The 56,201-nt window shown below is 42.3% G+C and carries 62 protein-coding genes and 1 other RNA gene (2 of these 63 running past the window's edge); 24 read left to right on the top strand and 39 right to left on the bottom strand.

The window, feature by feature from the left end; all coding sequences use genetic code 11:
* Nucleotides 1-305, top strand: the 3' portion of a protein-coding gene (locus CYL31_RS05960; RefSeq protein WP_212918027.1) for a hypothetical protein. It extends 286 nt beyond the left edge of the window; only the last 305 of its 591 coding nucleotides appear in the window; the start codon falls outside the window, past its left edge; its stop codon occupies nucleotides 303-305.
* 1 nt (nucleotide 306) lies between these two features.
* Here the strand turns inward: CYL31_RS05960 and CYL31_RS05955 are convergent, their stop codons facing one another.
* The 4 genes from CYL31_RS05955 to CYL31_RS05940 all read right to left on the bottom strand — a co-directional run bounded on the left by CYL31_RS05955 (nucleotide 307) and on the right by CYL31_RS05940 (nucleotide 2,346).
* Entirely contained in the window at nucleotides 307-606 is a 300-nt protein-coding gene (locus CYL31_RS05955) for a type II toxin-antitoxin system RelE/ParE family toxin (RefSeq protein ID WP_212918026.1), read from the bottom strand.
* Nucleotides 587-835, bottom strand: a complete 249-nt coding sequence (locus CYL31_RS05950; RefSeq protein WP_110577332.1) for a CopG family ribbon-helix-helix protein — start codon at nucleotides 833-835, stop codon at nucleotides 587-589. The genes CYL31_RS05955 and CYL31_RS05950 overlap by 20 nt, the downstream gene beginning before the upstream one ends.
* A 102-nt stretch (nucleotides 836-937) precedes the next feature.
* Nucleotides 938-1,162, bottom strand: a complete 225-nt coding sequence (locus CYL31_RS05945; protein ID WP_212918025.1) for a DeoR family transcriptional regulator — start codon at nucleotides 1,160-1,162, stop codon at nucleotides 938-940.
* 17 nt (nucleotides 1,163-1,179) lie between these two features.
* A complete protein-coding gene (locus tag CYL31_RS05940) occupies nucleotides 1,180-2,346 on the bottom strand; it encodes an MFS transporter (protein WP_212918024.1) in 1,167 nt (388 codons plus the stop codon).
* Nucleotides 2,347-2,491: 145 nt separating this feature from the next.
* Here CYL31_RS05940 and CYL31_RS05935 point away from each other — a divergent pair, with 145 nt between their 5' ends.
* On the top strand, nucleotides 2,492-3,436 hold the full coding sequence (locus tag CYL31_RS05935; protein WP_212918023.1) for an AraC family transcriptional regulator: 945 nt from the start codon (nucleotides 2,492-2,494) through the stop codon (nucleotides 3,434-3,436).
* A gap of 222 nt (nucleotides 3,437-3,658) precedes the next feature.
* Nucleotides 3,659-4,870: a phosphoribosyltransferase family protein gene (locus tag CYL31_RS05930; protein WP_212918022.1), complete on the top strand. Its 1,212-nt coding sequence runs from the start codon at nucleotides 3,659-3,661 to the stop codon at nucleotides 4,868-4,870.
* 79 nt (nucleotides 4,871-4,949) lie between these two features.
* Here CYL31_RS05930 and CYL31_RS05925 read toward each other — a convergent pair whose 3' ends face one another.
* Both CYL31_RS05925 and CYL31_RS05920 read right to left on the bottom strand, forming a co-directional pair.
* Nucleotides 4,950-5,534 carry a hypothetical protein gene (locus tag CYL31_RS05925; RefSeq protein ID WP_212918021.1) on the bottom strand — a complete coding sequence of 195 codons (585 nt, stop codon included), beginning with the start codon at nucleotides 5,532-5,534 and terminating at the stop codon, nucleotides 4,950-4,952.
* Between the two features lie 187 nt (nucleotides 5,535-5,721).
* Nucleotides 5,722-5,985 carry a DksA/TraR family C4-type zinc finger protein gene (locus CYL31_RS05920; RefSeq protein WP_212918020.1) on the bottom strand — a complete coding sequence of 88 codons (264 nt, stop codon included), beginning with the start codon at nucleotides 5,983-5,985 and terminating at the stop codon, nucleotides 5,722-5,724.
* Nucleotides 5,986-6,164: 179 nt separating this feature from the next.
* Between CYL31_RS05920 and CYL31_RS05915 the strand changes: the two genes are divergently transcribed.
* Nucleotides 6,165-7,268 (top strand): OmpP1/FadL family transporter, encoded by a 1,104-nt coding sequence (locus tag CYL31_RS05915; protein WP_212918019.1) that lies wholly within the window; start codon nucleotides 6,165-6,167, stop codon nucleotides 7,266-7,268.
* Nucleotides 7,269-7,296: 28 nt separating this feature from the next.
* Here CYL31_RS05915 and CYL31_RS05910 read toward each other — a convergent pair whose 3' ends face one another.
* Nucleotides 7,297-7,932, bottom strand: a complete 636-nt coding sequence (locus tag CYL31_RS05910) for a LysE family translocator (RefSeq protein ID WP_212918018.1) — start codon at nucleotides 7,930-7,932, stop codon at nucleotides 7,297-7,299.
* Between the two features lie 251 nt (nucleotides 7,933-8,183).
* On the opposite strand from CYL31_RS05910, the gene CYL31_RS05905 reads away from it, so the two are divergent.
* Both CYL31_RS05905 and CYL31_RS05900 read left to right on the top strand, forming a co-directional pair.
* The gene (locus CYL31_RS05905; RefSeq protein ID WP_212918017.1) at nucleotides 8,184-8,768 is read left to right on the top strand and encodes a HupE/UreJ family protein; all 585 of its coding nucleotides are present in this window, start codon (nucleotides 8,184-8,186) and stop codon (nucleotides 8,766-8,768) included.
* Nucleotides 8,769-9,004: 236 nt separating this feature from the next.
* Nucleotides 9,005-11,200 (top strand): bifunctional diguanylate cyclase/phosphodiesterase, encoded by a 2,196-nt coding sequence (locus CYL31_RS05900; protein WP_212918016.1) that lies wholly within the window; start codon nucleotides 9,005-9,007, stop codon nucleotides 11,198-11,200.
* A gap of 126 nt (nucleotides 11,201-11,326) precedes the next feature.
* Here CYL31_RS05900 and CYL31_RS05895 read toward each other — a convergent pair whose 3' ends face one another.
* The 5 genes from CYL31_RS05895 to ectA form a co-directional block, all read right to left on the bottom strand.
* A complete protein-coding gene (locus CYL31_RS05895; protein WP_212918015.1) occupies nucleotides 11,327-12,769 on the bottom strand; it encodes an aspartate kinase in 1,443 nt (480 codons plus the stop codon).
* 93 nt (nucleotides 12,770-12,862) lie between these two features.
* A complete protein-coding gene (gene thpD, locus CYL31_RS05890; RefSeq protein WP_283247981.1) occupies nucleotides 12,863-13,900 on the bottom strand; it encodes an ectoine hydroxylase in 1,038 nt (345 codons plus the stop codon).
* 66 nt (nucleotides 13,901-13,966) lie between these two features.
* Nucleotides 13,967-14,356 (bottom strand): ectoine synthase, encoded by a 390-nt coding sequence (locus tag CYL31_RS05885; RefSeq protein ID WP_212918014.1) that lies wholly within the window; start codon nucleotides 14,354-14,356, stop codon nucleotides 13,967-13,969.
* A 148-nt stretch (nucleotides 14,357-14,504) separates the two neighbouring features.
* Entirely contained in the window at nucleotides 14,505-15,818 is a 1,314-nt protein-coding gene (ectB, locus tag CYL31_RS05880; protein ID WP_212918013.1) for a diaminobutyrate--2-oxoglutarate transaminase, read from the bottom strand.
* Between the two features lie 234 nt (nucleotides 15,819-16,052).
* Nucleotides 16,053-16,553, bottom strand: coding sequence for a diaminobutyrate acetyltransferase (gene ectA, locus CYL31_RS05875; protein WP_249411709.1), 501 nt, complete (start codon nucleotides 16,551-16,553; stop codon nucleotides 16,053-16,055).
* Between the two features lie 446 nt (nucleotides 16,554-16,999).
* On the opposite strand from ectA, the gene CYL31_RS05870 reads away from it, so the two are divergent.
* Nucleotides 17,000-18,358, top strand: coding sequence for a sodium-dependent transporter (locus tag CYL31_RS05870; protein WP_212918011.1), 1,359 nt, complete (start codon nucleotides 17,000-17,002; stop codon nucleotides 18,356-18,358).
* 106 nt (nucleotides 18,359-18,464) lie between these two features.
* Here CYL31_RS05870 and CYL31_RS05865 read toward each other — a convergent pair whose 3' ends face one another.
* Both CYL31_RS05865 and CYL31_RS20805 read right to left on the bottom strand, forming a co-directional pair.
* Nucleotides 18,465-18,704, bottom strand: a complete 240-nt coding sequence (locus tag CYL31_RS05865) for a DUF2061 domain-containing protein (protein WP_212918010.1) — start codon at nucleotides 18,702-18,704, stop codon at nucleotides 18,465-18,467.
* A 105-nt stretch (nucleotides 18,705-18,809) separates the two neighbouring features.
* Nucleotides 18,810-19,736 (bottom strand): MerR family transcriptional regulator, encoded by a 927-nt coding sequence (locus tag CYL31_RS20805; protein ID WP_283248216.1) that lies wholly within the window; start codon nucleotides 19,734-19,736, stop codon nucleotides 18,810-18,812.
* Nucleotides 19,737-19,920: 184 nt separating this feature from the next.
* On the opposite strand from CYL31_RS20805, the gene CYL31_RS05855 reads away from it, so the two are divergent.
* From CYL31_RS05855 to CYL31_RS05840, 4 genes are all read left to right on the top strand, one after another.
* On the top strand, nucleotides 19,921-20,934 hold the full coding sequence (locus tag CYL31_RS05855) for an NAD(P)/FAD-dependent oxidoreductase (RefSeq protein WP_212918008.1): 1,014 nt from the start codon (nucleotides 19,921-19,923) through the stop codon (nucleotides 20,932-20,934).
* Between the two features lie 31 nt (nucleotides 20,935-20,965).
* Entirely contained in the window at nucleotides 20,966-21,946 is a 981-nt protein-coding gene (locus CYL31_RS05850) for a YbgA family protein (protein WP_212918007.1), read from the top strand.
* Between the two features lie 14 nt (nucleotides 21,947-21,960).
* Entirely contained in the window at nucleotides 21,961-23,370 is a 1,410-nt protein-coding gene (phrB, locus tag CYL31_RS05845) for a deoxyribodipyrimidine photo-lyase (protein ID WP_212918006.1), read from the top strand.
* 155 nt (nucleotides 23,371-23,525) lie between these two features.
* A complete protein-coding gene (locus tag CYL31_RS05840; protein WP_212918005.1) occupies nucleotides 23,526-24,014 on the top strand; it encodes a MarR family winged helix-turn-helix transcriptional regulator in 489 nt (162 codons plus the stop codon).
* A gap of 70 nt (nucleotides 24,015-24,084) precedes the next feature.
* On the opposite strand, the gene dapB is transcribed toward CYL31_RS05840, so the two are convergent.
* The 3 genes from dapB to pomA all read right to left on the bottom strand — a co-directional run bounded on the left by dapB (nucleotide 24,085) and on the right by pomA (nucleotide 26,797).
* Nucleotides 24,085-24,885, bottom strand: coding sequence for a 4-hydroxy-tetrahydrodipicolinate reductase (gene dapB / locus CYL31_RS05835; RefSeq protein WP_212918004.1), 801 nt, complete (start codon nucleotides 24,883-24,885; stop codon nucleotides 24,085-24,087).
* 137 nt (nucleotides 24,886-25,022) lie between these two features.
* The gene (locus tag CYL31_RS05830; RefSeq protein ID WP_212918003.1) at nucleotides 25,023-26,015 is read right to left on the bottom strand and encodes a flagellar motor protein MotB; all 993 of its coding nucleotides are present in this window, start codon (nucleotides 26,013-26,015) and stop codon (nucleotides 25,023-25,025) included.
* A 26-nt stretch (nucleotides 26,016-26,041) separates the two neighbouring features.
* Complete coding sequence (gene pomA, locus CYL31_RS05825) at nucleotides 26,042-26,797, bottom strand: flagellar motor protein PomA (protein WP_212918002.1); 756 nt, start codon at nucleotides 26,795-26,797, stop codon at nucleotides 26,042-26,044.
* 174 nt (nucleotides 26,798-26,971) lie between these two features.
* Between pomA and CYL31_RS05820 the strand changes: the two genes are divergently transcribed.
* The 3 genes from CYL31_RS05820 to dxs are packed head-to-tail and all read left to right on the top strand — an operon-like array spanning nucleotide 26,972 to nucleotide 30,032.
* Nucleotides 26,972-27,214, top strand: coding sequence for an exodeoxyribonuclease VII small subunit (locus tag CYL31_RS05820; RefSeq protein ID WP_212918001.1), 243 nt, complete (start codon nucleotides 26,972-26,974; stop codon nucleotides 27,212-27,214).
* Nucleotides 27,211-28,104, top strand: coding sequence for a polyprenyl synthetase family protein (locus tag CYL31_RS05815; RefSeq protein WP_212918000.1), 894 nt, complete (start codon nucleotides 27,211-27,213; stop codon nucleotides 28,102-28,104). Before CYL31_RS05820 ends, CYL31_RS05815 begins: the two co-directional genes overlap by 4 nt.
* A 50-nt stretch (nucleotides 28,105-28,154) precedes the next feature.
* On the top strand, nucleotides 28,155-30,032 hold the full coding sequence (dxs, locus tag CYL31_RS05810; protein WP_212918849.1) for a 1-deoxy-D-xylulose-5-phosphate synthase: 1,878 nt from the start codon (nucleotides 28,155-28,157) through the stop codon (nucleotides 30,030-30,032).
* Nucleotides 30,033-30,068: 36 nt separating this feature from the next.
* Here the strand turns inward: dxs and CYL31_RS05805 are convergent, their stop codons facing one another.
* From CYL31_RS05805 to CYL31_RS05790, 4 genes are all read right to left on the bottom strand, one after another.
* Entirely contained in the window at nucleotides 30,069-30,401 is a 333-nt protein-coding gene (locus CYL31_RS05805; protein ID WP_212917999.1) for a YnfA family protein, read from the bottom strand.
* Nucleotides 30,402-30,431: 30 nt separating this feature from the next.
* Nucleotides 30,432-30,875 (bottom strand): GNAT family N-acetyltransferase, encoded by a 444-nt coding sequence (locus CYL31_RS05800; RefSeq protein ID WP_212917998.1) that lies wholly within the window; start codon nucleotides 30,873-30,875, stop codon nucleotides 30,432-30,434.
* A 215-nt stretch (nucleotides 30,876-31,090) separates the two neighbouring features.
* Nucleotides 31,091-31,552 (bottom strand): DMT family transporter, encoded by a 462-nt coding sequence (locus CYL31_RS05795; protein WP_212917997.1) that lies wholly within the window; start codon nucleotides 31,550-31,552, stop codon nucleotides 31,091-31,093.
* 11 nt (nucleotides 31,553-31,563) lie between these two features.
* Entirely contained in the window at nucleotides 31,564-31,992 is a 429-nt protein-coding gene (locus CYL31_RS05790) for a DMT family transporter (protein WP_100636959.1), read from the bottom strand.
* Between the two features lie 89 nt (nucleotides 31,993-32,081).
* Here CYL31_RS05790 and CYL31_RS05785 point away from each other — a divergent pair, with 89 nt between their 5' ends.
* Entirely contained in the window at nucleotides 32,082-33,029 is a 948-nt protein-coding gene (locus CYL31_RS05785) for a LysR family transcriptional regulator (protein ID WP_212917996.1), read from the top strand.
* Nucleotides 33,030-33,108: 79 nt separating this feature from the next.
* Here the strand turns inward: CYL31_RS05785 and CYL31_RS05780 are convergent, their stop codons facing one another.
* From CYL31_RS05780 to CYL31_RS05765, 4 genes are all read right to left on the bottom strand, one after another.
* A complete protein-coding gene (locus CYL31_RS05780) occupies nucleotides 33,109-33,555 on the bottom strand; it encodes a hypothetical protein (protein WP_212917995.1) in 447 nt (148 codons plus the stop codon).
* A gap of 40 nt (nucleotides 33,556-33,595) precedes the next feature.
* The gene (locus tag CYL31_RS05775; RefSeq protein ID WP_212917994.1) at nucleotides 33,596-33,985 is read right to left on the bottom strand and encodes a T6SS immunity protein Tdi1 domain-containing protein; all 390 of its coding nucleotides are present in this window, start codon (nucleotides 33,983-33,985) and stop codon (nucleotides 33,596-33,598) included.
* The gene (locus CYL31_RS05770) at nucleotides 33,975-34,367 is read right to left on the bottom strand and encodes a rhomboid family intramembrane serine protease (RefSeq protein ID WP_212917993.1); all 393 of its coding nucleotides are present in this window, start codon (nucleotides 34,365-34,367) and stop codon (nucleotides 33,975-33,977) included. The genes CYL31_RS05775 and CYL31_RS05770 overlap by 11 nt, the downstream gene beginning before the upstream one ends.
* Nucleotides 34,368-34,792: 425 nt before the next feature.
* Complete coding sequence (locus CYL31_RS05765) at nucleotides 34,793-35,218, bottom strand: DUF7282 domain-containing protein (RefSeq protein WP_249411708.1); 426 nt, start codon at nucleotides 35,216-35,218, stop codon at nucleotides 34,793-34,795.
* Between the two features lie 409 nt (nucleotides 35,219-35,627).
* Between CYL31_RS05765 and CYL31_RS05760 the strand changes: the two genes are divergently transcribed.
* The 3 genes from CYL31_RS05760 (at nucleotide 35,628) to CYL31_RS05750 (ending at nucleotide 38,799) form a co-directional block, all read left to right on the top strand.
* The gene (locus tag CYL31_RS05760; RefSeq protein ID WP_212917992.1) at nucleotides 35,628-36,632 is read left to right on the top strand and encodes an ABC transporter substrate-binding protein; all 1,005 of its coding nucleotides are present in this window, start codon (nucleotides 35,628-35,630) and stop codon (nucleotides 36,630-36,632) included.
* Between the two features lie 87 nt (nucleotides 36,633-36,719).
* On the top strand, nucleotides 36,720-37,622 hold the full coding sequence (locus tag CYL31_RS05755; RefSeq protein ID WP_212917991.1) for an ABC transporter permease: 903 nt from the start codon (nucleotides 36,720-36,722) through the stop codon (nucleotides 37,620-37,622).
* Nucleotides 37,612-38,799 carry a quaternary amine ABC transporter ATP-binding protein gene (locus tag CYL31_RS05750; protein WP_212917990.1) on the top strand — a complete coding sequence of 396 codons (1,188 nt, stop codon included), beginning with the start codon at nucleotides 37,612-37,614 and terminating at the stop codon, nucleotides 38,797-38,799. The genes CYL31_RS05755 and CYL31_RS05750 overlap by 11 nt, the downstream gene beginning before the upstream one ends.
* A 103-nt stretch (nucleotides 38,800-38,902) precedes the next feature.
* Here CYL31_RS05750 and CYL31_RS05745 read toward each other — a convergent pair whose 3' ends face one another.
* The 7 genes from CYL31_RS05745 to prfB form a co-directional block, all read right to left on the bottom strand.
* Nucleotides 38,903-39,667, bottom strand: coding sequence for an anti-sigma factor (locus tag CYL31_RS05745; RefSeq protein WP_212917989.1), 765 nt, complete (start codon nucleotides 39,665-39,667; stop codon nucleotides 38,903-38,905).
* On the bottom strand, nucleotides 39,664-40,233 hold the full coding sequence (locus CYL31_RS05740) for a sigma-70 family RNA polymerase sigma factor (protein ID WP_212917988.1): 570 nt from the start codon (nucleotides 40,231-40,233) through the stop codon (nucleotides 39,664-39,666). Before CYL31_RS05740 ends, CYL31_RS05745 begins: the two co-directional genes overlap by 4 nt.
* Before the next feature lie 69 nt (nucleotides 40,234-40,302).
* The gene (locus CYL31_RS05735; RefSeq protein ID WP_212917987.1) at nucleotides 40,303-40,719 is read right to left on the bottom strand and encodes a hypothetical protein; all 417 of its coding nucleotides are present in this window, start codon (nucleotides 40,717-40,719) and stop codon (nucleotides 40,303-40,305) included.
* A gap of 47 nt (nucleotides 40,720-40,766) precedes the next feature.
* A complete protein-coding gene (locus CYL31_RS05730; RefSeq protein WP_212917986.1) occupies nucleotides 40,767-41,243 on the bottom strand; it encodes a prolyl-tRNA synthetase associated domain-containing protein in 477 nt (158 codons plus the stop codon).
* Between the two features lie 123 nt (nucleotides 41,244-41,366).
* Nucleotides 41,367-42,428, bottom strand: a complete 1,062-nt coding sequence (gene hisC, locus CYL31_RS05725; protein WP_212917985.1) for a histidinol-phosphate transaminase — start codon at nucleotides 42,426-42,428, stop codon at nucleotides 41,367-41,369.
* Nucleotides 42,429-42,539: 111 nt separating this feature from the next.
* On the bottom strand, nucleotides 42,540-44,042 hold the full coding sequence (gene lysS / locus CYL31_RS05720) for a lysine--tRNA ligase (RefSeq protein WP_212917984.1): 1,503 nt from the start codon (nucleotides 44,040-44,042) through the stop codon (nucleotides 42,540-42,542).
* Between the two features lie 48 nt (nucleotides 44,043-44,090).
* A protein-coding gene (prfB, locus tag CYL31_RS05715) for a peptide chain release factor 2 (RefSeq protein ID WP_212917983.1) occupies nucleotides 44,091-45,186 on the bottom strand; the annotation gives its coding sequence in 2 pieces (ribosomal slippage) (nucleotides 44,091-45,113 and nucleotides 45,115-45,186; 1,095 coding nt in all).
* A 144-nt stretch (nucleotides 45,187-45,330) separates the two neighbouring features.
* Here prfB and CYL31_RS05710 point away from each other — a divergent pair.
* The 3 genes from CYL31_RS05710 to CYL31_RS05700 all read left to right on the top strand — a co-directional run bounded on the left by CYL31_RS05710 (nucleotide 45,331) and on the right by CYL31_RS05700 (nucleotide 46,526).
* Nucleotides 45,331-45,630 carry a cell division protein ZapA gene (locus CYL31_RS05710; RefSeq protein WP_012068846.1) on the top strand — a complete coding sequence of 100 codons (300 nt, stop codon included), beginning with the start codon at nucleotides 45,331-45,333 and terminating at the stop codon, nucleotides 45,628-45,630.
* A 129-nt stretch (nucleotides 45,631-45,759) separates the two neighbouring features.
* Nucleotides 45,760-45,937: non-coding RNA, 6S RNA (ssrS, locus tag CYL31_RS05705), on the top strand.
* Between the two features lie 4 nt (nucleotides 45,938-45,941).
* The gene (locus CYL31_RS05700) at nucleotides 45,942-46,526 is read left to right on the top strand and encodes a 5-formyltetrahydrofolate cyclo-ligase (RefSeq protein ID WP_212917982.1); all 585 of its coding nucleotides are present in this window, start codon (nucleotides 45,942-45,944) and stop codon (nucleotides 46,524-46,526) included.
* Nucleotides 46,527-46,530: 4 nt separating this feature from the next.
* Here the strand turns inward: CYL31_RS05700 and traF are convergent, their stop codons facing one another.
* The 7 genes from traF to astE form a co-directional block, all read right to left on the bottom strand.
* Nucleotides 46,531-47,961 carry a conjugal transfer protein TraF gene (gene traF / locus CYL31_RS05695; RefSeq protein WP_212917981.1) on the bottom strand — a complete coding sequence of 477 codons (1,431 nt, stop codon included), beginning with the start codon at nucleotides 47,959-47,961 and terminating at the stop codon, nucleotides 46,531-46,533.
* 198 nt (nucleotides 47,962-48,159) lie between these two features.
* Nucleotides 48,160-48,978 carry a 3-deoxy-manno-octulosonate cytidylyltransferase gene (gene kdsB, locus CYL31_RS05690; RefSeq protein WP_249411707.1) on the bottom strand — a complete coding sequence of 273 codons (819 nt, stop codon included), beginning with the start codon at nucleotides 48,976-48,978 and terminating at the stop codon, nucleotides 48,160-48,162.
* Nucleotides 48,978-49,559, bottom strand: coding sequence for a KdsC family phosphatase (locus CYL31_RS05685; RefSeq protein WP_212917980.1), 582 nt, complete (start codon nucleotides 49,557-49,559; stop codon nucleotides 48,978-48,980). The genes kdsB and CYL31_RS05685 overlap by 1 nt, the downstream gene beginning before the upstream one ends.
* Nucleotides 49,560-49,562: 3 nt before the next feature.
* Nucleotides 49,563-50,429 carry a 3-deoxy-8-phosphooctulonate synthase gene (gene kdsA, locus CYL31_RS05680; RefSeq protein ID WP_212917979.1) on the bottom strand — a complete coding sequence of 289 codons (867 nt, stop codon included), beginning with the start codon at nucleotides 50,427-50,429 and terminating at the stop codon, nucleotides 49,563-49,565.
* Nucleotides 50,430-50,503: 74 nt separating this feature from the next.
* Entirely contained in the window at nucleotides 50,504-51,490 is a 987-nt protein-coding gene (locus CYL31_RS05675) for a KpsF/GutQ family sugar-phosphate isomerase (RefSeq protein ID WP_212917978.1), read from the bottom strand.
* A gap of 116 nt (nucleotides 51,491-51,606) precedes the next feature.
* Nucleotides 51,607-52,581 (bottom strand): zinc ABC transporter substrate-binding protein ZnuA, encoded by a 975-nt coding sequence (znuA, locus tag CYL31_RS05670; protein ID WP_212917977.1) that lies wholly within the window; start codon nucleotides 52,579-52,581, stop codon nucleotides 51,607-51,609.
* A 108-nt stretch (nucleotides 52,582-52,689) separates the two neighbouring features.
* Nucleotides 52,690-53,706, bottom strand: coding sequence for a succinylglutamate desuccinylase (gene astE, locus CYL31_RS05665; protein ID WP_212917976.1), 1,017 nt, complete (start codon nucleotides 53,704-53,706; stop codon nucleotides 52,690-52,692).
* Nucleotides 53,707-53,979: 273 nt separating this feature from the next.
* On the opposite strand from astE, the gene CYL31_RS05660 reads away from it, so the two are divergent.
* From CYL31_RS05660 to hemE, 3 genes are all read left to right on the top strand, one after another.
* A complete protein-coding gene (locus CYL31_RS05660) occupies nucleotides 53,980-54,516 on the top strand; it encodes an NUDIX hydrolase (RefSeq protein WP_212917975.1) in 537 nt (178 codons plus the stop codon).
* Nucleotides 54,473-55,285 (top strand): DUF2927 domain-containing protein, encoded by an 813-nt coding sequence (locus tag CYL31_RS05655; protein WP_249411706.1) that lies wholly within the window; start codon nucleotides 54,473-54,475, stop codon nucleotides 55,283-55,285. The genes CYL31_RS05660 and CYL31_RS05655 overlap by 44 nt, the downstream gene beginning before the upstream one ends.
* 210 nt (nucleotides 55,286-55,495) lie before the next feature.
* Nucleotides 55,496-56,201, top strand: the 5' portion of a protein-coding gene (hemE, locus tag CYL31_RS05650) for a uroporphyrinogen decarboxylase (protein ID WP_212917974.1). Its footprint extends 395 nt past the window's final position; the window shows 706 of its 1,101 coding nt (coding positions 1-706); the start codon lies at nucleotides 55,496-55,498; its stop codon lies beyond the right edge, outside the window.

Raw genomic sequence — 56,201 nt, 5'->3', positions numbered from 1 at the left:
GTTTAGGTGACAGTTTTAATAAAGCCCTAGTCTTGTATTATCTCCACGCTTTAAGTTCCAATCGATTCTCGCAAGACGACTTAGGTTTATTGTTAAAGTCTGACATTGCCAAAGCAAAAGCGTCGAAACGATTCTCCGTTAAGCTCAATGAAAAAAGCATTAACGAAATCAAATCCTTAATGGCATCACAAAAATTAAAAAATAATACCGAAGTCTTTAAAAGCCTTATACTTAAAATCAATGAAGACATCGTTCAGCCTAAACATCTAGCTGAATTACAAAACTTCGCAGCGGCTTTTGCATGAGCTATTGTTCACTCATTGGCCAATGCTGCGATTCATGAAGAATACGTAAGATTTCTAGGCAATTTACAGACAAATTTTCTCTATAAACGACGACAACAGGTAAGCCTGCAATCACAAGTTCTCGTGTGTTTTTCACTCTGCCATAGCGTCCAGCTCTCGGGTGTTCAGACAGAATAAGATGTACGTTATCAATGACTTTCATCACCACATCAATGGCAACGATTTGGCTATTATCCTCAGCGATGTAAGCTTCAATTTTTTCTAAATCAAGTTCGGCTAAATCAGTCCATTTGAGCAGCACGCTTTGCATCCCATTTCGCTTTAATATCCGAGTGGTCGATCAATTTCCCTTTGTCCGCTGACTCAATGCCTTTTTCCACTTCATGGATAAACCAATCTTCACGGGCAACGTATTGTTTAATAGCTTCCGCCATTAGCCATGCACGAGGCCTATCCATTGCTTCAGCCATTTGGCCGACACGTTGCAGTGTCTCTTCGTCTAGTCTGACGGAGGTTGCTTTTAAAGACATTGAAATTCTCCGAGGTTCTCTAAGAATCTAAATCATAGTTCATTCATGTTTCTTTGTCTTCATGACTCTTAAAATTTGACGATGAATAAGACAAGATAATAACTACTTTTCTTCTAGCTCCGAACACGCTTCTACAGCAACAGCCCCAGCGTCAATACGTTTTAACAAACCCGCTTTTTCTAGATAAATCATGTCGTTGTAAATGATGTTATCCGACACATTAAATCGCTGCTTTAACGTCTCAGAGAATACTTTTCCATCCAGTGCTAACAACAACAGTATGGTTTGTTGTCGCTGAATGCTTTTCCTATTCGCGAAGCTCATCATTACGTCGCTCTTAGTTATTAACGTAAGGAAGTATTGCTGTAACGTCGTAATCGCTCAGTCGTCACTAATATAATGACGGAAAGAAAGACTAATATCACTGGCAATGAGCCGAAAGTGAAGACCGTTGCGGCACCACCTAGCACAGGCGGAACTATCATAATTCCTATATAAGCAGAGGCCATAGATAAGCCTATAATGGTTTGTGATGCAGCCGAGCCAAAGCGTTTTGGGGTCATTTGAAGGGTATTAGGAAAGATGGGGGCGCAACCGAGCCCAATCAATATCAAGCCCATTTTTGCAAGTCCATCAAAGAACGGCAGAGCCAGTAATATACAACCCAATAAGATAATGAACACGCCTGCTCGTATTAGAGCTTCTTCGGTAATTTTTTCAGCAATGGCGCCACAGGCAAACCGCCCAGCCGTAATCCCCAAATAATACATAGCGACCCAGAATGCGGCATCGGCAGCCAAAACGTCTCTTTGTGTCGTGAGATAACTTGCCGCCCACAATCCAGTACTCATTTCTATTGAGCAATAGCAAAAGAACGCCGCCATTTGCAATGGAACACCTTTTATTTTCAAGGCGGTCGCATTCGACACTAGCACCCCACCAGTGTCATTACTTTCTAAAGATTTAACAACAAACTTCTTCCACAGTGGCAGGGAGGAAAAGAGTAAAATAACGAGCAACAATTGCACTACAGCAATTGTTGCATAACCATCACGCCAGCCTTCACTGAGAGTCAGGTAATTCGCCATTAATAGTGGACCTGCCGTCGCCCCCACGCCCCAGAATGAATGCAAGTAATTCATGTGTTTAGCTTTGTAATGCAAAGCCACGAAGTTGTTTAATGCAGCATCCACAGCCCCTGCCCCAAGACCCAAAGGAATAGCCAAAAATACAAGCGCTAGAGCCACATTGGACATACTAAAACCAAGTAATGCGATGGCTGTCAGCAAGACGCTTAGCGCAACGACTTTTCCTATACCAACATAATGAATCGCTTTTGTCACATAAAGGCTGGAGAGCACGGTGCCAGCACTAATGATGAGAGAAATAACACCGGCAAATTCCAACGAGGCATTTAAGTCATTTTTCATAACCGGCCAGGATGAGCCAAGCACGGCATCAGGTAGACCTAAACTGATAAAAGCGATATAGATGATAAAAAGCAAAAGCATGACATTGTTTACCTGTTTTAATTTAGCTATTTTGAACAACTTAGAACAATACCGCCTAATTTTCTTTATATATAGGTATATACTCTCTTAAAATATAACGATTCTACCGAAACAACGTCGCCAAACAAATTTACTAAGTGATGCCATGCAAATTTATAAAATTGAAACAGAAAAAAATGGCAAAGAACTGACTACCCACGGTAGCCATGACTTTCCCTGTGGATCTTATGACGAACGTTTTTCCCATTTTGTTGGTGGCGAAGTTCCATGGCATTGGCACGATGAAATTGAAGTTGTATTGGTTATCGAAGGAGCTACTAAGGTCGAGTGTCTCAATACCAGCGACATTGTAAGAACAGGAGAAATCATCTTTATCAACGCGAACACTCTACACAAGCTAACAAACCATGGAACTGAAGATTGCCGTATACTCAATGTGGTATTCAGCCCAAAAATACTCGGTGGTGGCGATTTTGGCCTCATCTATAAAAAGCACGTACTTCCGGTTATTAATAACAAAGAACTCATGTTCTATAAATTCTCTACAGATGAAACCTGGCACCAACAAGTCATCAATGAATTAGCGAGTGCTTTTAAGGTATGGGATGCGAAACGCTCTGATCGCGAGTTCTATATGAATATAGCCTTAATGAAATTTTGGCATATTTTCTGTACGAATCATCAAGACATCACCTCTTCAAAGAATGCCTCGAGAACGAATGAAAGAAGAGTACAAACTTTACTCAATTTTGTTCATGACCATTATGATGAACGCATTTCCATTGCCGATATCAGCCAAGCAGCAAGCATTAGTGAAAGTGAGTGCTATCGTATATTTCGTAATGCGTTGGGCTGCTCTCCTAACAGCTACTTATTGAATTATCGGCTAAGACAGTCTGTACAATTACTGACTGAAAGCAATAAACAAATCGCTGACATTGCCTACGCAAGTGGATTCAACTGCTCCGCCTATTTTTCCAAAAAATTTAAACAGAGCTTTGATGTCACCCCAATGCAATTCCGCAAAAATTACAGTGTTACTTTGGATCATCCAGTAGCTAACCATTTACAAGAAACAAAAACGAAATAATGTTTCTTGTAAAAAAGCACATATCAGAAATCAAACATAAATGAGAATAGTTATTACCCCCCGACAACACACTGAAGATTACCTCTCATTTTTGGCTAAAGAAAAAGCAGGACTCCATTAGATCGACATAAAAATGCCTTTTTCCTCAATCAGCCCTATCGAAATACGCCCACAAGTATTAAAATCAGCGCAAATTCCCCTACCCTTAGTTAAGGAAACCTCATGACTTTGTCGACCAGTCAGTCAACTAATGTCGTAGTTGTTAGTAACTCTTCTGATAATCCCTTTGCTATTGATGTTGCCTATGCAATGGGCCAGCACGAAGACATCGCTGATCTGATCAGTATGAAGCAATTCATGAACTCTGAATTTTGCCCTCGTTTTATTTCTGACGAAGCAGATTTTGAAAACATTGGCCGCAAACTTAAGGGTAAAGCTGTCATCATCGTCAGTACTGGCAGTCATGTAAAAAGCCGCCAAGAACTAGCCATGTCAAATCTAATAATTGCCCGTGCGGCGAAAGAAAACGGTGCAGATCGCGTAATCTTGGTTGAGCCTGATTTATTTTACAGCGCACAAGACCGTGGCCCTCACCAAAGCCTAGGCGAAACCAGTTTTGAACGTGATATCCAAGACGTTAAAAAATTCGATGGCCAGCCTTTCACAGCTAAGCTTTATGCTCAGCTATTAAAGCTTTCTGGTGTGGATACTGTGATGACAATTCACAACCACTCAGATTCTGTGCAAAAGATGTTTACCGAAGTGTTTGAAGGCGACTTCCATAACTTAATACCTTATGAGATTTACGCCCACTACTTGTTGAATTCAAACATTCTTAACTACGGCGAAGACGGCGAAGGACTTGTTCTTTGTGCACCAGACAAAGGCGCACGCGATTTCGTTAAAGAGATGTTCAAAACTCTAGGTCTAAGCAAAGCAAAATTCATCATGCTTGATAAAGACCGCACCGCTGAACGCAAAGTAGAAATCACTCTACACAAAGAAAGCGAACACACATTCGACGGACTAGATGGAGCTAGTATTGTATTGTTCGACGATATGGTTCGTACTGGCTCTACCGTAGTAAAATCCTGCCAATTCTTACAGCAAATCAATCCTGAACGTATGGTGTTTGCGGTATCGCATTTTTATGCCAGTGATGAAGGTCGTGAGCGTATGGCACATCCAGCGATTGGTGAAATTTTAACGCTAAATACCTTACCAACGATTTTAAACCGTGATGAGCAAGGTCGTCTACGTAAGAAAATGGTCGTACTCAAGGTAGAGAAATGGCTTGCTCAAGAGCTCTGTAACATTCTTGATTTGCCACAAACTCACGAGCCAAATCCTTACAAGATCGATATGTCTTCTAAAAACCCACGATTTAAACGCAAAATTTGGTTCAGTGAAGAGCTATCTGAACTAAAAAGTTAATATTCAGCTGCTTCTAAGTTAGCTAATAAAAATGCCGCGATCACGCGGCATTTTTGTTTCTTGTGTTCAATAATATTTCTTAGGCACGAAACGCCAGCAAGAGGATATCTTTGATTTTACGATCTATTTCTACTTGTGCCGTTTCAAAATCGGCTCTTTCTACCTTGTACAAGAAAGGCTGAACAGCGCGTAGTTTCTTGATTGCTTGTGGATCTTCAGCCAGCAAGACGGCAACATAAGAAAAAGCATCATAGTAAGAAAAAGCCTGTTCTTTGAGCGCATTTAAGTAAGAGTCGACTGACTCTTCTCCAAACACTTGCTTAATCGCCGTAACAGCACCAAACACAGCAACACCTTCACACAAAGCTGATGTTGTCGCACCGTCATAACCAACCGGATATTGACCACGTACAATCTCTTGGATGATATCCGCTAACAGCATAACATCATTACTGAATACTCTAGCTGGCATGTGAATTTTATAGCGATAAGGTTCATCAGCGTGCTCAAAGACCGCGCTTGGTTTGGCTATATCATCCCAAACTTCAAAGCCATCAAATTTGGCCTCGATAACGGCTTCGCCAAATAGAAACTCGACCGCTGGTAACCAAGCCGCGCGTAGTTTTTCTAATTTATTTACTTCTGTTGAGTAAGTGTCTGCCACAACCTCATCCTTATTTATTCTGAAAGAAACAGAGCATCAGACTCGAGGTCAAAACACCCTTATAGATAGACGAAACGATATCATATTGAGGAAGATCAAGCAGACAAAATTCAACGATAAATACGCAGATTCAGTGAATAGCATTAGCATTTAGATCAATGAAACAAGGGAAAACAGCTAACGTATCTTATCTTAGCTGGCTATCTTTACTGCCGGCACGATTATACAAAGCAGAGCGGCCTTTCTTCTCTTGCTCGGACTGACATTGAATGCACAAACGCACTCCTTGAATGGCTTTGCGCCGAGGCTCAGGAATCACAGTGTCGCACTCTTCACAATGGGTCAAGCTCTCGCCTTTTGGCATACTGTTTTTTGCACGCTCTATTTCAGAGTCAACCGTTGCGTCTATTTGATCTTGAACTGCGCCATCTTGCGCCCAACCGCTCGCCATAATAGTTAAGCCTCAAACTTTATAAATAACTGATTTATCATTTAGTAATTTTTTGTAATTACTTTATTATTGGCCGCCATAAAAGGCACTCTAAATATGTTTTATTTGCGTTACGTGACTTTTACAACATCATTTTATAAGTCTAGTCGGCAAGGAGCCAATAACAGGTAAAAAATCTAATGAATAAATCACTCATTTTGGCCACTCTTTGTACGATTAGTACCACAAAAATATATGCCGGCGGCATGGACCTATCAAGACAATCTATCGCTCCCCTGTTCGAGAAAGGAACGTATATTGAATTAAGCGCCTATACCCTTGATCCAGAAGTATCAGGAAAACTAACGGACTCAATCCAATCGGGAAACGTGGCGAAAAAAAGTTATTTCTTCGGTGGAGCCTATAAACAAGATTTTTCTAACTCGACTTCAATGGCCATTATTATAGATCAACCTTTTGGTGCAGATATTCGCTACCCTTCTAGCTCAACTTATCCCCTTTCTAGAACCAGTGCTTCTGTCGACACTACAGCCATCAAAGGAATTATTCGCTATAAAATAAATACTCCTTTTTCAGTCTATGGCGGACTAAGAAATGTCACATCAAGCGGTGAAGTTACCGTGAATCAGCCATCGAATAATCTACTCTACACAATGAAAACGGACACTCAGAACGATTGGGGTTATCTATTTGGCGCTGCTTATGAAATCCCAGATATAGCTCTTCGGATCTCGTTAACCTATAACTCAGCAATAAAGGTGGATTTTAATAGCCAAGAAAATATTGTCACTTCATCTTTTGCGAAGAAGACTTCGTTTAATGTCGATATGCCTAAATCATTAAACTTTGACTTTCAAACGGGTATTACGCAATCCACTCTTCTGATGTTTGCTGCACGTTGGGTCGAATGGGAAAAGACAAAAATCACACCAGAGCTTTTCACTCAGTTCGTTAATGCCGGAAATAACCTCGTTGGCTATAAAGAAAACACTATCACCTACTCTCTCGGGCTTGGTCAGAAGCTAACAGATACACTTACAGGATTGCTCGCCGTCGCGTATGAAAAGCCGTCAGGCAATGTCGTGAGTAATCTGTCACCAACCGATGGCTATACTTCATTAACTGCTGGACTAAAATATCAAGCAACACAAAACACAGCCATTACGACAGGTGTATCTTATACATGGATTGGCGAAGCTAAGACCAATCTAGCAGGAAATGAAGTAACGTTCGAAGATAACCACAGCGTGAATTTTGGAGTGAAGCTCTCTCATCATTTTTAATACCTTGAAGCGAGATAGCAAAAAAGCTTTATCGATTACTCAACAATATTCCGCCACCCATGGTGATAAACAAGCCGCCCGTTAGTTTGGTGATTTTGGCTTCCATGTTTTTTAACGAAAAACGTTTTCCTAAACGAGCAATGCCAAAAGCATAGCCCATATGTACGCTGGTCACGATAGCACAGATAGTAACAAACATGACCGAAAACTGTTGGTACGCTGGCGACTCTAGGGTTAAAAACTGCGGTAAGAAGGCAGACAAAAATATTAATGTTTTTGGATTACTTGCTGAGACCAAGAATGCTTCTCCAAACATCGAAAGTCCGGTTTTAGTCGACTTAGTTACGGCTGTATTATCTATAGCGTCAAAGGTTGATTTCTTTTTTGATCGTAGCGCTTTAATTCCAAGGTAAATCAAATAACTTCCGCCAATTATTTTCATCACCAGAAACCAGACTGGTAACGCTTGTAAGAGTGCACCAACGCCCAAGGCAACCAAACAAACAATCAAAAATTGGCAGGTCAAATTGCCAAAAATAGTAATAAAGGCAGATTGCCAACCAAATTGAATGCTATTTTTAAGCACTAACAACACATTCGGCCCTGGTGACAACGTGGTCACTAAGTAAGCCAAGAAAAACAAAGTCCATAAATGGAAAGTCATAGGTTACCTCTAAATAAGTGCCGCATTGATTGTCTAAATTTAGTATAAAATAGATTGTTAATCTAAGTAGAAGGTTAATTTACCACCATATTTTGTTAGAAGCTGAATATTTCGTTACCTATTGGCAACATCATTCAATTTACCCTCTCTGTGGGTATGTTAGAATTCACGATTCCAGCCGCAAGAGCGGTGGTTTAGGGAAGACTATTTTATAAGGTCTTTTATTTATATATTTTTTTGGAGACAACACCATGCGTTTATCTACGCTTAAAATGGGATTAGCTGCACTTGTTGCCGTAATACCAGCTCTTGCATCCGCTCACCCAGGACATGAACACACAACAAGTTTTATGACTGGCTTTATGCACCCAATGGGTGGTTTAGATCATTTATTAGCTATGTTAGCCATTGGCCTTTGGGCCGCTAGCCTTGGCGGTCGTGCTTTGTGGGCTGTGCCTACAGCTTTTGTCGGCACTATGCTGGCTGGTGGCGCTTTGGCTGTTGCTGGTGTGCAAGTTCCTTTCATCGAACAAGGTATTGTCTTGTCCGTTATTCTGATGGGGGCTTTGCTTGTTGGTGCTGCCCGTTTCCCTGTTGCCGTTTGTGCTGGCATTGCTGGACTGTTTGCTTTATTCCACGGTGCGGCACACGGTTTAGAAATGCCGTTAAATGCTAACGGTGCAGAATACGCATTGGGCTTTGCTGCAGCAACCGCACTTTTGCATGTTGCAGGTATCGGTTTTGGTATGGCGGTTGCTCGCTTCCAAGCGCCTATTGTGACTCGCGTAACAGGCAGTTTAATTGCCATTGCTGGACTATTTCTAGCGCTAGCATAAGAGCGTAGACCACAACTAAAGCCACGGTTTTTTAAATCAAAAAACCGTGGCTTTTTATTTTTTACGTTATTTTTCTACTTGCCTATAAATTATCCAAAAAGCAGTTACACTTATTCTCAGTTAGATTAATACTATTACGTTACAACGCATCTGTTTACAAAAATATCAAATACCCAGCAGGAATTTATGTGTATGATTTTTTTATGTTTATTAATTATCTAATAAAGGATCGTTAATTGAAGAAAGCAGAGTTTAAGCAGCCTTCCGCCTTATTTTTTTCATTGATTGCTTTCTTCGCTATTGCTGTATTTGGCGGCTATTGGACTCAGTCAACCAATAAGTCCATCGTCAATCAGCAGCAATCTCTTTTAAGTGGCATATCTAGGACACAAGCGTCTGTTCTAGAAAGACGTCTTTCTTCGGCCTTTACCTCCGCACAAATTTTAGCTTACGAAGTTGAGCAAAATAACGGTAATGGCGAATGGTTTCCAAATTATGCCAGTAAACTAATCGAGTCGATTGGTGGTATTGAAAACCTTCAACTGGCACCAGATGGCATCATTTCTGATATATACCCGCTTGAAGGAAATGAAACAGCCATCGGGTTTGACATTATCTCGACACCTAAATTTAAAGATGAAGCGATGCTTTCAATCAAGAATCATAGGATGTTTGTCATTGGTCCTGTTGCTTTAGTGCAAGGTGGTGTTGCCGTCATTAGTCGTGCGCCTATTTTTTTGCATAAAGGCACTCAAAGAGAACTCTTTTGGGGTTTTGCCTCTGCCGTAATTTATTTAGATAACCTGCTAGAAGCCACGCAATTAAAACAACTGGAAAACGAAGGTTATCAATACAGTTTGTCAAGAAAGCATGCTGCGACAAAAGAAACCATCATACTGTCTTCTTCTATTAACCCACTTTCAGATATACAAGCATCAACCAACCTGATTCTGCCTGTTGGCACTTGGACTCTCAGAATTAGCCGAGCATTAGATGATCAGTTAAAACAACGTAAGATAACGGGCTATGCCATCACTTTTACCGTGGCATTTTTACTCTCGATTGCGTTATACGCTATCCTAATACAACCGTTAAAACTGCGTATATTGGTGAAAGAAAAGACCGCTGAACTTCAAGAGCTTGCTTATAAAGACCCATTAACAGGGTTACCGAATAGACGATTCTTACAAGACAGCTTGCCTAGAATTCTGTACAGCAATCAGCGACGCAAACGTATATCTGCCTTTATTTATTTTGATCTAGATAACTTCAAACGTATTAACGACACGATAGGTCACGATGTTGGCGACCAAGTACTCGTTATTGTTGGGGATAGATTAAACAAACTAAAAGGCGTATCCGATCTTGTTGTACGCTTAGGTGGCGACGAATTTGGCATATTACTAGGTGATATTGGCAATGATAGACAAGCCGCCGAACAAGCCAATCGAATTTTAGACAGTATTCGAACTCCCATAAAAATGGACAGTAGAGAACACATTTTAAGCACGTCACTGGGGATAGCTATGATCCCAGAACATGGTTATGACCTTGTGACCATTATGCAAAATGCCGATATGGCATTGTATCAAGCAAAACTAATGGGTAAAAATCAGTACACTTTTTATACTGAAAATATGAAAATTAGTACGCATAATCTTATTAAGGCTGAAGATGATTTGTCTCTTGCCCTGCAAAGAAATGAATTTGAGATGTATTACCAGCCTCAGTTTGACCTTCATACTAATCGTGTCTTTGGTGCTGAAGCCCTTATTCGCTGGAACCATCCAGAAAAAGGCTTAATTTTTCCTAATGATTTCATCTCTCTTGCTGAAACCACGGGGAAGATTGTGCAGTTGGGATATTGGGTCTTAGAAAGCAGCATCGCCTATCTAGCAAAACGTAAAGAGGAAGGCCGACCTGATATTCTATTGCATATCAACCTTGCTTCGGAGCAATTATCAGATCCTCACTTTGTCACTCTGGTTCAGGAGCTGCTTGAAAAATATCAAGTGCCTGCTCATTTAATTGGTTTTGAAATTACTGAAACCTCTATTCTTGAAGACATTCATCTTGCTAGATATTTATTACAAGCTCTCAAAGAAATGGGCATTTGTATCGCCATTGATGATTTTGGAACCGGTTATTCGTCTTTGTCTCAGCTCAAAAACCTTCCCGTAAATTTACTAAAAATTGATCGCAGTTTTGTGATGGATTTAGAGAACGACCCCGACGATAGAAAAATCGTCGAAGCAATCATTGCCATGGCACACAAGCTCAATATCAAGGTACTAGCTGAAGGCATAGAAACCAGAGAGCAATGGAGAATGTTGGCCGAATTCCAATGTGATTTTGGCCAAGGCTACTATGTTAGCAAAGCGGTAACCGCTGATGTGTTCAATCAAGGCCAACCAATTATCCATAAAGATTAGAACGTTTTATTATTCTCACAATAAAGACAACACCCCAAACATAAAAAAGCCTCAAGTATCATCTCTGATACTTGAGGCTTTTGAATACTTTACAATACAAAGTTGCATTACTGCTACATTAACACCCTAAGACGCTAGGCAAATAGCACGACCATGATTATGTACTTCAACCAACTCTTTGTGCAGGCTGCAGATCGCTTTTTCGTAATCTTCTTCATCAACAACAAACTGCATATCTACCTGACGCATAGATTGGTGCATAGCTAATACGTTGACGTCTTGCTCTGCAATGGCTTTTACTGCCTTAGCCAGCATACCTGTGGTTTTCATATCGCTACCAATGGCAGAAACAATCGCTACTTTACGCTGCGTTATTTCAGCATCCGCAAAGCGCTCATGCAGCACTCTCATGACACGTTTCAAGGTTTTCAGGTTGATAGCCAAGTAATGTGTAATCGTATTGGCGTTAATATCTTTAGCGATGATATGAGCGTGGAACTGTCTTAATACTTTAAGAATATCCACATCAAATTTATCTATATCACCAGCCATATCTTGGTCGAATAGCTCTACGGCAAATACACCACGACAACCTGCAATGATCTCAACACACGGTGCATCACTTACGTAATCGCCAGTGATAAGCGTACCAGTATGTTCTGGTTCAAAGGTGTTTTTCACTCGCAATGAGATACCACTTTGACGCAAACCTTTTGCTGCTTTGGGATGGATAGCTTCCATACCAAGGTTAGCAAGCTGATCAGCTACATCGTAATTAGTTCGACCGATTGGTACCGCTTTGCTTTCACCGACTAAACGAGGATCAGCACTACTTAAGTGAAATTCTTTGTGGATCACGGCTTCATGTGCTTGCGTCAGAACCGCAATTCGGCTGAACGTCATTTCACTGTAACCACGGTCAAAGGTAGACATCAGACCGGTTTCGCTGTGAGCATAACCTGTCGCAATTGGAAGCTCTTTGCTCAAATCAATGTCTTTAAACGCATCTAAAATACGCTCATCAAGCGACATGTGACTTGGGCTATTCCAACCAGTCAAGTCAACGAATACAGCATTAACGCCGTCACGTTGTAACAAATGCGCGGTGTTCCAAGCACTGTGTGCTTCACCCAGACTGGCAAGCATTTCTCGTACGGTAGCAAGATGCTCGCTAATCGAAAAATGGCCGTGCTGACAAAGGCGATGTAGATCTTCAAGACACTCTTGTGCTTCTTGCAAACGGCTATTTAAAAATGCGTCTGCTTTATGGCGCAACTCCCCAGCTTCAAACAAGCTATGGTTAATGTCTAACATGGCTGTACGAACATCTTGTAACGCTGGAAACCAATTGTTTTGCTTACGCTCTTGAGCGAATAAAGCAAACACTCCAGCATCCCCTGTTTTCTTGTGTTCTAACAGCTTATCGGTCATACCGGCATAAGCAGAAACAACAAAAACACGTTGGTACATGTTGTTCACTAAAGTGGGTTTGAAAATTATATTATCTCTAACTGAACGGTAGTCACTCATGGACGTGCCGCCAATTTTTTCAACTGTATGTTGTCCCATCATTTTTCCAATATGTTAAGGGGCTAAAAGCCAACTTATGCCGAAATCCAAAACTGCCGCTATATTGTCATAAGGTTGCGGAAAATTTAAGCATTAATCGCTTTTTTTAAGCGCTTTAATCGACTTCCTAGCCGCGATGTATTCAGGCCTTGGAGTGGTGTTACCAAACGGCGAAACCACACGATTCGACAAGGCGTTGTAGACAAAAAATAAATTCGAGCGAGGCGATGATGTAATATTGCCGTTTGAACCATGTAACACATTGCAATCAAACAAAATAATTCTGCCCGGTTGACCAACTGCGGCTTCAATACCATTCTGTTCAATCAAAGACTGCAGCGACACATCATCAGGAACGCCAACATTTTGTGTTTTAAGAGAAGATAGATAGTTATTTTCTGGTGTTTCACCAACACAAGATACGTATGTGTGGTGAGAGCCAGGAATCAACAGCAGAGGGCCATTATGGTGATCATTAGGGGTAAGTGTAATGGACATACTCAAAGCTCTCATGCGTGGCATACCATCTTCCACATGCCACGTCTCAAAGTCTGAATGCCAATAAAACTCTTTGCCACGAAAACCTGGTTTATAATTCAAACGCGTCTGATGAAGATAGACTTCATCACCTAAAAGATATTCTGCGATTCGAACTAATCTTGGGTCTTCAGCCACACTTTTAATAAAAGCGTCTAATTTATGTACATCAAATACCGAGCGAATATCACCACTATCAGCCTCTGTAACACTTTCTTCGCGTTGCTTAATCTCGCCATCATCGCGTAAACATTGCATATGCTTCTGCATATTAATGACTTCTTCGTCACTAAAAATATCATCCAGAAACAAAAAGCCGTTCTTTTCATAGTGATCTAAAAGCACCTCATCAAGAGGCGCTTTTAGCTGGTCATTAGCGTAGATAATAGGGTCTTGGCGCTGTATATACATAGGTTCAGAATAGAGTCTAGATGGATATTGGTCTTGCTGAATACCTCCAACACCCAATGAATCTACGCTTTTTTTATCAGAAAATTTTGAACTAGAAAGCTTATGGTTAGTCACTTTCTGCTTAGCAATCCTCTGATTAGTAAATTCATCATCTAAATATTCAGATGCTAGAACCGATGACATGATCGCGACTCCTTATTATCTCCTTACCGTTAACGACATGATCTGATAAATAGTTGTCTAGGTGGCTTATTCTATAATCTCGTAAGCGCCTTCTGAGTTGTGCACTTCTTTACCCGTAATTGGCGGATTAAAGACACAAGCCAATTTCAATTCTTTGAAAGCTCGCAAGGTATGCGCATCATGCTTATCCAGCACATACACAACACCTGGTTTGATGTGGTGCTTTTGACCTGTTTCGCGGCTTTCTACTTCGCCTTCTCCAGAGATACAGTACACAGATTCAAGGTGATTTTGATAATGCATATCAAAGTCTTTACCCTCATAAATAGTCGTAATGTGAAACGAAAATCCCATATTGTCTTCTTTTAACAAAAGACGTGTGCTCTCCCAATTACCATCTGGGGACACTACGCGGCGTTCAGTTTTTTCACATTCAGCTAAATCACGTGCAAACATTCTTTTCTCCTTATGATCCGAAGATCTATTAAATGCCGGTAAAGAGTTACCGGAAGAGACTTGAGGTTCTTAACTTACTATTTACTTCACTCAAGTATTTATCAAAAAATTGCCCTCAAAAATGAAGGCAATTTTAGGATTAGAAGAACTAGACAGCGATGTCGTAGTTCTCATCGAAGTAGCTTTTTGCTTCTGGCATATCATCTTCTTTGGCACACACATCACGAATAGCGCGCTCTAGAATATCGATACCTTGCTTTAGATCTTCGTCGCTGATAATAAGAGGACAAAGAAATTTTACCACCTGGTCATCGGCGCCAGAGGTTTCGATCATCAGACCATTCTGGAAGCATTTCTTGGTAATCTTGCCAGCCAATTCGCCGCTAACACAGTTGATACCGCGCATCATACCTCGACCTTGAAGTGTGAAGTTGCCTTCACCAAATTCATTGACGATAGCTTGTGTACGCTCATGAATGTACTCACCTTTGCGCTTGATCTCTTTTTCAAACGTGTCGTCTTTCCAGTAAGTTTCAATAGCTACTTTTGCGGTAACGAATGCAAGGTTATTACCACGGAACGTACCGTTGTGCTCACCTGGTTTCCATTCATCTAATTCTGGACGCATTAGAACAACAGCAAATGGCAAACCGTAACCACTTAGTGATTTCGACATGGTAACAATATCAGGCGTAATACCAGCGTCTTCAAAGCTGAAGAAAGTACCAGTACGACCACAACCCGCTTGAATATCATCAACGATCAATAGAACATCGTGTTTTTTACAAACAGCTTCTAGATTCTGTAACCAACCAAAGCTAGCGGCATTAATACCACCCTCACCTTGTACGGTTTCAACAATTACAGCAGCTGGCGTATCAACACCACTACTAGAATCGGACAACACCTTGTCTAAATATTCTGTTGTCTCGATGCCTTCACCTAAATAACCATCAAAAGGCACGGTAGAAACGCCAGCACCTAGACTAGTACCCGCTGCACCACGGTGATGTGAGTTACCTGTTACAGATAAAGCCCCCAAACTACAACCATGGAAACCATTGGTAAAACTAATAATATTTTCACGACCAGTGACGTTACGGGCTAGCTTGAGTGCGGCTTCGACCGCGTTCGTGCCAGTAGGACCAGTAAATTGCACCATATATTCAAGACCACGAGGCTCAAGAATATGCTTTTTAAAGACTTCAAGAAATTCGCCTTTGGCTTTTGTGTGCATATCTAGACCATGTGTAATACCGTCATCCAAGATGTATTCCACTAGTTTCTCTTTGAAGACTGGGTTGTTGTGACCATAGTTCAATGTGCCAGCACCGGCCAAGAAATCTAGATATTTATTACCTTCCTGATCGAATAAATACGCACCTTGTGCACGGTGAAAAACACGTGGAAAAGAGCGTGCGTAAGATTGTACTTCTGATTCGATTTCGTCAAAAATTTTCATATTTCTATCATCCTTTAAGTTCATAAACAGTAATTTTAGAGCTTGAGTAGAAAGCAAAAGCTGAGAGTGAAAGTGAAAGTGTGACTTTCTAACTCATCGCATTTCTAACTCACTTGCATATGAATTCATTGAGCTTGTGAGTTCATATGACTTTTTGATTTATAGGCTTTTTAATTTATGGGCTTTTTAATTTATGGGCTTTTTAATTTATGGGCTTTTTAATTTATGGGCTTTTTAATTTACGGGGAATGGACCAATCCTGACTAGGTACTCGGTATCATGTCGCCCTTTGAAGTGATCCTGCTTATCAAACATCACAGATTCTTCTAGCGGAGCATCTAGCTGATCAGCGAGACGTCGAAACAGAGCCCAAGAGCCTTCATTTGATGCCGTAATACTGGTTTCTAAGTAACGCACGCCAGAACAGCTAGATCGTTCAAGCAATGATGAAACCATTCTTTTTGCTAAGCCTTGACCTCGAGCTTTTTCACTCACTGCCACTTGCCAAACAAACAGGGTATCTAGTTGTTTTGGAACAACATAACCAGACACAAACCCAATCATCTCACCGCCCTCAAATCGCGCTGCGACAGATGTATCGCTAAAATGACTGGCTTGCAGCAAATTACAATAAACCGAGTTTGTATCCAGTGGCGGACAAGATGCCACCAGCTGATTAACTGCCATGCCATCTACCGCACTGGGTTTAGTAAACATAATTTTTTCTGAATTCATAATCACATCCATTAGAAAACAAAGCATTATTAACCAGTTAATTGTATAAATTAGCTTACGCGAAATAACAATAATCGCTGATTTATATGAAGTTAATGTTACTTAACTGATTTTTAGAATCAAATTAATTTGATGTCTAATCATTCTACCTGAAAGCAAATTCAAGTCCAGCCATTTATTTAGAGAACTAACTATTACAGGCGTAATATTTTCCGCAAAGCTAGACTATATCTAGTATGAAAAGCACACAGCAAATAGCGAAAAAAATTATAAAAGAACATTTTTTGTTGCATATCTGCATCGAAATTCGGAAAATCCCGCCCCTATTCGGAGTTTTGCTTACCAGCATTCATTCATGCTGGTGAAGTGGGAAGCATTGGTATGGGTAAAAAAACCAGCTCCGATCGCTGTTGATATATTTTGCTTTCAATCATTTAGAGATAACTATGACAAATAAAACATCTATCCAAGGCTCCTGGGCGAGTCGATGGATATTCATTTTGGCGGCGACAGGTTCCGCTGTAGGCTTAGGTAACATCTGGAAATTCCCTTACATCACTGGTGAAAACGGCGGTGGGGCTTTTGTTCTGGTTTATTTGGTTTGTATTTTGCTGGTCGGCATTCCTATTATGATGGCCGAAGTGTTTATCGGTCGTCGTGCACGCAAAAACCCAATTAATGCTTTAAGTGACGTCGCTGAAGAATCTGGTAGCACTCGCTCTTGGGGTTTAATAGGTTTAATGGGAATGCTGTCTGGCGTTCTTATCTTTTCATTTTATTCTGTCGTTGGTGGTTGGGTACTTTATTACATTAAAGCCATGCTAACGGGTGAAATGAATGGCATTTCATCTGATGATGCAGGCGCAGCTTTCGGTGCTCTTCTTGCAGACCCTGCAACACTTTTAGCTTGGCATACACTATTCAGCATTATGACGGTAGTTGTGGTTGCAGCAGGCATCAATAAAGGTATTGAAACGGCAACTCGCATCATGATGCCAGCCTTGTTTGTATTACTCATCATCCTACTTGGTTATGCGATGACAACTGGCGGCTTTGCGCAAGGTTGGAATTTCATGTTCGAGTTTGACTTTAGCAAGCTGACCTGGAATGCGGCTTTGATTGCACTAGGCCATTCGTTCTTTACCCTATCTTTGGGTATGGGAACCATCATGGCTTACGGCTCTTACATGACCAAGGATGCATCTATAGGTAAAACGGTATTGGCTATTGGCGCATTAGATACGCTTGTTGCTTTGGTTGCTGGCTTGGCTATATTCCCAATCATTTTCTCTAACGGAATGGATCCTGCGGCAGGCCCTGGCTTGATGTTTATCTCTTTGCCAGTTGCTTTTGGTCAAATGCCTTTCGGTCAGTTGTTCGGTGTTTTGTTCTTCGTCTTAGTTGGCGTAGCGGCATGGACTTCTGCTATTTCTTTGCTAGAACCAACCGTTGCCTTCTTAGTAGAACGTTTCAAAATGAAACGTATTACAGCGTCTATTAGCTTAGGCATTGTAGTATGGGGATTGGGTATTGCTTGCCTAGGTTCATTCAGCTTTATGTCTGATGTAACCTTTTTCGGCAAAAACACTTTCGATTTCCTAGATTACATTACAGCGAACATCATGCTGCCATTGGGTGGAATTCTTATTGCTCTATTCTCTGGCTGGATTGTTAAGAACAAGTTTGCACAGGACGAACTAAACCTATCTGAAACTGTATTCAAACTATGGAATTTCTCTATGAAGTTCACGGCACCAATCGCGGTTGCGGTTGTGCTGTACTTCTTGATCAACCCTATGAAGTAACACTTAAATAATTTAAGTGTTGGCAATACAGGCACCAACCCCGCTAGCGCCCTGCGCTGGTGGGGTTTCTTTTTTATAGCGGTAGAAAACTTATAGCGACAAAAAATCACATCGATCTTAACGCGTAATTCTCTCCTGCTGTTTGAATTGTCTTACTCAACTCAGATGCAACGTCCGCTTGTTGGATTTTGTTCCAGATAATCTCATGGAAATAAAACGCTACGGTATTAATGGCAGGCTCTACGATAGCGACTAAACCACCTACCAACAAACTCCCCGTAATGAGATATGCGACAGAGAACGCGATAGAAAAGTGCATAACTGCAAAAGTCATTGTCTTAGCCATGTTAAATCTCCTTCTTTGTTTTATTTGATAGAAGAAGAGTAAAACCAAGCTAACAATAAGAAAAATATATTATAGATATCCACTTAATAGTTTTTTTTTCTTTTCTCATCTTGCAGTTTGATCCATGAAATTAATCACACCTTCTAACGCCTCAGAGTAGACTTTGACTTCGCCAAGATCCGTCATGTTAGAGTCATGAGCCGCCAACCAAAAACTCGCGCCAATAACTGCCACTGGGCGTTGCCATTGCTGCATTTGATGTATCAACTCCTCCGCTTTATTGCCCAATTCATTTTCACAAAAAACCAATACAGACTGAGCCTGAATACCTTCAACTAAGCTAGACCAATCATTACTATGCTGTACATTTGGAACGACACAGCAGGACAAGCCTTTATCCAATAAAATAGCTGCAGCCATGTAACACCACATACTGCGCTGTGAAGCTAATCCGGCAATCAACACCTTAGGCACATTCTTTTTTTGCCCTTTAAAGTTGCTTACACGAGCCATTAAACATGACAGCAAGACCGACTCGCAAAATGCTAAGGGTGCGCCTCTCCCTAACTGCTCAAAGCTTGGCAACAACCAATCTCGTATGGCAATATCAGCAGGGTATTGAGAAAAGATTTGCTGATACATCTGCTCAATTTTGTCTTCTTGAAAAAACTCAGCCGCTTTAACCAAGGCCCCTTGCCATTCCAGCCATTCATTCGACGGTACAACACTATCAAGCGTCGCGCCTTTCTCCAGCAGAGCTCTCACCTTACTGACAGCCACCCCTTGTTGAATCCAGCGCAATATGCCTTCTACTCGCTGTACATCGCCTTGGTCATACAATCGATGGCCCTTGTCAGTTCGCTTCGGCTTTAGCAAGCCATAACGTCGCTCCCAAGCTCGCAATGTAACAGAGTTCACCCCGGTTCTTAGAGATAACTCCCGAATAGGAAAGTATTCGGAGCTATCCAATAGCGCTAATTCATCTAAAGAATCTTGTTTTTTTGCTTCCGCATTTTGATTTGGCTGACTCATACATTTTTCCAATAAATCATCATTCATCTAAGGCAATAAACCTATTGTGACCTAAACTTCTATAACTACCAAAGACTACACAATAAAAAACTATACAAATATTTTTTTGTACAAGATAGTTGCTTTTCTTATACGATTTTCTATATTGTATAAGAAAAGCAACATGAACACTGGGAAAAATAAGATGAACACATTAACTACCGGTCAAATTCACACCCCAACCTTTGACATCGCCATTGTTGGCGCTGGCCTAGCTGGCAGCCTATGTGCATATTTGCTATCCCAGTCAGGACAAACCGTTTGTATCATAGACAAAAGCCGCGGCAGTGGCGGTCGAGCTAGTAGCAAAAGACTAGACGGTGACATCAGCTGTGACCTGGGTACGCCTTATATTGTTGCTAAACACCCAGACACCCTCGCACTCTTCAAACAACTCACCGAAGAGCATATAGCAGCACCATGGAAACAACTTAGTAAAACCGGCTCTCAAGCTTTTGTCGGTGTACCAAAAATGAGTGCTATTACCCGCCACTGGATTCAGAATGCAAACTTCATTACAGGTACTCGTATCCATCATTTGGATCAGATCACACAAAAAGGCGATGATCAGCCAAGCTGGCTATTGAGAGATGATAAATATCAGCCCGTTGTAATTGCGAAAAAAATTATTATTGCAGCGCCAGCACCACAAGCCGCATCAATACTGGCTTCGCACGAAAAGCTAGCTGTACTCTTACTCAGAGCGAATCAGGCTAGCGCTTCTTATGATTCACAATGGGCTATGTGGTTAGAAACAGAGCCATGTGACTTGAATGCATTGATTGAGCCTAAAGGTTCTCCAATAAAACGCATGATAAAAGACAACTACAAGCCACTGCGTCATAGCGAAAAAATAGACCGTTGGGTTATCCAATCCGATCCAAACTGGACAAAGCAGCACCTTGATTCAGATAAAGAATGGGTCACTCAAACATTGCTACAAGCTTTTGCGGAAATAACTGAACATAGAGTTTTAAAACATGGTGATCCACATCGTTGGTTCCTTAGCAGGTTTGCCGAAAACAAAGGCAACAACACTTTTGCTTGGTCATCAGAACATAATGTAGGACTAGTCGGTGACTGGTTATGCCAAGGTGATGCTGAAGGCGCACTGCTCAGCGCACACTTTCTTATTAAGCATATAGAAGACGCGAAATAACAAACTATCTTGTCTTTTGGAGGATTCATTCATGCCACATTCTCAACCATCACCAGATCAGTTAACACATAAGATTCCTGTCGGAATTAGCGCCTGTTTATTAGGTGAAAATGTACGATATAACGGCGGACATAGCCATTCTGATTATTGCGACAAAGTACTCAGTCATTATTTTGATTATCAAAAATTTTGCCCAGAAGTGGCCGCAGGGTTTGGTACACCTCGCCCAACTCTGCGCCTAGAAGGCAATCCAGACGAACCAAGAATGGTCTTCAGCAAAAATTCTGAAGAAGATGTTTCTGAGGTATTCATGGCGGCATCTAACAAATATTTGGAAAATCTATCACATTTGGATGGCTACATCTTGATGAAAAAATCCCCAAGCTGCGGCATGGAACGTATAAAGGTTTATCAAGAAAACGGTCACCCTCACATGCAAAGAAGTGCAGGACTTTTTACCAAAGCACTACAACAACGCTATCCATTATTACCAGTGGAAGAAGACGGTCGTTTAAATGACCCTGCGTTACGAGAGAATTTTTTATTGCGCGTTTTCACTCACCATGATTTTCGTCACAGTATGGGCGAAGACGCTCGAATGAAAGACCTTATTGCTTTCCATAGCCGTTATAAATATATGGTCATGGCGCATTCTCAACCGATTTATCGCAAGCTAGGACGTATGCTTTCAGGTAATGACCCAAGACCCTTTAACGAATTAAAAACAGCGTACTTTGAAATTTTAATGACAACCCTGTCAAAACCAGCAGAGCGTAAAAATCACTGTAATGTGCTCATGCATCTTGTGGGTTACTTAAAACACGCGGTGGATGTGTCCGTTCGAAAAGATATTTTGGATGTGGTTGAGCAGTACCGTCGTGGCGAAGTCAATCTTGCCACGCCTGTCACCTTGCTCCATCACTACCTAAAACATTACGGCAGTGAATACATCAATGAGCAAAGCTATTTCATCCCCTATCCATCGCCTCTTGGCATCCGTAATACGGTTTAAGGTAACGCAATAGAATGAAGATTACACATCTGGTTTGGTTAAGAAACGACCTTCGCTGTCTAGATAATCCAGCGCTTTATTATGCCTCTTTAGAAGCAAAATCCGCTAAAGAAGGCATTGCCGTTATAGTCACTCCCACACCAAAACAATGGGCACAGCATAACGAATCAGACGCTAAGAATGGGCTTCGTGCTGGGTTAATCAAAAACCTAGCAAAGACGTTGGCAACGCTTGGCATTCCAATGCATGTCCTTGAGACAGATACCTTTGATCAGCTTCCAAATGCCATCACAGAATATTGTCTCAGTAATAATATCAAACACCTTTGGTTCAACCGTGACCTACCTATTCACGAGCAACAGCGCGATCAAGCGGTATGCGAACAATTACAGCAACACCAGATAAGCACTCACATTCAGGCAACAGATATTATTGTTCCGCAAGATGTGCTCAGCCAGCAAGGCACACCATTCAAGGTCTTCACACCATTCTTTAATCGATGGGTTGCCATGCTTGCTCAGCAAGATATAACCCCCCTACCAACACCTGATCCACAGGCTAAAGCCTTGCCAGAATCCAGTTTGGACCTAACGTGGGAAAAGCCCTTCCGAGAGGATTTATGGCCTGCTGATCACGACACAGCCAGACAAAAACTTTGGCAATTTTGTCACCACAAAGAACGTCATTACCAAGAAGGTAGAGACTATCCTATTGAGCCTGCCACCAGTACTTTATCGCCCTATCTTGCACTAGGCGCTTTAGGGCCAAGACAATGTCTGGAAGCGATTTTCTACACGTGTAGTCAAGAGGAAAGACGCTGGCAAGACAGTATTTGGTTAAAGGAGCTTGCATGGCGTGATTTCTATCGTCAGCTAATGGCGCATTTTCCTTTTCTTTGTAAGAGCCAACCGTTCAAGCCAGAAACAAACGCATTAATTTGGCGGCAAAACGAGGAAGAGTTTCAGGCATGGTGCGAAGGCAGAACAGGTTTTCCTATTGTTGATGCGGCCATGCGTCAGCTTAACCAAACGGGTTGGATGCACAATCGTTTAAGAATGGTGGCTGCTAGCTTCTTTACCAAGCTAATGTTTGCCGACTGGCGCAGAGGCGAAGCCTATTTTATGAGCAAATTAATTGACGGTGAATTCGCTGCCAACAATGGCGGCTGGCAATGGAGCGCATCAACTGGCTGTGATGCAGCCCCCTACTTCCGAGTCTTCAATCCAACCAGACAATCGCAGACCTATGATAAAAACGGCGATTTCATCCGTCGCTTTGTGCCTGAACTCGCCAAACTAGATGCAAAATCCATTCATGACCCTAAGCCAGAACAAAGAAAACAATGCCATTACCCAGAGCCAATTATCGATTACAAACCTGCAAGACTGGCTGCTATTGCGGCATTCGATGAGCTAAAAGGATAGTAGAAGAGTTGGATTTTCTAGTGGCTATTTCGAAAATATTGGCAAAATGGAAAAACACACCTATACTTTGAGCTGTAATATTTCTCAAACTAAGCTTTTACAGATCAAAACAAAATCATATAATCCGTAAAATTTTTTTGGATTAATTAATAGCTATGCCAGACTCACCACAACACTTACACGATGTTCTTGTCCACTTACGACGCATTATCCGTGCCACGGATTTACAATCAAAACGCGTTGTAAAAGCCTGTGGATTAACGATTCCGCAAATCATGGTGCTTCGTTCTATTGAAGAACTAGGCGACGTTACTGTGCGAAAAATTTCCGACAGTGTGTCCCTAAGTCAAGCAACTGTGACGACCATATTGAATCGCTTAGAAGATAGAAAATACGTGGAACGAGTTCGAGGGCAAAAAGACAAGCGTATCGTCAATGCTCGGTTAACGACCACAGGTATGGAAATTCTTAAAACCACACCGCCGTTGTTGCACGAGAAATTCATTGATGAATTCGACTCACTAGAAGGCTGGGAGCAAACTCAAGTTCTTGCATCCTTACAACGCATTGCGATGATGATGGATGCAGAAAATCTAGACGCTGCACCTTTACTAGATATCAATTCACCCGATGCATCAGTTTAAAATTAAAAATAGATAAAAAAATGGCCGCAAATTTGCGGCCATTTTTTAGTTAACATCTAGTAGAAATAGATCACTTCAGATTAAGTACATCCTGCATATCATACATACCAGCCGACTTACCCTCCAACCAGCTTGCTGCACGCACCGCCCCCTTCGCGAAAGTCATACGACTACTTGCCTTGTGAACAATCTCAATACGCTCACCTTCGGTAGCAAACCACACGCTGTGCTCACCAACTACGTCACCAGCACGGATGGTTTCAAAGCCGATTTCTTTTTGAGTACGAGCGCCAGTCTGCCCTTCACGGCCGTAAACAGCACATTCTTTCAAATCACGACCCAATGCTTCTGCAACCACTTCACCCATTCGCAATGCCGTACCAGAAGGAGAGTCAACTTTGTGACGGTGATGCGCTTCTACTATCTCCACATCATACTCATCGCCCAAAATCTTCGCGGCAGTAGCAAGCAACTTAAGGGTCAAATTCACGCCAACACTCATATTAGGTGCAAAAACCACCGGTGACTGCTGAGCGGCTTCGTTTAACTTGGCTTTTTCAGCATCGCTTAAACCCGTTGTCCCGACAACGATGGCTTTTTGCTGTTTAGCACAAAAAGCGGCATTCTCTAAAGTTAACGTCGGTGTGGTGAAGTCAATCAAAACATCAAAATCATTCACACAATCAGCCAGTGAAGCTACAGCTGCAACCCCCAACTTACCAACTCCAGCAATCTCGCCAGCATCAGCACCAACCAAGCTACTGCCCGGTTTTAAAATGGCTGCACCTAAAGATACACCTTTGGCATCATGAATGGCGGTGATTAGATTTTTTCCCATGCGCCCTGATGCGCCAATGACTGCTACTCGCATTTATCTACTTCCTCAATTTTGTCTGCGCAAACCATAGCAAAAATTCACTTGAATCTCAGCATTAAAAATCAATAAGGCATATCTCGAAGCATAAAAAAGGAGCCGACGCTCCTTTTTTATGACAATAGAAAAATTGATTAAAATATTTCGTTTGGTTTCAATTCTTCAACCATATTTCTATCAAACTCAATAACCCCATCTGAAGGTATCTCATCCACCGTATTACGCATTTTGGGACGAGAGGTGTCATTTTGCTTAATAACAATCTCTACACGTCGGTTGGTAGCACGATGCGCAGACGTATCATTAGGGACCAAGGGGCGAGTATCAGCATAACCTGTTACGGCAAATCGACCTTGATCAAGCTGCCCTGTCGAAAATAGTTCCTCAGCGACAGAAATAGCTCGAGCCGATGACAATTGCCAGTTAGAACGGAAACGCCCGCTTCCTATTGGCACATTATCAGTATGTCCTTCAACAGAAATAGTACCTTGAATTCCAACCAACACATCACGAATCAAATCAATCACCGGAATGAAGTCATAATTTAATTCAGCAGAACCCGACTCAAACGAGCCCTGATCCTTAATCCGAATCGTAATGGTCTCTTCTTGCGTTTCAATCTCCACCGTACCTTTTGAAATCTCTTCCCGCATCACTGAGGCAATCATTTGAGCATCACCTTCTGTTTCTTGAATTTTCTTCTCTTTTTCAAGGTCTGCATGAGATTTATCAACAAAGGTAACAGGCGAAGGTGAACCAGAGTTACTTTGCTCTTTAAGCTCGGCATCACCGGGCTTGCAAATAACCTCTAACGTATTCTCTGGCGTACTGTCTGCTTTTTGCTTGATTTCATTGATCGGCGTAGGCTCAGGGCGCCCTGGACTAAATTCCTGAGCAATAACTGAGGTTCCCATTGGAATAGACTCAGCTTCTACTTCACGCTGCACACCAAATGCCACTTTCAATGACCCTGCAATTTGCTTGAACTTGATAACGTCCATTTCAGCGAAAGACAGTAAAAGTACAAAGAAACACATCAATAAAGACATGAGATCCGCAAAGGTTCCCATGTAAGCAGGTAAACCCTCTACACATTCGGGGCAATCTGACTCTTCTTCATCACTCATTATCGAATCCGTTTACAACAAAAATATTATTCACGCTCAGTTCGCTTACCTTCCGCTATGTACGTCTTCAGTGCGCCATCCAAAATACGTGGGTTCTGACCAGACTGAATAGCAAGCAAAGCATCTAAAATCAACTTCTGACAGGTCAATTCTTCATCAGCACGAATATTTAACTTCGCCTGTATAGGTAAACACACCATGTTAGCTAACATGGCACCATAAAGCGTAGTCAGCAAGGCAACCGCCATTGCAGGACCGATTGCTTTTGGGTCCGACATGTTTGCCAACATCTGCACCAAACCAACCAATGTCCCTATCATTCCCATCGCCGGACCAACATCACCAAAAGCTTTAAAAACCTTCGCTCCAGCGCTATGGCGGTAATAAGATTGGTTCATATCTTTAGACAACTGGCTTCTCACGACATTGCCATCATGACCATCCACTAGCATTTGAATACCTTTTGATAAAAAAGGATGGCTGACTTCTTTGCCTTCTAGTGAAAGCAAACCACCTTTACGCGCTTCATCCGCTAAACCGTAGATCTCATCGATCAATGTGTCTAATGGAATGCTTTTAAACATAAAGGCTTTTGCAGCAACTTTACCCGCACTAAGAAATTGACTTAAAGGATATTGCATCAACACAACAAAGGTAGATCCAACTAATACAATCAGCGTTGACGCGGTGTCTATAAACATCCCTGCTGATCCACCAACAAATATGGCGGCAATAATTACTATAAAAGATCCAACAAGTCCTATTAACGTTGCGATATCCACACACGTCTCCTAACAAAAAAGCTATAATGCGACCGATACATTTTAATGATTCTATACGAAACAAAGCGGAAGAATGACATCTTCTTACATGATTTTTGTAATTTTCGTTAACACGCCCTCGAACAGTAGGTCATTTTCTGTTACAAAACGTAGGTTCAAACAAGAGTAATCATCATGTCCCGTAAAACCAATGTCCGTCATTTTGAAGAAAACCTCAGTGAATTAGACTCGCTTGTCACACAACTTGAATCCAATCAGCTATCTCTTGAAGAGGCACTAAAAGCCTTTGAAAAAGGCGTTAAGCTTAGTCAAGAATGTCAGTCCGTTCTCACCCAAGCTGAACAAAAAGTTCAAATACTGCTGGAAAAACAAGATGGTGAGCACCTAGAAACTTTTGATCCGGAATTAAATTCGTGAATTTAGACGATTTTTCTCAATACGCTCGCCATAGAGTTGATGATTACCTTACACAAAGTTTAAGCCAATACGGACCCGCTACACACTTACAAAGCGCTATGGCATACAGTCTCTTTAACGGTGGCAAGCGCATTCGTCCTATGTTGACCTATGCCGCAGCATCCTTATTTGGCGAGGCAAATGATCTTACTGACGCCAGCGCCGCTGCGATTGAATCTATCCACGCCTATTCTTTGATTCATGATGACCTCCCAGCAATGGATGATGATGACCTACGTCGTGGTAAACCGACTTGCCACATAAAGTACGACGAAGCGACCGCTATACTGGCTGGAGACGCATTGCAGACTTTTGCCTTTGAACTATTGAGCGATTCAAAACACCAAAACATCAAAGTACAACTACAATTAATTCAAGAACTCGTTCAAGCTTCTGGCCGTCATGGTATGGTTACAGGACAAATGATTGATCTAGCCAATGTGGGCAAAAACATCAACATTGATGAATTAGAACAAATGCATCAACATAAAACGGGCGCACTTATACGAGCCAGTATTCGTATGGGCGCCATCAGCACCTCAGCTAATAGTAGCGCCATATGCGAAGCGGATTTTGCGGCTCTAGATACTTATGCTGCAGCGATTGGCTTGGCGTTTCAAGTTCAAGACGACATCATTGATATCACCAGTGACACAGCAACACTGGGCAAAACCCAGTTCTCTGATGAAGAGGCAAACAAACCAACTTACCCTAAACTGCTTGGTTTAGAAGGCGCTCAAGCTCTTGCTAAGAGTCTGCATGAACAAGCCATTACAGCAATTTCACCATTTGGAGACGCAGCTCAGCCTTTAGTTGAGCTTGCGAACTATATTATTGGTCGTAACCACTGATATACTTACCCGCTTTTTTAGACTAATTAAATGTGACCAAACCTGTGCCGATGTTCGAAGAGATACCTACCGCGCGACCTGACACGCCGCTGCTTGATCAAGTCAACTCACCTGCTGACTTGCGTGCCTTTAAAAAAGAGCAATTGCCCACGCTTGTCCGCGAATTACGAGAATTTATGCTTTATAGTGTCGGACAAACTGGCGGTCACTTTGGCGCGGGTCTTGGCGTCGTAGAACTGACTGTTGCCCTTCATTATTTATACAACACGCCAGAAGATCGCATTGTTTGGGATGTTGGCCATCAAGCCTACCCGCATAAAATTTTAACCGGGCGCCGTGAGGCTTTGCTAAATATTCGCCAAGAAAATGGTATATCCGGTTTTCCAAAACGCGATGAAAGTGAATACGATACGTTTGGTGTTGGTCATTCCAGCACGTCGATTGGCGCAGCACTGGGTATGTCTCTCGCTGCGCGACAACTTAAAACCGGCCGTAAGGCTGTTGCTATCATTGGCGATGGTGCAATGTCTGCAGGTATGGCATTCGAAGCACTTAATCACGCAGGTGATGTGAAAGCTGACATGTTGGTCATTTTAAATGACAACGAAATGTCTATCTCGAAACCGGTTGGCGCTTTATCCAGTTATTTTGCTCGAATTTGGGCAAGTAAAACCTACGACAATATTCGTAAAGGCGGACAAAAAGTCTTTTCCGGGCTGCCTTCCGCGCTCGAGCTAGCACGTAAAGCTGAAGAACACATGAAAGGCATGGTATCGCCGGGTATGATGTTTGAAGAACTTGGCTTTAACTATATCGGGCCGATTGATGGTCACGATATGGACCATTTATTAACCACCATTGCTAACTTAAAAGATCGTTCAGGCCCTCAGTTCTTGCACGTCATTACTAAGAAAGGCAAAGGCTTTGAGCCAGCTGAAGGCGATCCAATCGGCTATCACGCTATTAACAAGATCGAGCCCGATCCGAAACCGAACGTAGAGAAAAGCAAACTGCCAAAATACTGTAATGTCTTTGGTAAGTGGGTATGTGATGCGGCAAAACAAGACAATAAGCTTGTGGCTATCACACCAGCCATGAAAGAAGGCTCTGATCTCATTGAGTTTGCTGATCGTTTTCCAGAAAGATACTTTGATGTTGCTATTGCGGAACAACATGCGGTGACATTAGCCGCAGGCATGGCCTGTGATGGTGTGAAACCTGTTGTCGCGATTTACTCTACCTTCCTACAGCGTGCTTACGATCAGCTTATTCACGATGTGGCTTTGCAAAATCTTGATGTGTTGTTTGCCATTGATCGAGCTGGTTTAGTCGGTGAAGACGGTCCAACTCACGCTGGTGTTTACGATTTAAGTTACCTTCGTTGCATTCCAAACATGGTTGTTATGGCGCCTTCTGATGAAGACGAATGCCGTAAAATGCTACAAACAGGCTACGAATACAAAGGCCCCGCTGCCGTGCGTTATCCGCGAGGAACTGGTCAAGGTGTCGACATTGAATCAAGATTAAGCACTCTTGAGATAGGCAAATCTCGTACGCTACGAACTGGGCAATCTGGCATTGTCATCTGCAGTTTTGGTCGCCCTACTTACGATGCACTGCAAGCAGCGGATAAGTTAGACGCAACTTTGATCGACATGCGCTTTGTTAAACCAATTGATGAGAAAGCGCTACTGGCTCATTGTGATGCAAAACTTATCGTGACCGTTGAAGAGAACGCCATCATGGGCGGAGCAGGTTCAGCAGTGAGTGAGTTCCTAATTGCGAACAACATAAACATACCAACACTTCACCTTGGCCTACCAGACCAATATGAAGAACATGCCAGCCATGCTTCTATGCTAAAACGTGTAGGGTTGGACGCAGAAGGCATTCAAAAAGCCATCGAAAAGAAGCTGAACTCGCTATAAAAGCTTCCAAGGCTAAATCTAAGCCACGGTCTGTCGTTATACAGTCCGTGGTGCAAACATAATAATTGCCATTCCCAAAAGCGCCACAGCAGAACCAAGCATATCCCAAGTGGTTGGACGAACTCCGTCAACCACCCACAGCCATAAAACAGCCACGAAGATATAAACACCTCCATAAGCCGCATAGACTCTGCCTGATGCAGTCGGGTGTAACGTCAGCAGCCAAGCAAATAGCGCCAGACTTAACGCCGCTGGCACTAACAACCAGATTGTTTTGCCTTCACGCAACCAAAGGTAAGGTAAATAGCAGCCAACAATCTCTGCCAGTGCTGTCAGCATAAAAAGACCTATTGTTTTTAACTCAGGCAAAGAAACATCCCCTTATTAACTTAATACATATCAAAGTTGTAAACTCATAGGCACAAAACGAATACCATTAAAATCAGCCTCACTTCCTGTTGCTTCAAACCCATAAGATTCATAAAAGCCAACCGCATTCACTGAAGAGCGCAGGCTGATTTCTTTAGCTTCTGACGTATCTAATAAAGCACTAAGGAGTCGCTTTCCTATTCCCTGACCTTGCACTGATTTAGAAACAAATAAATGAGTAAGATAATTGCCATCGCGTAACGCACCAAAACCAACAATTTCTCCTGCACAAACGGCTTTAAGAGTCTGAAAACGTTCTATATCAAACGTTGTTACGATATCTGGCAAAACACGCGCTTTGTACTCAGCCTTACCTTGATCATTAAAATTAGGCAACACATCCACAGCAGATACTTGGCCAATAAAGTGCTTAACAAGTTCCAAATCAGCCATATCAACTTTCTGAATATCCATTTCTACTCCGTAATTACTGAATCTATAGTCGGCAGTGTTTCGCCAAAAATGCCAGTTTACAAGCTAAATGCAAAATACAGAACGCAGTTCGGAGACTTTTATTGAAACAGCTAAATTGAGAAGACTTCTCGTGATGAAGGAATAAAGACAAAAATGGCCTAGCCGATCTATTGATTACAGATCGGCTAGGCCATTAAAAATGAAATGATGGTTTATTAAGCGGCTTTTGCGATGCGCTTATTACTCAGATAAATCATTGTGATAGCGCCAATCAATAATAAAATGGCAACATACCGATTACTGTCTAATGGAATAATATTATTATTTAACCAACCAAAATGATCGATAATCAAACTCATAATCAACTGACCAGAAATGGTACACACTGTCGCCGCTGCGATACCAATTTTAGGCACAGCAAACACCACTATCAACATGTACATTACGCCAAATAAGGCCCCGATAAGCTGCCATTTAGGCGCACTAAAAAGAGTAACTTCATGATTTGGCTCAAAGAAGAAAAGCAATAAGAACGAGATAGCGAAACCAATCACAAAAGTCAGCCAAGCACTGGCTATTACGCCAACACTATTACCAAGACGTCCATTAATTGAAGATTGTACAGACAGGGCAACACCGCCCAATATCAACATAAAAACTGCGAAAAATACGGTCATACTATTTGCTCCTAACTCAAAAGCCAAAGGGCAACAACAATCATCACCACGGCCAAAATTCGATACGGATCAATCCCGCGTTTTTCACTGCCTAACAAACCATAATGATCAATCACCAGACTCATGCCGATTTGCCCTAACAAAACACTGGTCATTGTCATACCGACACCAATAATCGGTGTCGCTATGGTGAGGAATACCACATAAATAGGGCCCAACACGCCGCCGGTCAGTAACCATTTAGGCTGCTTGAATAGTTCAGACAAATTAGGCTTGGCAAAGAAAATCATAATCAATGACAACAATATCGAACCAATCATAAAAATCGCTAGCGTGGCTGAAAAGTGCCCGACTAACTCACCTAAAGGCCCTAAGAGTCCAGCCTCAATAGACAACCCCATGCCCGCTGCTAGCACCAGGAGATAAACAATTATTTGCATACGTTTCATTCCACTCGTTTTCGTTGCGGGCATTCTTCATTAGTGCTTAAATTAAATCAATAACACAAATAACAAGTGATAATTGCATTATGAGCATCAAACCTCTTAGGGTTTTTCTTTCCGTTGCCAAAACAGGTAGCTTTGTTGCGGCAGCGCGCGAGTTGGATTTGCCGCCCTCTTCTATCTCTCGATACATTTCAGCCTTGGAAGAAGAGCTTGGCCAGCGGCTATTTTATAGGAACACCCGCGCAGTAAAACTAACTGAAGTGGGCGCCTATTATTTCGCCGAAGTAAGAGAAGCATTAACGAGTTTAGACTTGGCGACAGAGCATGCCAAAGGCTCTCTCCTTACGCCACAAGGTAACTTAAACATTAATGCGCCGGTTTCATTTGGCCGCTTACACTTGTCCAAATTAATCTGCCAGTTTCAACAACACTATCCAGACATTAATGTTGAGTTGATGCTAACCGATGCCTATGTCGATCCCGTGGCAAATGGGTCAGATATTGTTATTCGCATTGGCGGTTTTGAAGACTCTAGCCTGAGTTACCAAGCCATCGCAGACGAGCAATTTGTACTGTGCGCAGCGCCAAGTTATCTTGAAAATATAAAAGAAAAAATCGATAGTCTATCTCAGCCGAAGCAACTGCTTGATTTAAACTGTTTGGTTTATAAAGGAAATAACGGGCGTCGTAACTGGTTCTTCCGACAAGAAGACAAGACCTCATTTGAGTACATTGAAGTCACTGGCAACCTATGCAGCAATAATGCGGATATCTTGGTACAAGCAGCCTTAGCGGGTCAAGGAGTTATCTTATTTCCACGCTGGTTGGTGTTTCAGCATTTGGCGTCTGGGGAATTGGTCGCCTTGCTAGAGAATTGGGAAGGATCGGAAAAAGATACTCAACAAAGTATTTACGCCCTCTATCCTGGAAATCGAATGAAGTCATCAAAGGTCGTGTATTTTCTCGACTTTATGGCTGATTTTTTTGGCCGTTCACATCCATACTGGGATAAAACGCTTAATGAGCTATAAAGCCAGCTATGTCCCATAACTGACCTTTGCTAACTTATTAAGTAGACAGCAGCGGAGAAATACACAAAGCGCCAACACTCTACTTACGGTTTTCACCTTCAGAATAAGAGTGAAGTAGCTGAACGGGAAAACCGCAAGAAGAAGAGAGCCTGGAAAAGAAGTCATCCAAATAAATACGATCTTCAGCTGAATTTTTTACATGGTCTGTTTTTCGCACATAAAGAGTCCATGCGATATCAAGATAGTCAGGAAATCGAGACTGCCCATCTAAATCTTGATTGGGATAAATATCAAAGTACCACCGAGGAACTTCCTTCATAAATTGGCGATAACAATAGGCATAACGCTTTTCACCTTCAGGATTGTCCGGATCTCGAATGGCTCTCGGCTCGGTTTTATACATTTTCCGATAATTAAGCGACACTAAAAACTGATTGATATTTTGAACCAGTTTTTTCTCATCCTCTAATCGACAATAAATTCCGTACTCATAGGCTTCCATAGAAGAGCTCCCTTCAGTATTCATAACTCAGCCCATCAGCCTTGATGGGCCATTATTAATAAATTTAACCGTTTAACGCCGTATTCAACAAAATATCCAAATGGACTACTGCATTGCCTTTATCACCACTATCCACTGAGTCTGACCCACCTAATCGTAAAGCAGGCGTATAAAAATACATCTCATCAACAGCCAATGGGCCTTTTAATGCTTGGATGGCCTCTACTTTACTTTTGACAAAAAAGTCATTAATAACGTCTTGGTCGCAACACCAGTCATTGAAGAAATCCACAGCATCCCAAGCAAGGGCGCCCGTGTCGGAGGTATGAGGATCAATAAATGAAACATCTTCAATCACCTCATCATCACCTTCTTCGTTTAACAAACGATAATATAAAATATCGCCAAAAGCGGTTATCGCTATAGGAAGGCGAGTCATATTCTCATCGGTCATTAACCATCCCAAAAGATTCTCTACATATTGGCCGTAACCGACAATATAGAATAGCCCCTGCAGCACCTAAACCAAATATGCCCCCAGATATACCACTTTCTACTACATCACCTGAGTAAAACAGAATAGACAAGTTTGACACCATGAAACTGATAAAAAGAACCAGTAGAAAACGTTTTGCTCCCACTCGGCGTTCATAGAGTGACGACAAACCTAACCCCAAAATATTACCCAAAAAATGCACAAAGTCGGCGTGAATAAATATATTGGTGAAAACTCGGTAAGGGGAAGACAAAAATATATCGGCATCATTAATGAGTGAATATTGAAAGTAGTCAAGTTCATTAACAACAAAATCAAAGTCAGTGGTAACGTAGAACACCAAAATTCATTTTTTCTATTTCATCAAATCGAAAGAAGTCCATACTTTTAAACTTGCCAAGATAGCTCAATTTAAAAAAATATATGCCACTCTCACTTACACCTATCATGTAAGATTTCATTCTTAGAACAAAAAAAGGACCTATTAGAAAGAAGAGCAATATTTTTGGTGGGCTAATAGCTTGAAAAAACCTTTAAAGACATCGCCATCATTCAGATTATTCTCGATATAATGCTGAGCTTGTTCCTTGTTCATAACACATCCTATCTTATGATATACAATCCTTAACATGAGCGCGGGAACTCATACACAACATTTTAGATAGTCGTAAATCCCTCTCATATATTCAGCCTATTTTACTTATATGCATAAGAAAAAAAAGGGCAGATGCGAACTCACCTGCCCTTATTGACTAATCTTCTACATTATTTTGCTGTGATCACGTCCATCACCAGCTTGCCGTCTACTTTGATTGGGCCATCTTCTTTCGCGCCCAAGGTGTATTCAAAAATACCTGTTTTCATGCCACCAGCTTCGCCATGCAACATCAGCATTAGCATTTCACCAGACTTAACAGGTTCAGTAAGAATCGCTGCCACATCATGATTTTCGCCTTTTTTAAGTGGCGCATAAGCTACCACAGGACCAGGCTTCATCGCCTTATCTGTACGATGAACAACCAACCAACCATTGCTCTCAGCCATTATCATGTCGGCACTGACAGTTCCGCCCGAGACATCCTGATCACTGCCTTTAACTGCAAGTTTACCGCTCATTCCACCAGCTAACGTAACACCAGTCATTGTCAAAATACCTAAACCAAGCGCAATACGTGAAAATGTATTTTTCATAATAAACCTCTAAATTGTGTCTTATTGAGTAGTATTTTCTTTTTACACTCATAGTTACGAGCACACTTGAAAAAGGTTTCAGCAAATAAGTGTTTTTAAAAATTATTTTTTACACTTGAAAATAAATGCCAACTAATCACACATGTGACGTAAAAATTCTTCTAATTAGGAGAAGGCTTGAATCCGACAAAAACACAATTCACACATCTAATTTAGACACAAAGCTTCAAATACTCAGTGTATCTTTTTCACTTAAAAAGCAACCAAATCAAGCATATTGGATGCATTCAATCACAACTAAAATGATTAAAAATTTGAAATGTAATAATTAGATATGTAAGTTAATAGTCAACTTCCTATAAAAAAAACCAAAATTCTTTAATAAAAATCATCACTAAAGGACACAATTATGAAAAGTAAATTACTACTTTCTGTTGCCCTGACTCTGGGAGCTTCAGGAGCATTCGCGGCTCACCACGAATGCGGAAAAGTGACCATAGCAGACATGAACTGGAGCTCGGCTTCACTGATTGCTAACATTGATAAGTTCATTCTAACCAATGGCTTTGGTTGCGATGCAGAATTAGTACCAGGTGATACTATGCCAACAGGTACATCAATGATTGAAAAAGGCCAGCCAGACATTGCACCAGAACTTTGGACGAACTCCTTCAATGACTTATTGAACCAAGGTGTTGATGAGGGTCGCTTAAAACTCGCTGGTAAGTCTCTATCTGACGGTGGTGAAGAAGGTTTCTGGGTTCCTGCTTACATGGTTGAAGAAGACCCAGAACTTGCCACTATAGAAGGGGTGATCAAACACGCAAAAGAATTCCCACACCCTGAAGATGATAACGTATCTGGCTTCTACGGCTGTCCTGCAGGTTGGGGTTGTCAGATTTCCAGTTCTAATTTATTTCGAGCCCTAAAATTGAAGGAAGAAGGGTTTGAATTGATCGACCCAGGTTCTGGCGCGGGTCTAGCCGGTTCTATCGCCAAAGCTTATGAGCGTAAAGCACCATGGTTTGGTTACTACTGGGCGCCAACAGCTGTGCTAGGTAAGTACAAAATGGTTAAGGTCGACTTTGGCTCAGGTGTAAAAACAGAGGAATTTATAAACTGTATTGCGCTAGCAGACTGTTTAGATCCAAAAGTGTCTATGTACCCACCTTCTCCAGTCTACACAGTTACCACTGACGAATTTGCTGACAAATCGCCAGAAGCTTATGCCTACCTAGGCAAACGCTCTTTCACCAACGAGCAAATGAATGGCTTACTTGCTTGGATTGAAGAAAACCAGGCTGATGGACAATATGCCGCAGAAAACTTTATGTTTGAGCATGAGGATGTCTGGTCTAAGTGGGTCAACGCAGATGTTAAAAACAAAATTATGACAGCGCTAGATAACTTATAGAGTTGCTGCATAGCAAAGTATATCACGAGCAAGACCTATTCCTTGCTCGTGATTTTTACCTACCTGATTTAACCAAAAGAAAATACTATGGCTGATCAATCTTGGCTTACTGAATTTCCCGATATGAGCCGCAGAGAACTTCTGGGAATACGAAAAACACTGGATGGTGCATACCGAGATTTTTCGCGTGCTTATGGCGACCAAATCGAAGCTTTCTTCGACCCTCTTCTGAATTTTCTAGTGTGGTTTGAAAACTTGCTGCTAAATACACCTTGGTGGTTAGTCTTGGGGGTTTTAGCTGGCTTGGTATATTTCATGAGCCGCTCTTGGAAACTTTGCGTTGGTGTCTCCCTTTCCTTATTAACCATTGGCTATTTTGGCATGTGGGATAATACGATGAGAACGCTCAGTATTATTACCGTTTGTACCTTCTTGGCCATAGTCATAGGCATTCCCGTGGGAATCATGATGGCACGCTCAAATCGAGCGCAGTCCATCATCACCCCCTTTTTAGACATAATGCAGACCATGCCAGCCTTTGTATATTTAATTCCTGTCGTAATGCTATTGGGTATAGGCAAAATCCCAGGGGTCATCGCAGTGGTAATTTACGCTATACCGCCCGTCATTCGCTTAACCAATTTGGGTATTCGCCTAGTACCGCACGAAACCTTGGAAGCGGCGACAGCATTTGGAGCAACCCCAACACAACGTCTGTTTAGAGTTCAGCTACCACTCGCCATGCCAACGATTATGGCTGGTATCAACCAAACCATTATGATGGCACTCGCCATGGTCGTTATCGCTTCCATGATTGGCGTAAAAGGTCTTGGACAGCCCGTTTTAAAATCCATCACTAATCAATATTTTACCCTAGGCTTATTGAATGGATTAGCGATTGTAGCCCTCGCTATCATGTTTGACCGCGTATCTCAAAGCTATGCAAAGCGCACACAAAAACATCTTAGAGGCGACCACAATGGAAAATAATTCAACTCCACTTATTGAAATTGAATCCCTCACTCAAATCTTTGGCAATACCCCAGAAAAGGTATTACCAAAGGTGAATGATGGTATGAGCAAAAGCGATGTGCTCGCTACCACGGGTCACACAGTTGGCTTACGCGACATAAATCTCTCGGTTAATCGCGGTGAAATTTTTGTCATCATGGGACTATCAGGGTCTGGCAAATCCACCTTGATTCGTCACTTTAACCGCTTGATCGACCCAACAGCCGGTAAGATAAAAGTGGAAGGCGAAGACATTCTAACCCTAAGCCCAAAAGAGTTAATTCAATTCCGTCGCCATAAGATGTCCATGGTATTCCAACATTTTGGCTTGATGCCTCACCACTGCGTCCTCGACAATGTAGGTTACGGCTTATCAATTCAAGGGAAAAAACCTAGTATTTGGAAAAACAAAGCCAAACAATGGCTGGAAGTCGTAGGTCTGGAAGGCTACGAAGATCAATACCCTTCTCAACTGTCTGGCGGTCAGCAACAGCGGGTGGGGTTAGCACGAGCCCTGTGCACAGACGCTGAAATCCTTTTAATGGACGAGGCTTTTTCAGCGCTTGATCCACTGATCCGCTATGAGATGCAGACTCAGTTAATCGAACTACAAGGCAAACTGCAGAAAACCATCATTTTTATTACCCATGATCTAGATGAAGCATTACGCTTAGGTGATCGCATTGCCGTACTAAAAGACGGAGAAATGATTCAGGTCGGTACGTCTGAAGATATTATTTTAAATCCAGTCGATGACTATGTAAGAGATTTTGCCAAAGACGTAAACCGCGCCAAGGCTTTAAAAGTTAAGCATATTATGGAGCGAAGCAAGAACAGAGTCATAGATTGCGATTCTGCAGAAGGCTTAGCCGATGCGTTCAAAAAACATGACATCTTGGTTTGGACCAAAAGCAACCAGCTGCAAGGTGTGGTCAGTAAAAATCGTCTAGCGGCTTACCAAGCTGGTCGTATCGATTCACCACTTTTACATCAAAGTAGTGTGAAAGAGAAAGACTACTTACAAACCGTGTTACCGATCGCCCTTTTAGCAGACCATCATTTGTTGCCAGTGCTAGACAGTCACAACCAAGTTATTGGCTGTCTTTCAAATGATGCCATTGCAGAAGTATTAAGCCCAAGTTTTGACGCCGCTTGACGCAAAACTTTGCTCAAAAAAAGATGATACTGATTACTAATGAGCCCTAGCTACCTGCTGGGGCTGTTTTTTAGTTCAACTTTGCGCCACCACGATTCCTTCATCACAAAGACGTTGGATATAGCCTACCGTGAATGGCTGGCCCAGTTGGTACTCCGGTTGGAGAACCGCCTGCAGGCTCAACACTGATTCCAAACGTTGCATGACGAATCACCGCCGGATCGTAATTAATTTGCTTTTGAATTGGCGAAGCCACATTCGCCAACAAACCTAAAGATCGCGGTGTTGGCCCAATTTCATCCGCTTTAATCCACAACTGATAGGTTTTCCCCTCTGCCTGTCCTTGTGCACTAACAGGGCGAACAGTAAGCTGACGAGTGTCAATATCCAGCGACATAATAAAAGCAGGTTGTTTATCGTCCGCTTGAAAAACCGCAACAAAAGGTGCATTAGCCTGAACGACTGGCGCAACTGGTGGTTTAATGACCATAAATACAGCAAGACACGCGGCAATAGCAGAGGCGCCAAATGCAGTAAACCGCCAGCGCTTTAGCTTTGCACGCATCGCTTCCATTTCGACAACAACGGTTGAAGCGGCTAAGTTTAGCGAATCATTGCTCAAAGATTTTTTATCAGTTTGTTGATCGAGCTTAGCTAAAATCTCATCAAACAAACCTACCCTTGGCTCTGCATCCTGCACATAGTCGTTTAGCCCAGCAAGGTGTGCTTGCCAGTTTACAATAGCTTGCTCGAGCAAAGGATCATTCACACGTCGTGCTTCTACCGCGTCGCGCTCGTCTTTATCCAAAGTACCCAGTACATACTCTGCAGCTAATGTGTGAATGGATGTTTCTTCGTCGTTATTCATAAGTTCATACAACCTTGCAGCTGTTTGATGCTGCGATGAAGCCAAGTTTTAATAGTACCTAAAGGCTGTTCAAAACGCTCAGCAAGCTCTTGACGGGAACAACCATCAAGGTATGCAGCCTTTATCATTTGTGCACGAGGCGATTCAAGACCAGCCAAGCAAGACTCAAGCTTTAATAAATCTCGGCTCTTGCTAAAAGAATCATCTGGCGCCATAGAGTCATCTACGATTAAATCAAAATCCACATCCGTATCACTGCTTGGCAATTGGTTTTTCCGCACTTCATCAATGGTACGATTACGTGCAATGGTTGCCATCCAAGTAATGGGTGACGCAAGGTTCGCATCAAAACTCGAGGCTTTATCCCATATTTTAAGATAAACCTCTTGCAACACCTCTTCGGATACCGCCTGATTCTTCAAGATACGATAAACAATGCCAAAAAGTTTCCGATAAGTTACTTCATACAGTTCAGAGAAGGCTGAACGATCTTCTTTTGCCACTCGAATCAGTAAATTTGCCAAGGATTCCGTCGTGTGCTGTTCCGCTAATAAAGATTGATTCATAAGACTCGCATCGATTAGGTACCCACTTCGTAAGATGTCAGTATTACACTATTTTTGCTCAAACCCAATTCAAGAAACTATAACTTCAATAAACCACTTTGGCTGCATATCCTCGAAGTCTGTTCGAATATTGGCAGGTAAGTAACTGGCGGAATCTAGCACAAAAGCTTTGCCATCAACTCGCTTAAACACCACCCAATGCCAGAAGTCTTTACCTGCTTCTTGGTGGTGTTTAATAGCAAGCAAAGCTAAATCTGGCAGAGTGCTCCATGATGCAAAAGGAATCTCTTCGGTCGATGTTTTCACGTCAACAGCAGACAGCATTTCTCTAACATACTGGGTATCCGACCAAAGAGATTTATCATCCGCATAAATTCCCATCGCATTGGCAGAGGCTTTCATTTGTGAATAGGTTTTACCCAAAATATTCGCCACAGCAGCGATACCACATCCTGTGGTTTCTTCTTGTATTACAGGGCCCAGCATCTATAACTCCTTGAACATATTAAACTTCCAGAAAACCAGTTAAACATTTAAAGCTTAATGATCTTACTCACCCTCCCCAAATGCTCAAACAACGTTTTAATATCACTAAGCTTAATAACCAAGGTAGAGGTATTCACCAAGGGGTGACACTGTAATGCCTCGGATTGCCATATATCTTGATCAACAATGAGTTCGACGAAACCATCTGGGTCATTAATGACGCCCAAGATAGACACTGAACCAGGCTTTGTACCTAGGTACTTATCTAGGCGTTCAGGCGAGGCAAAGCTCAACTGTTTAACATCAAGGCAGTCAGACAAAAAATTTAAATCTACTTGTTTCTCATCCGAAACAACAACTAAAAAATGTCGCTTTCCTTTGCGATCTCGCAAAAACAAATTCTTCGTTTTCGCGCCGGATATATGAGTGTTTATAAGATTGGCTTCTTCACACGTATAAACAGGGGCATGATCAAACTTCTCATATGAAATGCTCAACCCATTAAGTGTTTCAAATACATCCATAGCTCACTCTCCAGAACATTCCATAAAAACCTAGCCTAACAAAAAACTAAGAACATAAAAAAAACCGCTCATTTATAAGCGGTTTTTAGGATATAGCGTTTAATACAAACTATAAATAGGCTATTACAAGGTTTTCAACGCAGCCGTTAGCGCCGCCATTTCTTCATCAGTACCAATAGTGATGCGAAGGTAGTTGCCGATGCGTGGTTTGTTGCTACCAAAGAAACGCACAAGGATGCCCAGCTCTTTTAAAGCCAAGTAAATTTGCTCAGCATCCTTGTCTGGGTGTGTTGCGAAAACAAAGTTTGTTGCGGAAGGAATGATGTTGAATCCCAGTGCTTCAAGGTCTTCAACTGATTGCTCACGAGTGGCAATGGTTTTTTCGCAAATCTCTTTTAGATACGCTTCATCTTCCACTGCTGCAGTTGCACCAGCCAAGGCAATCCGATCAATTGGGTAGGAGTTAAAAGAGTTCTTCAAACGCTCCAAACCTTCGATCAAATCTGGATGGCCCAACGCGTAACCAACACGAATCCCTGCCAAGGCACGGGATTTAGACAAGGTTTGCACAACCAATAGATTTGGATATTGATTGATCAAAGACACGGCACTTTGTGCGCCGAAGTCCACGTAGGCTTCGTCTACCAGCACAACCACATCAGGATTCGCTTTTAGAATTGCTTCAATATCAGCTAAAGGTAAAGCTTTGCCCGTCGGTGCATTCGGGTTGGTGATAACCACACCTGACACGTCTAGGTTTTCGTAATCCGCAGGAATGATGTCGAAATCATCATTAAGCGGAATCAGTTTTGGTTCAATGCTATATAAGCCAGCGTACACTTTATAAAAGCTATAGGTGATGTCGGCAAATGCCAACGGCTTGTCTCCAGCAAAATACCCCATGAAGGCAAGCGCCAATACTTCGTCCGAGCCGTTGCCAACAAACACTTGATTAGCGTCTAGCTGATAACTTTTTGCCAAGGCGTTTTTCAGGGTCACGCAGTTTGGGTCTGGGTAAAGACGTAAACGCTCACTGACTTCTAGAGCCATCGCTTCTATAGCTTTAGGTGATGGCGAGTATGGGCTTTCGTTAGTATTTAGCTTGATGTACTTTTTGTCTTGCGGTTGTTCGCCTGGCACATAAGGGTCAAGAGAAGCAATTTTATCTGTCCAAAAACGACTCATGGAATGCTCCGTTGTACGTCATCAAAAATAGAGTATGGAAACAAAATAAGGCCTCAATTGAGGCCTTATAAATACATTAAAATTTTTTATCAGTCACTATCCGGCCTAGGATTAGTCCTGAGGCTTCATATGCGGGAACAACAATACGTCACGGATCGAAGGCGCATTGGTGAACAACATCACCAAACGGTCGATACCAATACCTTCACCAGCGGTAGGTGGTAAACCATATTCTAACGCATTAATGTAGTCTGCATCGTAATGCATCGCTTCATCATCACCCGCGTCTTTTTCTGCGACCTGACGCATGAAACGCTCTGCTTGGTCTTCTGGATCGTTAAGCTCCGAGAAACCGTTAGCAATTTCACGACCACCAACGAAGAATTCAAAACGGTCTGTAATGAAATCATTATCATCATTACGACGCGCCAGTGGAGACACTTCCGCTGGGTACTCAGTAATGAAAGTCGGTTGATCCAATTTGTGCTCTGCGGTTTCTTCGAAAATTTCAGTCCAAAGCTTACCAAGACCCCAAATCGGTTTCACATCGATTTTTAGTTTCTTCGCAACAGCCGTCGCGCCTTCCAGCGTTTCGAGATCTGCAGCAGTCAATTCTGGATTGTAGTGCAAAATCGAATCAAGCATGCTCATACGGACAAACGGCGCACCGAAATCGTATTCAGAACCTTGGTATGTCACTTTTGTTGTACCAAGTACTTTTTCTGCAACCGTGCGCAGCATGTCTTCAGTTAGATCCATTAGATCTTTGTAGTCTGCATACGCTTGGTAGAATTCGATCATAGTGAATTCTGGATTGTGACGAGTCGAGGTACCTTCATTGCGGAAGTTACGGTTAATTTCGAACACACGCTCAAAACCACCCACAACCAAACGCTTCAAGTAAAGCTCTGGCGCAATACGCAAGTACATGCTCATATCCATGGCATTATGATGCGTAACAAATGGACGCGCTGACGCACCACCTGGAATCGTTTGCAACATTGGCGTTTCAACTTCCATGAAACGTCGATCTTCTAGGAAGCGACGAATCGTAGAGATAATTTTTGAACGCATTTGAAAAGTCTCGCGAGATTCTTCGTTTACGATCAAATCAACGTAACGCTGACGGTAACGCATTTCCATGTCAGACAAACCGTGGTGCTTGTCAGGTAATGGACGTAGAGATTTGGTTAGCAATTGCGCTTCTTGCATATCAATATACAGGTCGCCTTTGCCAGATTTGTGCACAGGACCAGAAATACCGATGATGTCGCCCAAATCCCATGTTTTTTGATCAGCCAATAGCTCAGGGCTCAAAGCTTTACGGTTTACGTAAGCTTGGATTTGGCCTGTCATGTCTTGTAGCAACATGAAAGCACCGCGATTACGAATGATACGACCAGCGATGCTCACTTTATGATCTTTTTCTTCTAGATCGGCTTTTTCTAGTTCACCGAATTCCGCTTGAAGATCCTCTGCATACGCATTTGGACGAAATGTATTTGGGTAAGCATTACGTTCTGCACGAATAGCTGCCAATTTACCGCGACGTTCTGCTACTAAGCGATTGTCGTCAGATTGTACTGTGAATTCTGTGTTATTTTCGTTAGCCATGATTTGCTATCTACTCTTTTTCAAATGTTCTAAATAAGGAACGGCGCTTTATAGGCCTTGTTTTAAACTTGCAATAATAAACTGGTCTAAATTGCCATCTAACACAGCACCAGTATTGGAAGTTTCCACTCCTGTACGCAAATCCTTAATACGCGACGCATCCAATACGTAAGAGCGAATCTGACTGCCCCAACCGATATCAGATTTGCTGTCTTCCACAGCCTGTGCCGCTTCGGTACGCTTCATCATTTCAAACTCGTACAATTTGGCACGAAGTTGTTTCATGGCAAAGTCACGGTTAGCGTGTTGAGAACGCTGGTTTTGACATTGCACTACGATGCCCGTAGGAACGTGAGTAATACGTACCGCAGAGTCTGTGGTGTTTACGTGCTGGCCACCGGCACCGGATGAACGGTAAGTATCAGTGCGAATGTCCGCTGGATTGATTTCAATCTCAACGTTGTCATCGATCTCTGGTGAAACAAAGACGGACGCAAATGACGTATGACGACGGTTACCAGAGTCAAATGGAGACTTACGAACCAAGCGATGCACGCCTGTTTCAGTACGCAACCAACCAAAAGCATAATCGCCTTCAAAACGAATAGTCGCGGATTTGATTCCCGCTACGTCGCCTGCAGATACTTCCATCAGCTCAACTTTAAAGCCTTTGTCTTCACCCCAGCGCAAATACATGCGTAATAGAATGTTGGCCCAATCTTGAGCTTCGGTACCACCGGAACCTGACTGAATATCCAAGAAAGCACTGTTCTCGTCCATTTCTTTGGAAAACATGCGACGGAATTCTAACTTGGCTAATAAAGCTTCTAGCTCTTCTAGTTCAAGTTCAACCGCTTCTACGGAATCTTCGTCGTTTTCTTCTACGGCGATGTCTAGCAGCTCTTTGGAATCGTTAACACCGGATTCCATGCTGTCTAGGGTTTCAACAACGGCTTCAAGCGCAGCACGCTCTTTACCAAGTTTTTGGGCGTATTCTGGATCGTTCCAAATAGCTGGATCTTCCAGTTCACGGTTAACTTCCTCTAAGCGTTCTTTCTTTGACTCGTAGTCAAAGATACCCCCGAAGGGTTAAAGCACGAGCTGAAAGGTCTTTTATCTTAGAAAGTATCGGGTTTATTTCCATATTGGCGTCAATTTGCTATAAACAGTGTGGATAAATGTGATTCGGAATTGTAACGAATTTAGTCGCAGCATAAAATGCCATTCGCTACCCAATGATGGAAAAACAGACCATTTTTTGTGGGCCTTGCTATCAAATGGAGTCAATATGGATAAGCCAACCGTTTCAGTCGCCATACTGGGACAAAATTATAAGATAAATTGCCCTAAAGGGCATGAAGCAGATTTGAAAGAAGCTGCTGAGTATTTAAACAATCAAATGCGTGAAATCAAAGCCAGCGGAAAAATAGTCGGCCTTGAAAAAATAGCAGTACTTGCTGCATTGAATATTACTCACGATATGCTTAATAATCGAAAATACGCCCGTTCTAACGAGCAACAGTTGCGAGAACTGACGTCGCAGCTTGATGCGGCTTTAGCGCATGAAACAAAGTTGGTTAACGAATAAACATCTATGGTTTATTTCTTGATCTACTTTTTTGATTGCAAGCGTAGAACACGAATTTTCTTCATACAACGCAGAAAACGATTTGTGCTATTGAGTGATTTCTACAGTGAGTTACTTTATACTGGAATTCGTTTCCTGGGTTGTTCGAAGCGGCTTAACGCCCTTGAGCCTATGAGTAATACCCCGGAAAGAGCCTGCTGGCTTGGTGTGCATGTCCGTGCGTCGGAAAGCCTAAAGAGTCACAGTTCTTTCCACCTTGAACCACTGGGTTCAAGGCCAATAGCCGAAACGGCAACTTGGGAAACTCTTTTATGACCTCTCATCTAGATCCTAGACAGACACTCCGTCGTCAATTACGTCAAACCAGAAGAAGTTTATCCGAAGATGAGCAACTTAGCGCATCTACTAGTTTATTGTCTAACTTCAAAGAACAGCTTAGTTATCTCAATATAGATAACACTCAGCGAATTGCTTTGTACCTCACCAATGACGGTGAGATTTCCCCCCATCTATTGTGCGACTATTTTTGGCAGCAAAATATCCAAACCTATCTTCCCGTCGTACAAGACAAACAACTCTCCTTTGCTCGCTATACTGCTGAGACAATCTGGCAAGAGAATATTTTCGGCATAAAAGAACCAGTAACGCCAGAATATTTATCAGGCAACGAGCTTGATATTGTCTTGTTACCTTTGGTTGGGTTCGATTCAAAGGGCGGACGCCTTGGCATGGGAGGCGGCTTTTACGACAGAACCTTTGCCAACAAAAGAGCCGACGAAAAGCCATTACTAATAGGCTTGGCACATGACTGCCAAGAAGTAAAAAGCCTACCCATTGAAGGCTGGGATGTGCCCTTGCAAGCCATTATTACGTCCAGGCAAACTATTAAAGTGTAGCCACTCAGTAGACGAAACTATAACCAACTGATACATAAGCCCCACTATTGCCATCATCGTTTTCAGGTGCATAAGCAACATCAACGTCTAAGCGCCGATAGAATGTTAGACCCGCAGTGTAATAATTTAGCTCACTACCAACCAAGTTTTTTCTATAGCCAATACGCATCCCCGGTAAAACCCAGCTATCAGTAAAATAGGACAAGGATACCGTCGCCCACTGATATTCATCACCCAATGGATCTGCTATCGCGTTCACATCATAAGATCCTGCTAATGAGAAATGCTGATCCTTGCTTTTTACAGCTGCATCAACCGTCATCTGGGCTTCCATCTTATAAGTTTCGTTTAATGAAAAGACACCTTTTCCAGCAAACCTAAGCGCCGTTTCACAACTGGTTTTATCTGCTCCCGTTAATCCAGAACAGTTGCTGACTAAACCTTTGTAATCAAACTCAGGTTCGTTCACGTTCGCTATTGAAGCGCCTAATTGAAAATTTCGGCCGGTCAAAATAAGCCCTAAATCCAGCGAAATACCAGATGAGACAGAATCTCGACTTAAGAAAAAATCACTATAAGAAACACTAGAGTCGTCATCTTCACTCAATACCGTAAGTTTTTGATCTAAAGCAAGACGATGGAAGTTCAGTCGACCACCGACAATTAGCGCACTGGTTTCTGAGCGAGATACCATCTCACTGTAACCCAAGCTAAAACGAAGATCCGACGCCCTTTTCATATACACAGAGGTATCAGACTCTACATCTGCATCGTCGACATTAACAGTATCAAGATCAGAAGCACTGGTAACTGCTTCCAATTCGTCCACACCCGTGAGTGTTAAATTGTCCGCCAAAACATCAGCCCGCCCGACTAGAGAGGCACTCGCATCTAACGTAAAAACACCACGACGTCTAGTTTTATAAATAATAGGCAAAAAAGGCCCTTGGACTGTGGTCGAAAATTTTGCGTACGTGGTTCGGCTGATATCGGAAATAACCACGTCAGCCGAATCAAGAGAGTCATTAATGTCCGCTAACACCTCATCAATTTTAGCGACCACGAAGGCATCAGGATCTGGAGCCGATTGAGCTTCAGTTTTAATCGCGTCAATATCAATACTAGAAGTAAAGTCCTCATCAAAAATAGCTTCAAGCTCATCTACTCTATCGTTTATGTCATCTACACCTCCGCCCTCAATACCTATCCCTATCGGCCCTAAAAAACCGACGCGGAAGCCTTGTAGATTTGCCATCAAATAGGAAGCAGCAGGATTACCTGCAGCAGTCGATAACGCATGACGATTTCCATAGCTTCCTAACACGGTACTTGAGCCAATAGGTTGATAAACATACATAGAGGCCATAGCTACAGAGCTAGAAACACCCAGACCTAACATTAAACCTAGGTTAAAAATCGTCAAATACTTTCTCATTTGTCACTCTTTTCAATAAATACTGTTTTGTCTAGCGTACAAAACAAAAAAATCAGGCCATAAAAAACCGATAACTTATAAAGCTATCGGCTTTCCTTATCATTTCTTTACACTTTAAATGCAAGATTAGGACACAAAAAAAACGCCAAACCTTATTAAGATTTAGCGTTTTAAATGAAAACTTTTTGAATAAAAAGACTAGATACTATCCAAAGAAAGCTGATATCTGAGCTTTTCCAAGTCTTCTGGCGTATCCACACCATGAGTAGGCAGACCATCCGCCAAAGCCACTTGAACCTTGATGCCTTGATGCAAAAAGCGTAATTGCTCAAGCTTTTCCCAACGCTCTAATGGCGACATAGGTAGATCTGCGTATCTTGCTAATAAACTGGCACGGTAAACATACAAGCCAATATGACGCAGCGCAGGGAAGCCAACTGGCAACATGCCTGTCCTTTCAGGATTACTGGCAAAGCCGTCTCTATCCCAAGGCATAGGTGAACGACTAAAATACAGCGCTCGCTGCTTTTCATCACACACTACTTTCACCACATTTGGGTTAAAGAAATCTTCAACTTGATCAATCACACAAGCGACCGTTGCCATTTCGGCTTCTTTGTCTTTGTTTAAAGCAATGACACTGGAATGAATCAAGTTAACTGGCAAAAAGGGTTCGTCGCCTTGCACATTGACGACAATTTCATCGCCCTGCCAACCCATTTTTGCAGCCACTTCAGCAAGACGCTCAGTGCCATTTTCATGGTCATCACGAGTCATCACCACTGAAGCACCAAAACCTATTGCCGCTTTTTCAATAAGTTGATGGTCTGTGGCAATCGTCACCGATTGCGCGCCAGCTTTTAGTGCCAGCTCATAAACCCATTGCAGTACCGGCTTGCCACCTAAATCAGCCATCAGCTTTTGCGGAAAACGCTGAGAAGCGTAGCGAGCAGGAATCACTATGTGAAAATCAGGTAGCGCTGCAGAACCAATCATTGTATCTAAAGAGTCAGTCATTATTTTTCAAACTCCGGCTTTTGAGCCAATTCATAAGCGTGTTCTAAGGACATTCGAGAGGCTAACACCATGTCAGCGACTTCTCTAGCGACACCTTCACCAGCCGCTTTACTGAGTATAATCGGACAATGACGTTGCAATAAAATATGCGCATCAGCGGGACATAAAGCAACGCCTACCTTAGGCATAACCTGAAGGTCTATCACATCATCCCCTACATAAGCGGCTTCTTCTGGCGTAATCCCCAAACGCGCTACTAACTCATCAAACGCTTCAGCTTTGTTATGACAACCGGGATAGAAATGCTCTACTTTTAGCTCTTTCATCCGCTGTCTTAATGGTGCAGAGTCTTTTGCGGTGATAACTGCAATATGAACGCCCCACTTTGGCAGCAACTTCATTGCCACGCCATCTTTTACATTGAAACGTTTTATTGTTTCACCTTGCTCGGTATAAAGTAGACGGCCATCGGTTAGTACGCCATCCACATCAAAAACCACTAGCTTCAAGGCTTGTAGTTTAGCTAACAAACCTTGATCAGTTGCAAGCGTAGGATAAGAAGAAAGAAAAGCCGCATCCATTTATTAAACGCTCGTATCCAATGTTTCGAAGGTTTTTACCAATTCATCAAGCTGTTTCATCTGCTTTAGGAATGGCGCTAATTTACCCAAAGGCAAAGCACATGGACCATCGCATTTAGCATTATCTGGGTCTGGGTGGGTTTCTAAAAACAAACTAGACAAGCCAAGTGACATACCGGCACGGGCTAACTCTGTTACTTGCGCACGACGACCATCGGCAGAATCTTCACGACCACCTGGACGCTGCAAAGAATGGGTTACATCAAACATGACAGGGAAACCAAACTTTTTCATTTCACCAAAGCCAAGCATATCAACAACCAAGTTGTTGTAGCCCATCATGGTGCCACGCTCACAAAGCATAAGTTGATCATTTCCGGCTTCTTGGCATTTTGTCAGGATATGCTTCATTTCATGTGGTGCTAGGAATTGCGCTTTCTTGATATTGATCACTGCGCCAGTTTTCGCCATTGCCACAACCAAATCCGTTTGACGAGACAAGAACGCCGGCAACTGAATCACATCTGCTACTTCGGCCACTGGTGCACATTGGTGCTCTTCATGCACATCGGTAATCACTGGCACACCAAAAGTGTCTTTGATCTCTTGCAGAATTTTTAGACCTTCTTCCATGCCTGGGCCGCGGAAAGAATTAATAGACGAACGGTTCGCCTTATCAAAGGAACCTTTAAATACATAAGGAATTCCCAGCGCTTGCGTCACTTTCACATGTTCTTCCGCAACACACATTGCCAAGTCGCGAGACTCTAATACGTTAACACCACTGAACAAAACAAAAGGAAGGTGGTTAGCGACTTCAATTTTGTTACCAATTTTAATGATTTTTGATTCTTGAGATGACTGCGTCATGAGAACTCCATTTTTAATCTAGATTTGCTCACTCTAAACACGTCTAAAGCGGCGTAAAATTAGTTGACCCGTTTTTATCGATCGTAAATTTCTAAAATTCCGGACAAGTTTTTCGCATCGTCCACGACCACCAGCAAGGTGATTTTATCGCGCAGCATTTGTTCTTCAGCTTGCACTATCATCACATTTTCATTGATAGTTTTTGGGTTCGGCGTCATCAAGCTTGCCATGCTTTTATGTATCATGCCTTCACTTTCTTTAAGCATGGCACGACGTAAGTCACCATCGGTAAAAATACCCAGCAACTTACCTGTTTCTTGAATCAATACAACGCCCATTCTGCCATGAGTCATGACGGAAATAGCGTCTTTTAATGTGGTTTCTGGCGTGCAAACCGGAAGGTTTTCTTTGTGCATTAGGTCTTTAACACGAGTTAATAGTTTACGGCCTAAGCTGCCACCAGGATGAAAACGAGCAAAATCTTGCGGCTGGAAATTACGGCATTCCATCAAGGCCACAGCCAAAGCATCACCCATTGCAGTTGTCATGGTCGTTGATGTGGTTGGCGCTAGATTATTTGGGCAGGTTTCTTTATCGATAGAGAGGTCTAGTACACAATCACAATGCTTCGCCAAGGTAGAATCAATGTTTCCCACCATGGCAATGCTTGGGTTTCCAAAACTTTTTAGGGAAGGTAATAAACGCATCAGCTCTTCAGTTTCACCCGAAAAACTAATCAGCACTAAGACATCTTCCGGCTGGATCATACCCAAGTCACCATGAAAGGCTTCACCCGGATGAAGAAAGAAACTCGGTGTACCTGTGGAGGCTAATGTAGCGGCAATTTTTTTACCTATCAAACCAGATTTTCCCATGCCACAAATAATGGTACGACCCTTACTTGCAAGAATCATTCGAACGGCTTTTGGGAATTCTTCGGTGACTTGATTAGCTAAATTGGCTAGAGCTTGAGCTTGCGTTGATAAAGTACGTCGAGCACTTTCAATAAGGATATCGGAGTCAGTACTCGAATCGGCACTCAAATTAAATAGATCGCTCATAAAGCCTCGCTGCTCAATGTAATAATCGTAAAGTGGCATCATTATACAGAGGAGGAAGCGGGTCGCCTACCAAAGAGCAAGTTTTCATCACTTACTCTTTGGTGAAGGAGAAGGAATTAACCTAAGCAGCTAAGGAATTGACCACTCAAACTGTCTAAAAATGAGAAGTAGGCATTTGTTCCCATCTTCACTTTGCTGCCCAATGGATCTAAAGGTGCCGTTTTCACGTCAGAACCTTCCAGCAAGGTTTTCACTATAGCAGGACTAAATTGCGGTTCGCTAAAAACACACTGCACTTTGTTTTCTTGGATTTCATGACGGATTTCAGCGACTTTTTTCGCGCCAGGCTTTCGCTCTGGGCTGACCGTAATTTCACCCGCATGGCTCAAACCATAATGCTGTTCAAAATAACTATAGCCATCATGAAAAACAATATAAGGCACTTTATTGACTTTGTTCAGAGCATTACGTATTTCTGCGTCTTTCACACTAAGGCCATTTTCAAACGATGCTAAGTTGTCTTTGTAATATTCAGCGTTCGCAGAATCCAATGACACCAAGCGAGCTGTCACTGCTTTTGCCAATACTCTAGCATTGTCAGGTGATAGCCAAACATGCGGATCAACACCGTCATGATGGTGGCCTTCATGACCTTCGTGCTCGTCATGATCGCCATGCTCTTCGTGATCACCATGCGCTTCATGGTCGTGGTCATGATCTTCTTCAGCTTCGTCCTCATCATGATGATGTTCTTTAGCAAAGTTATGCAATGCCATACCATCCAGAGCAAGCCATTCAATTGACGACTCTTCTTTGCCTGCATTTTCAAGCGGTTTTTCTAAGAAACGCTCTAGTGACTCACCAACCCAGACGACAGTATCAGCATTGATGATTTTCTTAAGATCTGAAGGGCGCATAGCAAAATCATGGGGTGATGCGGTACTAGATACGATCTGTTGAATTTCAGCTTTATCACCTGCAATCGCGGCAACAATCATAGAAACAGGTTTAATACTGGTAACAATTACTGGCTTTGCCAAAGCTAGAGGAGACAGGGCAGACACACCCAACGCAAAAAGAAGTTTATTCATTATTTAATACCGTTAAATTAATGTTATAACGTAACAATACGATATAAAAAAAAGAGATTCAAGCAGTTTGGCTTAAATCTCTTTTTTTACACACGAAACAAGTTTGACTTAACTTAACTGTAAATCGCCAAGCCCTACTGGTCTAACCATCAAGCCTGCGCGCTGCCCAATAGGAAGATTGGTGTTAGGAAATACAATCGCATCTCCTGTTTGCTTGATGTAGTAATCACTTTTATCAGAATGAGCCATGCGATAACCAGCCTCAAACTGAGTAAAGTTTTTTACATCGCCGGCAATACTGAGCTCATAACTGTCGTCGTCTTTTATCAAGCTGTCTAATACACGAAATACATGCAAACTAGACAAGGAAGATTGCGCTAAAACGCCCTTTTCCAGCAATAGAGTCAAACTGGCTTCAAGATCGGCAAAACGCGACAAATCATTTTCACCAAACGGATACACTTTCCCAAGTTCTACCGTAAAAGCATGAGCACCATGCACGGCATAACTATAGTACGAGAAGGTTGTTGTTGGTTGATGCGACAATAAAACAGCATCAATGCCACTTGCAGCCAAGAACGCCAATTGATCTTTATTATAAATGGCATTTTCAACATAGGGATAAACGACAAATTTTTCATGAACAGAACCACGAATCGCAGTATGTAAATCGTAATGCAGTTTTACTTGATCCGTTTTATTTTCAGTAAGCGAATAGAAGTCGCAAACTGCTTGTTCTAGGCGCTTTGCTCTCTTAGCTTCAAAGCCAGCGTATTCTTGCCAAGCACCACGAAATAAACGATTCAGGTTCACATCGCAAAAGCGTTTTGCCAAATTTGCAGCGACAGGATTACCAACTAATATTAGCAGCCGAATATTTAATGGGATCGTACCGTCTAAAATCGCGGTGACCAATTTATTTACTAACTCAATCGGTCCGGTCTCATTACCATGTACACCAACAGACAATACAAGGCTAGTCGCACTAGAATGCTTAGGCTCAAGGCGTAGAATCCCTGTATCTTCAACAAAACCTAGACCACTTGGAAAAGAAACTTCAAAAGGCGCAATACCGTCTTGGTGTGCAAGTGTTAAGGCTAAAAAATCATTGTTTAAAATGGACATCTTTCCTACCAACTTCCCCTATCAATTTCATGGCAAAATACAGCCTAAAAGCAAGCACCTATGATACCGTTTTCCATCAATTAATAAGGTAAATAATGTCAGGCCGTACATAATACGCAAAAATAGGTCGCTTTTTCGACACCTTATGTTCTCAAGCAGGCCTATTATCTTAGGCTATTCCCTTTTCTTTAATACCCAAGAAGGCTTTTCTTTCAAGACAAATGCCGATACCCTTTTGCTTTCTACCAGATTCACTTTTAAATTGAGTATTTTATGCCCGAAAATGACGAAGTCATTATCTTAGTCGACAAAAACAACAAGATAATTGGCGATGTGCCGCGACACTTAATGAATTTTGGCAGAGATTACCATCGTGTCACTTATATTTTGGTGTTCAACAAGGTCGGAAATTTACTCATTCAAAAACGAACTGATGACAAAGCTTTTTGCCCAGGCTTCTACGGCGTAACAACGGGTGGCGTGGTTGAAAAAGGCGAATCTTATATCGATTCGGCCCACAGAGAACTTCAAGAAGAACTAGGCTTCGATGCACCACTCGAAAGCCAAGGCGTTTTTTTTACCGAGGGCGAAGGATTCAAAATATGGGGCAAGATATTTACTTGCCACTATGATGCAGCGATACATGGTGAGCTGACATTGCAGCCCAAAGAAGTCGCTTCTGTCCATGAAATGAGCATCGACAGCATACTAAATAACTCAGAGAAGATGCCATTTACACCCGACTCGCTTAGTGCATTACAGCACTATGCAAACAAACTTACTCAACCTCAGATTGATGATCCGCTTTAGTCCTTTTTGGCTACTAACCTTCTTTATCTCCTCACTCGCCTTGAGTGAGGAGCGCTGGCAGAACGATGCTTATATCCAAGACAGTTTTATTAAAATTGCCTTGGAACGAGAATACAAAGAAACCAAATACCCTAAATTAATCCGCTGGAACAAACCTATTAAGCTGTTCTTTGAAAGTGACAGTGGTGATGCCAACCTGCAAAAAGAATTACTCAGTGTTCACGCCCAACACCTTGCCAATATCACTGGCCTGCCCATCGACTTTACCAATGATCCTAAACAAGCCAATATTTTTGTTATCTTCACCACCTACGACAATATCGAAAACAAAGTCAGACAATATATTGGCGATCCAGAAAAAATTCGCGCGGCACTTAACAAAGCTATTTGCTTAGGCAATTTCAGTCGCAATGGCAAATACGAGATAATCAAGGGAAGTATTATTATCCCTGTCGACTATGCACGCAGAAAAGCACGTTTTTTGGATTGTATCGTTGAAGAAATAACTCAATTACTAGGGCTACCGAATGACTCTAACGATGTTTTTCCATCTGTGTTTAACGATGTCAGCGTAGATACCTATCTTAGTCCACTGGATTATTTACTGCTTAAAGCCCTCTATTCCTCTCATCTCAAACCTGGAATGGACGTCGCACAAACAAAAGCCGCCTTCCCCAAGGTTCTAGCCGAGCTACACTCCAATAAAGACATAGAAAATGCGGCTCAGCGTGTCCAAAAATATAGTCTTAAAACCTATCTAGGTGATTGACCATCCTAGGAAATAAACAATCACCTAGAGACCTTTACTCAAAGCACCGCAACCTTAAAAAGCACTCAAATAGCCATTAGCAAACCCTGCCATAGATCAATAATATTAGCCTTTTCAACAACCATCTCATAAATTGTACTTATTCACTCTGCTTTTCCTGCCCAACTTAGGTAAAATGCGCCAACTGAAAATTTATATCGGAGAGTCCTAATGTTTCCAGAGCTCAAAAATGACCGCTTCTTGCGCGCATTACTCAAACAACCAGTCGATACAACACCTGTATGGATGATGAGACAAGCCGGACGCTATTTACCAGAGTATCGTGCCAGCCGCGCCACAGCCGGAGACTTTTTGAGCCTTTGCAAAAACGATGCGTTCGCTTGCGAAGTAACACTTCAGCCACTTAAACGCTATGACCTAGACGCAGCTATTTTGTTCTCTGACATACTCACCATTCCCGATGCAATGGGTCTAGGCTTGTATTTTGAAACGGGAGAAGGCCCTAAATTCAGGCACACGATTCGGAACAAAGCCGATGTCGATGCCATCCCAGTAACGACTGCGAATGACTTAGGTTATGTCATGAAAGCTGTGACTACGATCCGCCATGCCCTGAACGGCGATGTGCCACTGATCGGCTTTTCCGGTAGCCCATGGACGCTAGCAACTTACATGGTCGAAGGTGGTTCGAGTAAAGACTTTCGTCATATCAAAGCCATGATGTATCGCTCTCCTGAAACCTTACACGCGCTATTAGACAAACTGGCTAAATCCGTTACAGCGTATCTGAACGGTCAAATTTTAGCTGGCGCACAAGCGCTGCAAATTTTCGATACTTGGGGTGGTGTGTTAAGCGGCCCTATGTACCAACAGTTCTCTTTGCTCTACATGAAGCAAATCCTAGATGGCCTTATTC

Origin of the sequence: Marinomonas sp. A3A, assembly GCF_018336955.1 — a bacterium.
In the GTDB taxonomy this organism is placed as follows: domain Bacteria; phylum Pseudomonadota; class Gammaproteobacteria; order Pseudomonadales; family Marinomonadaceae; genus Marinomonas; species Marinomonas lutimaris.
Note: the sequence above shows the minus strand (reverse complement) of the source record. Positions and strands in the feature narration are given on the sequence as shown.

What these genes read in the sequence shown, in the direction of transcription:
- CYL31_RS05950 (WP_110577332.1), bottom strand. Translation starts at nt 835, where the DNA reads ATGTCTTTAAAAGCAACCTCCGTCAGACTAGACGAAGAGACACTGCAA.
- CYL31_RS05820 (WP_212918001.1), top strand. Translation starts at nt 26,972, where the DNA reads ATGTCCCGTAAAACCAATGTCCGTCATTTTGAAGAAAACCTCAGTGAA.
- CYL31_RS05830 (WP_212918003.1), bottom strand. Translation starts at nt 26,015, where the DNA reads ATGAGTGATGAAGAAGAGTCAGATTGCCCCGAATGTGTAGAGGGTTTA.
- CYL31_RS05910 (WP_212918018.1), bottom strand. Translation starts at nt 7,932, where the DNA reads ATGACTTTCCATTTATGGACTTTGTTTTTCTTGGCTTACTTAGTGACC.
- CYL31_RS05775 (WP_212917994.1), bottom strand. Translation starts at nt 33,985, where the DNA reads ATGACCGATGAGAATATGACTCGCCTTCCTATAGCGATAACCGCTTTT.
- CYL31_RS05765 (WP_249411708.1), bottom strand. Translation starts at nt 35,218, where the DNA reads ATGAAAAATACATTTTCACGTATTGCGCTTGGTTTAGGTATTTTGACA.
- CYL31_RS05785 (WP_212917996.1), top strand. Translation starts at nt 32,082, where the DNA reads ATGAGCATCAAACCTCTTAGGGTTTTTCTTTCCGTTGCCAAAACAGGT.
- CYL31_RS05885 (WP_212918014.1), bottom strand. Translation starts at nt 14,356, where the DNA reads ATGTTTGCACGTGATTTAGCTGAATGTGAAAAAACTGAACGCCGCGTA.
- CYL31_RS05855 (WP_212918008.1), top strand. Translation starts at nt 19,921, where the DNA reads ATGAACACATTAACTACCGGTCAAATTCACACCCCAACCTTTGACATC.
- CYL31_RS05905 (WP_212918017.1), top strand. Translation starts at nt 8,184, where the DNA reads ATGCGTTTATCTACGCTTAAAATGGGATTAGCTGCACTTGTTGCCGTA.
- CYL31_RS05850 (WP_212918007.1), top strand. Translation starts at nt 20,966, where the DNA reads ATGCCACATTCTCAACCATCACCAGATCAGTTAACACATAAGATTCCT.
- CYL31_RS05660 (WP_212917975.1), top strand. Translation starts at nt 53,980, where the DNA reads ATGCCCGAAAATGACGAAGTCATTATCTTAGTCGACAAAAACAACAAG.
- CYL31_RS05840 (WP_212918005.1), top strand. Translation starts at nt 23,526, where the DNA reads ATGCCAGACTCACCACAACACTTACACGATGTTCTTGTCCACTTACGA.
- CYL31_RS05750 (WP_212917990.1), top strand. Translation starts at nt 37,612, where the DNA reads ATGGAAAATAATTCAACTCCACTTATTGAAATTGAATCCCTCACTCAA.
- CYL31_RS05945 (WP_212918025.1), bottom strand. Translation starts at nt 1,162, where the DNA reads ATGATGAGCTTCGCGAATAGGAAAAGCATTCAGCGACAACAAACCATA.
- CYL31_RS05800 (WP_212917998.1), bottom strand. Translation starts at nt 30,875, where the DNA reads ATGGATATTCAGAAAGTTGATATGGCTGATTTGGAACTTGTTAAGCAC.
- CYL31_RS05675 (WP_212917978.1), bottom strand. Translation starts at nt 51,490, where the DNA reads ATGAGCGATCTATTTAATTTGAGTGCCGATTCGAGTACTGACTCCGAT.
- znuA (WP_212917977.1), bottom strand. Translation starts at nt 52,581, where the DNA reads ATGAATAAACTTCTTTTTGCGTTGGGTGTGTCTGCCCTGTCTCCTCTA.
- CYL31_RS20805 (WP_283248216.1), bottom strand. Translation starts at nt 19,736, where the DNA reads ATGAGTCAGCCAAATCAAAATGCGGAAGCAAAAAAACAAGATTCTTTA.
- CYL31_RS05755 (WP_212917991.1), top strand. Translation starts at nt 36,720, where the DNA reads ATGGCTGATCAATCTTGGCTTACTGAATTTCCCGATATGAGCCGCAGA.
- CYL31_RS05710 (WP_012068846.1), top strand. Translation starts at nt 45,331, where the DNA reads ATGGATAAGCCAACCGTTTCAGTCGCCATACTGGGACAAAATTATAAG.
- CYL31_RS05870 (WP_212918011.1), top strand. Translation starts at nt 17,000, where the DNA reads ATGACAAATAAAACATCTATCCAAGGCTCCTGGGCGAGTCGATGGATA.
- CYL31_RS05685 (WP_212917980.1), bottom strand. Translation starts at nt 49,559, where the DNA reads ATGGATGCGGCTTTTCTTTCTTCTTATCCTACGCTTGCAACTGATCAA.
- CYL31_RS05655 (WP_249411706.1), top strand. Translation starts at nt 54,473, where the DNA reads ATGCAAACAAACTTACTCAACCTCAGATTGATGATCCGCTTTAGTCCT.
- CYL31_RS05780 (WP_212917995.1), bottom strand. Translation starts at nt 33,555, where the DNA reads ATGAATACTGAAGGGAGCTCTTCTATGGAAGCCTATGAGTACGGAATT.
- traF (WP_212917981.1), bottom strand. Translation starts at nt 47,961, where the DNA reads ATGAGAAAGTATTTGACGATTTTTAACCTAGGTTTAATGTTAGGTCTG.
- CYL31_RS05915 (WP_212918019.1), top strand. Translation starts at nt 6,165, where the DNA reads ATGAATAAATCACTCATTTTGGCCACTCTTTGTACGATTAGTACCACA.
- hisC (WP_212917985.1), bottom strand. Translation starts at nt 42,428, where the DNA reads ATGAGTCGTTTTTGGACAGATAAAATTGCTTCTCTTGACCCTTATGTG.
- CYL31_RS05940 (WP_212918024.1), bottom strand. Translation starts at nt 2,346, where the DNA reads ATGCTTTTGCTTTTTATCATCTATATCGCTTTTATCAGTTTAGGTCTA.
- CYL31_RS05935 (WP_212918023.1), top strand. Translation starts at nt 2,492, where the DNA reads ATGCAAATTTATAAAATTGAAACAGAAAAAAATGGCAAAGAACTGACT.
- ectB (WP_212918013.1), bottom strand. Translation starts at nt 15,818, where the DNA reads ATGAAAATTTTTGACGAAATCGAATCAGAAGTACAATCTTACGCACGC.
- CYL31_RS05745 (WP_212917989.1), bottom strand. Translation starts at nt 39,667, where the DNA reads ATGAATAACGACGAAGAAACATCCATTCACACATTAGCTGCAGAGTAT.
- ectA (WP_249411709.1), bottom strand. Translation starts at nt 16,553, where the DNA reads ATGAATTCAGAAAAAATTATGTTTACTAAACCCAGTGCGGTAGATGGC.
- CYL31_RS05740 (WP_212917988.1), bottom strand. Translation starts at nt 40,233, where the DNA reads ATGAATCAATCTTTATTAGCGGAACAGCACACGACGGAATCCTTGGCA.
- CYL31_RS05895 (WP_212918015.1), bottom strand. Translation starts at nt 12,769, where the DNA reads ATGGGACAACATACAGTTGAAAAAATTGGCGGCACGTCCATGAGTGAC.
- CYL31_RS05920 (WP_212918020.1), bottom strand. Translation starts at nt 5,985, where the DNA reads ATGGCGAGCGGTTGGGCGCAAGATGGCGCAGTTCAAGATCAAATAGAC.
- lysS (WP_212917984.1), bottom strand. Translation starts at nt 44,042, where the DNA reads ATGGCTAACGAAAATAACACAGAATTCACAGTACAATCTGACGACAAT.
- dxs (WP_212918849.1), top strand. Translation starts at nt 28,155, where the DNA reads ATGTTCGAAGAGATACCTACCGCGCGACCTGACACGCCGCTGCTTGAT.
- CYL31_RS05700 (WP_212917982.1), top strand. Translation starts at nt 45,942, where the DNA reads ATGACCTCTCATCTAGATCCTAGACAGACACTCCGTCGTCAATTACGT.
- CYL31_RS05790 (WP_100636959.1), bottom strand. Translation starts at nt 31,992, where the DNA reads ATGCAAATAATTGTTTATCTCCTGGTGCTAGCAGCGGGCATGGGGTTG.
- CYL31_RS05730 (WP_212917986.1), bottom strand. Translation starts at nt 41,243, where the DNA reads ATGGATGTATTTGAAACACTTAATGGGTTGAGCATTTCATATGAGAAG.
- CYL31_RS05865 (WP_212918010.1), bottom strand. Translation starts at nt 18,704, where the DNA reads ATGGCTAAGACAATGACTTTTGCAGTTATGCACTTTTCTATCGCGTTC.
- CYL31_RS05930 (WP_212918022.1), top strand. Translation starts at nt 3,659, where the DNA reads ATGACTTTGTCGACCAGTCAGTCAACTAATGTCGTAGTTGTTAGTAAC.
- CYL31_RS05795 (WP_212917997.1), bottom strand. Translation starts at nt 31,552, where the DNA reads ATGACCGTATTTTTCGCAGTTTTTATGTTGATATTGGGCGGTGTTGCC.
- astE (WP_212917976.1), bottom strand. Translation starts at nt 53,706, where the DNA reads ATGTCCATTTTAAACAATGATTTTTTAGCCTTAACACTTGCACACCAA.
- dapB (WP_212918004.1), bottom strand. Translation starts at nt 24,885, where the DNA reads ATGCGAGTAGCAGTCATTGGCGCATCAGGGCGCATGGGAAAAAATCTA.
- phrB (WP_212918006.1), top strand. Translation starts at nt 21,961, where the DNA reads ATGAAGATTACACATCTGGTTTGGTTAAGAAACGACCTTCGCTGTCTA.
- kdsA (WP_212917979.1), bottom strand. Translation starts at nt 50,429, where the DNA reads ATGACGCAGTCATCTCAAGAATCAAAAATCATTAAAATTGGTAACAAA.
- CYL31_RS05735 (WP_212917987.1), bottom strand. Translation starts at nt 40,719, where the DNA reads ATGCTGGGCCCTGTAATACAAGAAGAAACCACAGGATGTGGTATCGCT.
- kdsB (WP_249411707.1), bottom strand. Translation starts at nt 48,978, where the DNA reads ATGACTGACTCTTTAGATACAATGATTGGTTCTGCAGCGCTACCTGAT.
- CYL31_RS05760 (WP_212917992.1), top strand. Translation starts at nt 35,628, where the DNA reads ATGAAAAGTAAATTACTACTTTCTGTTGCCCTGACTCTGGGAGCTTCA.
- thpD (WP_283247981.1), bottom strand. Translation starts at nt 13,900, where the DNA reads ATGTCATCGGTTCTAGCATCTGAATATTTAGATGATGAATTTACTAAT.